Here is a 55,156-nt window from a genome sequence, read left to right as displayed (position 1 = left end):
TGATGTCGGAGCGGCTCGGCGCGGTCGTGCCCAGGGACCGGTTCGCGGGGCGGGAGTCGATCGCCCTGGCGGAGCTGTCCGGACTCGCCTACGCGGGCTCGCCCACGGCCGTGACCAACGCGTATTTTCGCGGTCTCGACCAGCAGCTGGCCGAGCTCGGCATCAAGAAACGGATCGAAATCGGCAGCGCGACATTCGACGGAGTCTCCGAGATAGTGTCCAGCGGCCTGGCCTTCTCGATTTCCATGCTGGATCCGCGGAGCCCCGTACAGAATTACCGTCTCGACAATGTGACCGTCCTTCCCTTCTCGGATTTCCATCCCCGGCTGGAGACCGGACTGGTCTGGCGCAAGGACCGGGCTCACGGCGGTGACCTGGAGGAAGTCGTCGCCGCGGCCCGCGAGGTGTTCGCCGAGCCGCTCCACGCCTGACCCACCCCCAAGCGTTCGGGAAATACTCACCAAAGGCGGTATGACCACTGCGGTCATACCGCCTTTCGTTTATTGGTCACTCCATTTGTTTCCGTTCTCCATCCCCTCCTTGCTAACTTAGTTTCCAGATACACATACATGGCGAAGCGAGGAGTTGAAGGAAAAGCGATGACGGACATCACGGACACCGCCACCGGCCCCCTGGAAGGCATCCGCGTGATCGACCTGTCGACCGTGGTGATGGGCCCCTACGCGGCACAGATCCTCGGCGACCTGGGCGCCGACGTGATCAAGATCGAGTCGCCCGCCGACACCGTACGCGTGGGCCACTACCGCACCACGCCGGGCATGACCCCGCTCAACCTCAACGTCAACCGCAACAAGCGCAGCGTGGCCCTCAACCTCAAGGACGACACCGACCGCGAGCGGGCGCTGAAGCTGATCGACACCGCGGACGTGCTGATCACCAACATGCGGCCGGGCGCCCTGCACCGCCTCGGCCTGTCCTACGACGACATCGCCGCCCGCAACCCCGGGCTCGTCTACGCGCACGCCCAGGGCTTCCGCAGCGACTCGGACCGGGCGGGCAACGCCGCCTACGACGAGACCGTGCAGGCCGCGTCCGGCCTGGTCGACATCGCCGACCGGGCGCTGGGCGAACCCGTCTACCTGCCGACCATCATCGGCGACAAGGTCTCCTCCCTGACCATCGCCTACAGCGTGCTCGCCGCCCTGCTGCACCGGAACAGGACCGGACAGGGCCAGCTCGTCGAGATCCCGATGACCGACACCCTGATCGCGTTCAACCTGGTCGAGCACCTCGCGGGACACACCCACGTGCCCGAGACCGGTTCCACCGGCTTCCCCCTGTCGATGCTGAAGGGCCACAAGGCGGTGCGCACCAAGGACGGCCTGGCCTGCGTCATCCCGTACAACCCGCAGAACTACCGGGACTTCTTCACCGCCGCCGGACGCCCGGACCTCGCCGAGGACCCGCGCGTCAACGGGGACGCCGTCGACAGCGCCGACCACGAGGACCTCGCCGCCCTGGTCGACGCCTGCGCCCCGGCCCTGACCACCGAGGAGTGGGCGGAGGTGTGCGCCAAGCACAGCATCCCGATGGCCCCGGTGCTGGAACTGGACCGCGCCCACGAGGACCCCTACGTCCAGGGCGGCCACCTCCTCGACACCGTCGAGCACCCGACCGAGGGCACCGTCCGCACCATCGGCATCCCGCTGCGCTTCTCCGCCACGCCCGGCTCGATCCGCCGCCTGGCGCCGGTCGCCGGCCAGGACACCGAGGACATCCTCGCCGAGCTCGACACCGCCGCCCGCTGACCGTCCGACCGTCCCAGGAGGACAGCCATGAGCACCCCCACAACTCCCGTACGCACCGAACGGATCGGCTCCGCCCTGCTGATCACCCTCGACCGCCCCGAGGCCCGCAACGCCGTGAACGCCGCGGTCGCCACCGGCCTGGCCGCCGCACTGGACGAACTGGAGGCCGACCCCGAGCTGCGGGCCGGTGTCCTGACCGGCGAGGGCGGCACGTTCAGCGCCGGCATGGACCTCAAGGCCGCGCTGCGCGGCGAGTCGCCCGAGGTGGAAGGCCGCGGCTTCGGCGGCCTGACCGAGGCCGAACCGGCCAAGCCCCTGATCGCCGCCGTCGAGGGCTACGCCATGGGCGGCGGCTTCGAACTGGCCCTGGCCTGCGACCTGATCGTCGCGGCCGAGGACGCCCGGTTCGGGCTGCCCGAGGTCAAGCGCGGGCTGATCGCCGCGGGCGGCGGAGTGATCCGGCTGCCCAAGCGCATCCCGCACCACCTGGCCATGGAACTCCTGCTGACCGGCGATCCCGTCGACGGCCGCCGCGCCGGCGAACTGGGCCTCGCCAACCGGGTCACGGCCTCCGGCCAGGCCGTCGCCGAGGCGCTCCAGCTGGCCGAACGGCTCGCGCAGAACGCCCCGCTCGCGCTCGCGGCCGTCAAGCGCGTCGTCCGCGCCGCCGACGGTGCGCCCGACGCCGACGCCTTCGCCTTCCAGCGCGGGGAGATGAAGACCCTGATGGCCTCGGCGGACGTACGCGAGGGCATGACCGCCTTCGCCGAGCGCCGCCCCGCGCGGTGGACGGGACGGTGAGCCGCCATGCACGCCGAGGACGTACGACAGCACCTCACCACCCCGCTCACCAGCCCGGCGTACGCGCCGACGGTCCCGCGGTTCACCGACCGGGAGTACCTCAACGTCGTCTACCGCACCGACCCCGGCGCGCTGCGGGCCGTCGTCCCCGAGCCGTTGCGGATCGGTGAACCGCTGGTCCGGTTCGAGGTCATGAAGATGGGCGACGTCAGCGGCTACGGCCCCTACACGGAGGCGGGCCAGGCGATACCCGTCAGCTTCGAGGGCGAGCAGGGCGAGTACCTGCACGCGATGTACCTCGACAACTTCCCGGCGACCGCCTCCGGCCGTGAGGTCTCCGCCTACCCGAAGGTGCTCGGCTCCCCGTCGCTCACCGTCGACTCCGGCGCGCTCGTCGGCACCCTCGACCACGGCAGCCAGCGGGTCGCCACCGCGACCATGGGCTACAAGCACCACGAGCTGGACCGGCGCGAGGCCGAGGCGCAGATCACCGTGCCGGCCTTCATGCTCAAGACCGTCCCCGGCTACGACGGGCTGCCGCGCGTGCAGGAACTCGTCCGCACGCGCATCACCGACGTCACCGTCAAGGAGGCCTGGACCGGGCCCGCCCGGCTCCAGCTCTTCGCGCACGTGCTCGCCCCGCTGGCCGACCTGCCGGTGCTGGAGGTCGTCTCCGCGAGCCACATCCTCACCGACCTGACGCTGTCCGGCGCCGAGCCGGTCCACGACTACCTGAAGGGAGCCGCGTCATGAGCCGCACCTTCCGTACGGCCGCGGTGATCGGCGCCGGGACCATCGGACTGTCCTGGACGGCCCTGTTCGCCGCGCACGGCCTCACGGTCCGGGTGAGCGATCCGCGACCGGACCTCGCCGAGGCCGTGGACGAGGCCCTGGCGCGGTCCGCCCCGCACCTGGCCGCCCGCGGCCTGGACGTGACCGGCCTCGCCGACCGGGTGCGCATCGCCGCCGACGTCACCGAGGCGGTCCGCGACGCGGACGTCGTACAGGAGAACGGCCCCGAGCGCGTCGAGTTCAAGCAGGACCTGTTCGCCACCCTGGCCAGGGAGGCACCCGGCCACGCGCTGCTGCTCAGCTCCTCGTCGGCCATCCCGTCGACCGAGTTCACCAAGGAACTGGCGGACGACGCCGCCGCCCGCGTCCTGATCGGCCACCCGTTCAACCCGCCGCACCTCGTCCCGCTCGTCGAGGTCGTACCCGGCGAACGCACCGGCGAGGACGCGGTGAAGGCCGCGGCGGACTTCTACACCTCGGTCGGCCGCACCCCGGTCGTCGAGCGCAAGGAGATCCCCGGCTTCGTCGGGAACCGGCTGCAGAACGCCCTCAGCCGTGAGGCGGTGTACCTCGTCGAGCAGGGCGTGGTGACGCCGGAGGAACTCGACACGGTGATGACCAACTCGCTGGGCCTGCGCTGGGCCACGGTCGGGCCGTTCCTCGGCTCGCACCTGGGCGGCGGACCGGGCGGCTACCGGCACCTGGCCGAGCACATCGGCCCCTCGATGAAGCGGATGTGGACGGACCTCGGCACCCCGTCACACGACCACGACCAGCAGGAACGGCTCATCGCAGCCGTGGAACAGGCCTACGGCTCCGCCACGTACGCGCAGCTCACCGAGACCCGCGACCGCAGGCAACTCGCCGTCCTGTCCGCCCTGGACAGCGCCGACAAGGAGGAGAACTGAGATGACCGCCATCATGGAACCGCTCGAAGACCAGCTCACCGCGGACTTCTACGCCTACGAGACGCTGCTGCCGGACGAGGAGCGGGAGATCCTCCTCAAGGCCCGCGCCCTCATGCGCGACGAGATCAAGCCGCTGGTCAACGCCCACTGGGCCAAGGGCGAGTTCCCCCGGGAACTCGTCGGCATCTTCCGCGACAGCGGCCTCGCCGGCCTGCCCTACGAGGGCTACGGCGAGCACCGGCCCGCCGTCAGCAACCTGCTCAGCGGCATGCTGGCGATGGAACTGAGCCGCACCGACGCCTCGGTGGCCACGTTCTTCGGCGTCCACAACGGCCTCGCGATGTACTCCGTCCACTCCGGCGGCGACCAGGAGCAGCGCGACCGCTGGCTCCCGGCGATGGCCGCGATGGACAAGATCGGCGCGTTCGCCATGACCGAGCCCCTCGGCGGCTCCGACGTCGCGGGCGGCATGCGCACCACGGCCGAGCGCGAGGGCGACACCTGGGTCCTGAACGGCGCCAAGAAGTGGATCGGCAACGCGACCTTCGCCGACTACGTCGTGGTGTGGGCGCGGGACGTCGACGACAACCACGTCAAGGGCTTCGTCGTCGAGAAGGGCACGCCCGGCTTCGAACCGGCGAGGATCGAGGGCAAGATCGCCTTCCGGATCGTGGAGAACGCCGAGATCACGCTCACCGACGTCCGGGTGCCGGAGGCGAACCGCCTGCAGAACATCAACTCCTTCCGCGACGTCGCCGAGATCCTGCGGGCCACGCGCAGCGGGGTGGCCTGGCAGGCGCTGGGCGTCATGGTCGGCGCCTACGAACTGGCCCTCGACTACGCCCGTGAGCGGCGGCAGTTCGGCCGTCCCATCGGCGGTTTCCAGCTCGTGCAGGACCTGCTGGTCAAGAGCCTGGGCAACATCACCGCCTCGTGGGGCATGCTGGTGCAGCTCGCCCGGCTGCAGGACGAAGGCGTCTTCCGCGACGAACACTCCTCCCTGGCCAAGGCGTTCGTCACCGCGCGGATGCGGGAGGTCGTGGCCTGGAGCCGGGAGATCTTCGGCGGCAACGGAATCCTCCTGGACCACGACATCGCGCGCTTCTTCGCCGACGCCGAGGCGATCTACTCCTTCGAGGGCACGCGCGAGATGAACACCCTGATCGTCGGCAAGGCGATCACGGGGCAGAGCGCGTTCGTGTGACGCCCCGCCGCCGGCGGCGTCGTACGACTGTCCGGTTCGAGCGTTTCCCCTGAACAGGTGTGAGTGGGACCCTGACGAGCACCCTCGGGGAAGGAAGCGCCGGCATGATCGAGTGGAGGCCGCTGGGCACCGGAGCCAGGCCCGTTCCGAGGCCCGTGGCGACACCGCTGGTGTGGGCCGGGGCGTTCGGCGGCGCACTGGTGCTGGTGGCCGTCCTCAACGCCGTGGTGGGGATCGGCCGTCCGGGACCGGCCCTGCTCGCGCTGTCCCTGCTGGCCGCGGTACTCGGCCTGTGCGCACGCTTCACGGCGGCCCCCGGCACGGCCGTCCTGTGCTGGCTGTTCCTCAACGGCTTCGCCATCCCGCCCGCGGGCACCCTCACCTGGGCCGGCCCCCGCGACACGACATGGCTGGCCTGCCTCTTCACCGCCACGCTCGTCGGCACGTCCCTGGCCCGCGTCGCCCACGCCCGCGCGGCCTACCGCCGCCTGGCACCCGGGCGGGGCGACGGACCGTACGGCACCTGACCGTCCGGATCCGCCGCCCGGTCCTCATGACGGATCAGCGCGCCGGGCGCTGCCACCACGCGGCCGACGCGTCGCGCAGGGTGTTGGTGCCGCAGTGCACCTCGCCCATGCCGAGGTGGTACGTGTACCAGTCGTCGATGTACGACACCTTCAGGCCGACCCGCCGGTAAGCGGCGTTGACGGCCTCCGTGAAGATGTCCTTGCCGCCGATGACGGGACCCCACTGGCGCGGGGCGAGGTAGCGGTCGCGCCCGAGGAGCACACCGTTGACCGCTCCGGGAACGTACGCGCTGGTCATCACCGTCGCCGCAGCCGCCGCACGCGGGGTGGCCGGGTTCTCGGCGAGCCACTTCTGCTGGCCGCGGTCCCCGAGGCTGTCCACGAGGTCGGAACCGGCGCCCATGCGCGTCAGACGCGGCACGGGAATCTCGTCGCCTTCGGCGGTCATGACCTCCGACTCGCGGGTGTACAGCGCGGGCACCCGCACGATCTCCGCGTCGGTGACACCCGTCTCCCGCTTCAGGATCTCCAGGTTGGCCGCGATGCGCCGTGCGGCCATCTCGTTGTCGGCCACCAGATGCTTGGAGGCGAGCGCCTGGTCGATGGTCTCCTTGGGCGCCGGACTGTCACTGCGGCCCGGGACGGAGAACATCTTCGTCTTGCCGTGGCCGTCGCGCTTGGCGTCGCGCAGCAGCCGCAGCCCCGCCTGCGGATCGGCGACGCCCATCCGCCAGCCGCGCGGAGTGTCGGCGGGCAGGAACTGCACGAACTCGTCGACGTGCCCCACGCCCAGCCAGGAGGTGTCCAGCAGCAGCGGGTCCTGCAACCCCTGCGACTTGAGCATCGTCCGCATCACCTTGGACGGCCGCGCCCCGCTGTCCTTGCGCTCGCCCATGATGATCCGCCCGGCCGGGTAGGAGCGCCCGCCGTGCGCGTAGGGCGGGATGGTCTCCAGGTTCCCCATGGAGTTGAGCGACCAGTCGTCGGGCTCGGCCCGGTCGGTCACCTGCACCACACCGATGTCCCGGCCGCGCACCTTCTCGAACAGCTCCCGGCCCGCGTCCCGGTCCGGCTGGGCGGAGCGCAGCATCACACGCATCACGTGCCGCTGACCGCCCTGCCCGGTCATGCTGACGTAGGCCGGTTCGACGAAGTCCTGGGCCCAGGGGTCGGCGTACTTCTTGAACTTGACCAGCGGTGTGGTGACCCCGGCCTTCTTGACCTCCTTCGCGAGTTCGGCGACGAACTTCTGCTGGAGACGGCTGTACGTGCCCTGGCCCTGGACCTCGGTCACCATCACCTGCTGGGTGTTCTGCAGGTGATGGTGGGTCAGCAGCGGTGCGACGCGCAGGGTCACGGCGTCGGAGGTGGACTCGTTCCCGGACGTCACCGTCAGCCGGACCACGGCACGGCCGTCCCACTTGGCGCTGTCCCGGACGACGTCGGTGCCCTCGACACCGAACTCGACCCCGGCGCGCAGCTCGGCGGCGGTCAGCCGGGTCTTGGACGTCACCGCTGTCCACTTGCCGGACCGCTTGAGGAAGAGGCGAGTGTGCTCGCCTCCCGTGGTGACCTTCAGACGGCCCTGGGCGTTCGCGCTCAGACCCGGCATGGGGACGGAACGGACCCGGGCGAGGTCGGCGGCGTCCGCGCTGCCGTTGACCTTCTTGTCCGTGCCGTCGTTGCACGCGGCCAGCTTGGCGTCGGACAGCGGCTTGCCGCCCGGCCCGGTCACCGGGCACCGCTTGCTGTCGTCGTCGATGTTGGGCAGGTAGACGGCTCCGCGCCCGACGGACCAGGCGTCCTCACCGGCCTTGTCGGTGCCACCCGTGACATCGACCCGTCCGTCGCGGTTCACATCCGCCCGCAGATCGGCGCGGCCGGCCGTCTCGGCGGCGAAGGCGGAACCGGCCGGCCCCGCCAGTACGGATCCCGCGGCGGCGAGAGCCAGGACGACGGACCCGGCCGGGTACAGGCGCGAAGGTCTACGTGTACGTATCCGCGTACGTGAACGCACAGCATGTTCCTCTCGGTTGGGGGGTTCGCTGTGAAAGAGGAGGAACAGCGGCTGTGCGTTCACTGTGTGGCCGGAGTTACTCCACTGCCGGCCGCGTGGATCCGGGCGCCGAGCGGAAGGTCCGGCGGTAGGTGTCCGGAGGCACGCCGACCGTGCGGTTGAAGTGCCGGCGCAGCGTCGTGGCGGTGCCCATGCCGGTGGCCGCGGCGATGGCGTCGACGACGTCGTCGGTGGTCTCCAGCAACTCCTGGGCCCGGCGGATCCGCTGGGTCAGCAGCCATTGCAGCGGAGTGGTGCCGGTCACCGCCCTGAAGTGGCGGCCCAGATGGCGCGAGCTCATCCCGGCCTGCCGTGCCAGGTCCTCCACGGTGAGCGGCCGGTCGAGGCGCTCGATCGCCCAGGGCAGCAGCGCGGCGAGCGGATGGTCGTCCCGGGCGGGCACCGGGGCGGCGACGAACTGGGCCTGGCCACCGGCCCGGTGCGGCGGCACGACCAGGCGGCGGGCCACCGCGTTGGCGACGGACGAGCCGTGGTCGAGACGGACCAGGTGCAGACACAGGTCCATCGCGGCGGCCTTGCCGGCCGAAGTCAGCACGCTGCCGTTGTCCACGTAGAGCACGTCCGGATCGACCTCCACCCGCGGATAGCGGGCGGACAGCGCCTCAGTGTGCGCCCAGTGCGTGGTCGCGCGCCTGCCGTCCAGCAGGCCGGCGGCGGCCAGCACGAACGCGCCCGTGCACAGGGAGGCCACCCGCGCCCCCGCCTCGTGGGCGGCACGCACGGCACCGACGAGCTCGGCGGGCGGCTCCACGTCGGTGTCCGTCCAGCCGGGCACGATCACGGTGTCCGCATCCCGGAGCCGTTCGAGCCCCTGGTCGGGCTCCAGCAGGAACCGCCCGACCCGCACGGCGTCCATCCCGCAGACCTGGAGGTCGTACCAGGGCACGTCCACACCCGCCGGAGCCGACCCGAACACTTCGGAGGCCAGGGACAGTTCGAAGTGCAGCATCCCGTCGGTGACGGCGAGCGCGACAGTACTCATGGACGGCCCCGTCACCGTCGCCTCCTTCATGGGCGGCCTCACCGCCTCCCGCGACAAGGCCACCAGTTTCTCGAAAGCACCCGCCGACCTCCAGAAGAAGGGCCTCGACCCGAAGCTGCTCCAGCAGATCGCGGAGGCCATATCGAGGGCGGTGGGCTGTAGACGGCGGGTGCGCTATTGAGCGCGTCGCCCTCGGAGATCAAGTCGATGAACAGCCTTCAGCAGCAGATCAACAGCGCGGCCACAGCGGCGGGGAAGACCACGTCGGACGCGGTTCAAGACGGCGATCGCGATGCGGGAGAAGCTCGTCGACAAGCTCGCACGGCAGCAGACGAAGCTCACGTCGGCGATGGGCAAGCTCGCCGCGGCGATGGAGAAGCTCATCGAGGAGGGTTTCGGGATGAAGGCTTCGGGCGGCATTGTCGGCGCCGCGTCGGGCGGTGCCCGCGGGGCGTGGACGCTCGTCGGCGAGCACCAGCCCGAGCTGGTCCGCCTGCCGTTGGGGTCGCGCGTGTACTCCGGGCCGGACACGGGCCGCATGATGCAGCAAGGCGCCTGGGCCTCCATGCTCAACACCCCCCGCAACGGCGGCTCCCAGTACACGCCGAGCCCGGCCGGAGGCGGGGTGCAGAAGGTTGAGCTGGTGATCCGTTCCGGAGGCAGCCGGCTCGATGACGCCCTCAGCGTGCCCAGGACGCTGCTCCTGGCGGAGTCGTCGAGGCTTGCGCAGGCGTCGACCTGGTCGAGCATCGGCGTCTCGGGGCCGAGGCTCGGGTACGCCTCGGCAAGGCCGGCAACACGCGCGGCGCTCACGTTGGCGGCCTCCGTGACGGTCACGGTAGGCACGGCGCAGCGTCGTTGTCACCGGGCCGGCAGGCGGTGAGTGCGGCGGCGAGCAGGCCCACCGCGGCAGCGGTTCGGATACGCATGGTTCCCCCTGGGAGTGTGGTTGCGCGAGCATCTGCCGCAACCACAAACCGCCCGTACTCCGTATCGCGGAAGGGGGGAACCCGCGTCAACTGGGGTGTGGTCCGCCGGTTGCTGCCGGCGTGGCGTGCAGCCGGGTCAGCCGTGCCGCTTCGTCGTCGCGGAAGGTCGCTACCTCACGGCAGCGCTGGCTCATCACGAACTCTCCGAGCGACAGGCACAGGTCCATGCGTTGGATGCACACGCCGACCATGTACGGGCCGTCCGCGGCGCGGTACAACCGCACCCCGTAGTACCCCTCCTGGCAGTCGTCCGGGTTGTTGAACCGGCAGCCGGCGCACGTCTCGGGAAGGCGCACAGGCCGGATGCTCTTCGCGTACAGCGTGCGCCCGTCCGGCAAGCGGTACCGCACCCGCTGATCTGACGCTCCTGCTGTGATGATCCGGCGGACTGGCACGGCGCGCAGGTGGTCGACGACAGCCTGCATGGCGGCCAGTGAGGCGCCCCCGTCCTCCAGTGAAACGAGCATCCGGACCACGACGGAGCGGCCGTGTCGCTCGATGATGCGGAGCACGCGGTCGACGTGGCTGCGGTCGGGGATCACGATGTTGGCGGAGACCTTGATGCCGTGCTCGGTCGCGGACTCAATCGTCGCCTCGAGGGCCGCCAGCTTGCGCTCGGCGAGCTTCGGCGAGGCAAGCCGCGGTGCCTGGACGGCGGCGAGCTCGGCCGGAGTGGTGCCGAACACGGACAGGTTGATGCGGTCGAGGCCGGCTGCTGCGGCGGCGGGCAGGACCGCGGCACCGTTCTCGCCGTTCGAGGTGAGTCCCACCGTGAGCCCGAGGCGCCGGGCGATGGTGATCAGGCCGGGCAGGTCGGGGTGGAGGGTCGGCTCGCCACCGGTGAAGTGCACTTCGTTCGTCGGGAGGCTGCCGCGCACGGCGGCGAGGGCCATGGCGAAGTCGGCGTCGGCCGCGATCCGGTCGGGCAGGAAGTCGGCGCCGTTGGTGCGGAGGTAGATGGAGACGCGCCCGGTGCGGCCCGGGGCGGCGACGGGTGTTCCCTCGTTGTGGCAGAACGAGCAGGCGAGGCCGCACGCGTCGATGATCTTTACGCGTAGGGTGCGGTCGGGTTTCACTTCCACCGGCACGTCGCTCAGGTCGTGCATGGTGCCCCCTCTCCGGGCGGCCGGGGTCCGGTGCCCCGGCCGGTGTTGCAGGCGCCGGCCTACTCGAAGCGCAGGTCGGCGATGGAGTCCAGGTCGATGCCGTATAGGGCGTAGATCTTCGTGGTGTTGATTGACGTGAGCTGGTCCTGGTCGATGCCCAGCCCGGCAGCGGCCGCCCATACCTGTGCTTCGTCGTCGGCCTCGATCTCCAGGTACGGCGGGATGCGTGGCCACTCGTCAACCTCGAGGCGGACGGCGCCGAGGGTGTACGAGGTGCGTAGGTTCTCCTGGTAGCCGCGCGGCGTAAGTCCGGTGAGCTTCAGCAGTGCGGCGGCTTCCTCGAAGCTGTCGACGGTCACCTCGGTCTCGTGGGTCCCGTCTACAGCGTCCGTGGCGATCTGCTTGACGCACAAGGTGATGTCGGTTCCGGTGTCGCGTAGCCGCACCCATCGGCCGGGGACGGCCGGGATGGTGTCGTACACGTAGCGCCGCATGATGCGAGTCCCAGTCGTGCATGTGCCACCGGCCTCGGTGATGAGCTGCGCGATCTTCGCGGGCTCGACGTCGAGGGCCTTCGCTTCGAACTCAATGCCTGCCACTGGGTCTCCGTTTCGCTGGTCGCTGCTGGTGTCCAACGACCGTGCAGAGTAGGGGGCGCTGCACGACAACAGCTCCCTATGGGGTCCGGTCTACAGGCGAGTGCCGACGGCGATCGTGTCGTTGCCTGTGAGCCGGAGTATCGCCCGCAGGATGATCGGGAGTCGGCGGTCGTCCATGTCTTGCATGGAGGCGAGGGTGGTTATGCCGATGCCGACCATCGACAAGATCAGGCCGAGGAAGTCGAGCTGCCCCTCGTCGAGGCCGAGGATGTACTGGCGCCCCGATAGGCCTTCGAGGCGCGCTACTTGGCCCTTGGCGGTGTCGATGATCAGGGCGTGACGCACGCCTGGCACCGACAGGATCGTCTGTTCCTCGATCAGTGCTTGGACGGCTGCCCGGTCGCGGGAGTTCTTCGCGGTGCGCAGCAGCTGCTCGCCGAGGGTCGACAGCTCGTCGGCAGCAGTGGGCGCCTCTGTCTCAGTCTCGGTGATGGTCACGCCGGTGCCTCCGCTGGGCGTCGGTACCCGCCAGGGCCGAAGGCGGCGGCGAGTACGGCAAGGTCAGTGAGGTGGCCCGTTCCATCGGGATCCCAGAGCCACTGCATGCTCTCCACCTCGCGGCCGGTCGGCGGGCAGCGCAGCGTCCAGCCCGCGTGCCGGACGTGGAGCTGCCGCACGTCGGCGAGCTCCTCCGCAGCATCGAGCGGCACCAGCCACCACGCCACGTTCGCGTAGGGGTCCATGAGCACCGGCCCGCGCTGCTCCTCCCTGATCCGGGCCGCGGCGGGCATGCCTTGCGTGACGGTGGACTCGGCAATCAACCAAAGTGCGCCGCTCTCGATCTCGGCGAGGGTGCCAGCGTGCCATGCCTTCCACACGAGCTCCGGGTGCGAGTGGCAGTCGGCGAGCCACACGTCTCCGGCCTCGAACCGCTGGGCAGTGCTCATCGGGTGGGCCATGACCCGAACGTTAGGCAGGACGATTGCAGGCCCGCGGCACGATTGCGCGGGATTGCGCACAGGGTGGGGAGGCTTGCGGCTGGTTGCTCAGGTGAGGTCGAGAGACGCCCTCGCGCGGCCGATCAGGCGCCGCGCTGGCGTACCGTACGCTGCGGACTCGGCGAGCCAGTCCCACGCCCGCTCGTACAGCTGGACGTCGTCGTCACCGGTCAGCCACAGTTCCTCGCTGATGGTCTCGACGATGACGAGACGCTGGTCGTAGATCCAGAAGGCGTGCGGGGCCGTGCGCCGCAGCTGGGTGCCAAAGGGCAGGATGCCGAGCTCGATACGGCGCTGCCCGACGAGGTTGTACAGCCGGTCGAGTTGCTCGGCCATCACCTCGATGGGGCATGAGCGGTGGTACAGAGCTGCTTCGCAGACGAGGAAGCGGAACGTCTTCTCGGGGTCGTACAGCGCTTCCTGGCGGCGCATGCGCGTCTCGACGGCCGCCTCGGTGGTGGGCGGGATCCCGCGGAATTCGGCGTTGCTCTCGAAGATGACCCGCGCGTACTCGGGGGTCTGGAACAGGCCCGGGATGCGGGAGACTTCAAGGCCCCGGATCAGCGTCGTCGTCTCGGTCTGCCGGACGGCGATCTCCTGCCGGCCTCGGTGCCCGCCGGCCAACTGGCGGCGCCAGGAGCGGTGACGCTGCTTCATGTCCAGCGCGGCGAGCAGGCCGTGCAACTCGGCCTCGGCGTCCGGCTGGCTGATCGCGCGCGCCCACGCGCTCAGGTCGCTGGGGGTAGGGGTCTGCTTGCCGTTCTGCAGCCGGGAGACTTTCGAGGTCTGCCAGCCGAGTGCGGCGGCGATGTCCTTGCCCTCCAGACCGGCCTCGACGCGCAGCTCGCGCAGCCGTGCGCCGAGGGCTTCCCGCGCGGTCTGGAAGTCGGTGGTCACACGGTTGAAGCTACCTGCTTTGCGAACTCCGCGGCAGGCACGGCGTGATGCCAGGCGGCCTCGCGGGTCTGGCAGGCGGCGAGCACCTCGGCGGGGTCTTCGGTGACGTAGACGCCGAGGGTGGTGTCGTCCTCGTCGAACGCGAACCGGGCGAGGATCTTGGAATCGAATAGCCAGAAATCGTAGTCCGGGAGCCCTAGCCGCTCGGCGTCGGCGCGGGTGAGGTTGCGGATGTCCTCGCCGGCGGCGACGTTGGCCGGGGCGGTGGCCAGCAGGTACTGCTGTCCTTGCGTGAGCGGCTCGTCGACCAGGCGGACGCGCCCGAACCGCTTACCCTGCGCGGTCTGCTCCCGCACGTTCGCCCTCCAGGCGTTGTCTGGGTCGTGGCTGATGTCCTCCCCGGCGAGGAACCGCTGCCACTTCGGGCTGAGCCGGTCGGTGGCGTAGCCGCGGCGGGTCTCCAGCCGCCAGGCGGTGTGCCGGAACTCCCGGAACAGGTGGGAGATAGCTGCGAACGGCTGGAGCTCGGGCGCAGGAGCGCTGGGCGCGTAGCGGGTGAGCAGGCTGCGAGGGACGCGAACGAACGTCTCGGACGGCTTGGCGTCCCGCAGCTGAACGAGGTGGGCAGGGTCGGTCTCTCGGTCGCCCTGGACGAGGATCTCGTCCGTCTCGGGGATCTCGTACAGCGTGGGGCAGTCGCCGTCTTCGCTGGTCGTGCCGAGGAGCCTGAGCGTCATCTCGCCCTCCGAGTCCTGTGGTGGTGGAGATCCAGGATGCTCGGTGGTTGCGCGGTGGCGCTCATGGATTGCGGCAGATTGCTGGCCGAGGGCGTCCGCTACGGATTGCGCGCAACACGGAGAAGCCCCCAGCGGGCCTGTGACGGACTGTCTGGGGGCTACTGCTTACACCTTAGGTACGGTCCACTCCACGGGCTCGTCCAACGCGTCCGGCGAGTACAACGCCCGCTCCGGCGCGCCCTGCTTCGGCACCTGGAACAGGACATTCCCCCGCACACAGTCGTCCGTCTTCACCTTCGCCTCAAGCGGGTACAACGGCTGCGGCAACTCGCTCCCCGTCATGTGCATCGGCTCCACACGCGCGCCATCCGTGTATGCGAGCGACCACACGAACGGGGACACCTCGATACTCTCCGGGCCCTTGTTGCAGACCTTCACCTCAAGCACGGCCCACTTCTGGTCCGCCTTCAGGAGGCCGGCCACATCGGGGATACCGCCGGCTTTGTAGGCGAGCGCGGCAGCAGTGAACTTGCCGTCTGCCGTGGAGACGTCGACAGTGTCACCGAGCTTGTACGTCTCCTGGGTCGGCGACGGCGTGGGGCTCGGTGGCGGGCTGACCGACTGCGTCTCGGAGGCCTTCGAGACGGTCGCTTTCGAGTCGTCGCCGTCCGAGGAGCAGCTCACTGTGCCAGCGAGGAGCAGGCAGGCGGCGAGTGCTGTGGTGGTGTAGCGCATGGTCCCCCCAGAGGTGCTGTGTGTCGAGAGGGCATCATGCGTCCCGTGAAGGGCGCGTGTGAGGCATGTGGCCGTGTTGTGACCCCGGTGCGCGCGAGCCGGTCGCGCCGGGCTGCGTAATCACGCCGACCCTTCCCCGGTTGATCAGCTGAGCTGACTACTTCCCGACCGAGATCTTGTCGTTGTCCAAGAGCGCCGTGTGCGTCGCTGACGTGATGATCAGGATCATGAGGAGCAGCCCAGCGAACGGTGAGCCGGCATCATCCGGCTCCGGGCTGACAGCCATCGCGACGACGAGGATGGCGATCTCTCCGACCGCGTATGTCACGGCTAGCCAGGGCTTTACCACACCCTTCACCGCAGCGACGACGAAGGGGACGGCGGCGCACAGTCCGAGGGTGACGACCGGCACCAGCGTCCATACGACCTTGGCGGGGGTGGTGTTGAACATACGGGGTCGGGCGGGTGTGAAGGGCTGATTGAAGTAGGGGTTGGTGGCCATGTTTTCCTCCGTGGTGGTTGCGTGAGGGGCAGTGTGCTGGGGTGGGGCGGGGTGTGCTGTGGGTTCAGGCGGATTAACGCCTACGGGTGATCAGTTGCCGAGTTACCAGTGCGGATTGCGCAACGCAGGCGAGACGTTGCCTCGTTGGTCGCACCACATGTGGCCGCATCAGCGCTCGAGACTGACACCATTGACTCGGGGCTGGTCGAGTGCGAGGGGCGGCCGAACGTGTGGATCGCCCCGGAGTATCAGGCAATGCCGCAGCGGTGCGCTTCTCGGCGAATTCACACCGCCGACGAGCATGCCCGGCGTGCCTGCTTTCGCTGCTCGGGGGTCAGGTGGTTGGGCAGCCGTCGGGGCTCGCCGTTCGGCTCCTAGAGCAGATCGGCCTTGTGATGCAGCGGCAGCTGGTCAGCGCTGGCGTAACAGTCGTCCCACGATGTCGAGTAGCCCGACGGCGGGCAGACGGTGTTCGCATGGGCGGTGGCAAGCAGTTGGTGCGCTTCCTCGCCGCCGAGGTCCGTCTCGTGAGGCTCGGAAACATAGCGGTTGTTGAACTTCGCCGCGTTGACGTAGCGGTGACGCGTGAGTCCTCCAGGACTCTTGCGCAGGCGTTCCGCGCCTGCTTCAAGCCCCGCGCCTGCACTTAGCTCAAGGCCCGGCGCTGACACCTTTCCCCTTGCCGTCAGTTACGTCTGAGCCCTGAGAGGAGATCGCCGCCGAACTCACGGTCCTCGTCGGCTTCGACCAGGACCTGGCGGCCGAGGCCACCCGCACTCCAGGCCGTCACCTGGATGCTGGAGCGCTACGGCTCCCCGTCCGGAACTGTACGGGGTACGTCGTTCCGGACACTCACGGTGGACGGCCCACGCTGCCCAGGATGTCCGTAACAGCTCCAGCGGACCGAATGACGTGAACACTCGACGGGGGAGAACCCACATGGGAACGGCAACTGGAACGGGCACGGACACGGGAACGACACAGCCGATGACGGTGCCGGTGACGGTGTACGGCGCGTACGGCCACACGGGACGCTTCGTGGTGGCTGAACTGCGCGAACGCGGATTCGTCCCGATCCTCGCAGGCCGCGACGCGGGCAAGCTGCGCGCGCTGGCGGCATCCGCCCCAGGCCTCGAAGTCCGCCCGGCTTCGATCGACGACCCCGCCTCGCTGGACCGCGCCCTGACCGGGGCGGCCGCCGTGATCAACTGCGCCGGGCCCTTCGCCCTCACCGCCGCGCCCGTGATCGAGGCGGCCCTGCGCGCCGGAATCCCGTACGTGGATGTGGCGGCCGAGATCGAGGCCAACGTCGACACCTTCACGCACTTCGCGGACCGCGCCCGGGCGGCGGAAGCGGTGATCGTACCCGCGATGGCCTTCTACGGCGGCCTGGGCGACCTCCTGACCACGGCCGCGATGGGCGACTGGACGACGGCCGACGAAGCGACCGTCGCCTACGGACTGAGCGGTTGGCACCCCACGCCCGGGACACGCACCGCGGGCACGGTCTCCCGCGAGCGCCGCTCCGGCCGGCGCGTCCGCTTCACGAACGGCCGGCTGGAGTACCACGACACCGAGCCGACCCTCCTGAAGTGGCCCTTCCCCGCCCCCATGGGCACCAGGCAGGTCATCGGCGAGTTCACGATGGCCGACGTGGTCACCATCCCCAGCCACCTCTCGATCCCCGAGGTACGCACCCACATGACGACGGAAGCGGCCGCCGACCTCTCCTCCCCGGAAACCCCCGCGCCGACGGCGACCGACGAGACCGGCCGCTCCGACCAGACCTTCATCGTCGAGGCCGTCGTACGCTCCGGCGACACCGAACGCCGCGCCGTGGCAACGGGCCAGGACATCTACGCCGTCACCGCACCGCTGGCGGTGGAGGCGATCGACCGCATCCTCACGGGCCGCATCCACGCGACGGGGGTGGCCTCAGCGGGCCAGATCTTCGACGCGGCGGACTTCCTCGGGGCGCTGGCTCCGCACATCACCTTTGCACCGCAGGTTCGCCGGGACGGTAGCCTCGCCTCGACAGTCTGCACGGCGTGACCGACTCATACGCGAGTTGCGGCGATGCTGCAGTCGCGACAGCCGCGGCGCGTGCCGGCGCGGACGTGGTCCGCAACATGTACGGCCAGCGGCTCGACCGCATCGACAAGGGCGCAGGGGGCTTTGCCACCGCCGTAGTGGATGTTCCACACTGCGATCGCGGCCAGACAACGGCAGGCGCGCACGACAGGTGTCGCGCCTGCCGCATTGTGGCCTTTCAACCCCGCGGTGCGACACGGATACGGTTGCCGTCAGGATCGGCTGCGAGGAAGGTCAGCCCGAACCCCGCATCATGTGGCTCCTGCAGGATCGTGACACCCTTGGACTGCCACTGCTTGAAGATCGCATTGATCTCGTCGGGCCCATCGTTGCTGGCCAGACACACCTCACTGGTACGCGGGACGTCCGCCGACAGATCCTCGAACTGGCCGGACCACAGAGCGAGGTCAGCGCCTGGCCCGAGGTCGAAGGTGATGTATCCCGGAGTCTCGAACGAGGGGCTCATGCCGAGGAGGTCGCCGTAGAAGCGCGCTGCGGCGGGAGCGTCGTTCACATAGACGATGGACACGACGGATGTGGTCATGATTGTTCCTTCTCACAGGTCGTAGGTACGCATCCACCAGCCTCACCGGGATATGCGCCGCCCCCTGTCGCAATTCCTGAAAAAATTGGTGTGTGACCCCAGACCGCTTCTTCTCCCTGATGCTGCTCCTCGCATCGAGGGATGCCGTGACCACACAGGAACTTGCCTCGGCGCTCGGGGTGTCCCTTCGAACCATCACCCGGGACCTGAACTGGCTCCGCGACGCAGGTCTGCCGGTGACCGCGCAACGGGGCCGCCTCGGAGGTGTGACCATGCTGCCCGGGTCCGGGCTCGACCTCACGCGACTCACACCGGACGAGCGTGATCATCTGTCGCTCACCGGGCTGGATGAGAAGCAACGTGCGGAGCTCAACGCATCCGTCGAAAGCCGGCGCGCGCTCTCCAAAATCGGCGCTACACAGCCACGTCGAAGTCATGAGCTCCTGCCCCTCACCGACGTAGTGCACGTGGACAGCCGTCCCTGGCTCCAGGCACGAGATTCCGACACGACTCCGGCTTCACTGATCGGCCCAGTGCGGCGCGGTCGCCGGCTACGGATCGAGTACGACAGTCCCCACGAGTCATGCTCACGCATCCTGGTCGTGGACCCCTACGGGCTGCTCGCCAAGGCCGGCACCTGGTACCTCGTCGCCGACTGTGCCCGAGCGCCACGGATGTACCGACTCGAACGGATCACGGCCTGGACAGCACTCGACCAGCCACGACGGATCCGCGAGAACCAGACCCTGGCCACCGTCGCTGCAGCACTCGTTGATCAGTGGGACCACAAGCATGCGATAGAGGTCAGCGCCACCATCGACCAGACCCAGATCGAGCGGGCGCGACGGATCTTTGGCCAACGACTCGTTCAGGACGACTATGAAGAATCCGACACCGGCCACAAGGTGACGATCCGATTCCTGCATCTGGAGGACGTGCGAGCACTACTGCCGTTCGGAAGCGCCATCACTGTGCACGGCCCCACCGAAGCCAGGGCTCACCTCAGCAACCTCGCCACCAACCTTGCCCACCACTATGCGCCGTCACCAACGTCCTGACCCGCAACAGCTAGCTGGCTGATGCCGAGCTCGTCCGCCGCTGCCTGGAAGCGGCCCGGCCTCGGCGACGGACGCGAACGTACGTAGCGCTTCAACATCCACACCCTCAGCTATCGGCGGAGCGAATCGCGGAAGTGACCGACGCGACCTCTCGCCTCAACGGGCCTCCGGCGCTCGCTGACGCCGCAGCTGCGGCCGCGGTTGTGTACGGATCCGTGGGCGTAATGATTCCCCTTGCTGTAGCGCTCGGGGCGTTACGGTCTGTGGAGGCTTCTTGCCCATCCCCGGCGAGTACGCCGGAGTGGGGGGCTGTTGAGCGGTGGCTGGCATCTGCCGGCTGGCCCGGTGTCTCGGCGGTGCGACGAGCAGACGCAAGCGTCGTACTGGGCTGTTCCCATGCTGCGGCCGGGCCGGCTGTGCGCGGTAGCCGACGTGCAGGTGCTACCGGCGCATCGCGGTAGCCAAGGGCATCGCTGCGAGCGGAGCCGCACCGCTCGCCCGTGAACTCCCGACAAGGGGAGAGGCCGGCTGGGATCAGGCCTACGAGGACTTCCGACAGGCACGGCAGCGCTTCTTGGAACTGGCTCGTGCCGGCCTCGGCGTGCGGGGGACGCGCATAGCGGAGCCGGTCCCCTGGCCGCCACCTTGGAAGGGCGACCTCTCGCAGGACAGCTGTTGACCGGGCTGTCCGCGCCCAAGGGGCCGGTTCATGACCGCACAGGACAGCGTCACCACCCCGTCAGCAGCAAATGATTGAGCAGCAACGCCAGCACCACCTGCCCCGTGAGCCACGCGCGCGGATGGGGCAGGAGCGCGCAGGACGGGAGGAGCCACACCGCGAACGGCAGCCAGATGCGTTCCGTTTCCGCCTTGCTCATGCCGGACAGGTCGGCGATCAGCAGGGCCAGCAGCGCGGCGGAGACGAGGAGTGCGAGGCGGAGCTCGACAGCCCGGTCGGGGGTGGTGCCGGCGCGGCGGTGGAGCAGCGCCGTGCCCGTCCGGCGTAGGCCCGCCACCGTCGCCAGGCCCGTGATCAGCACCGTGCAGGCCAGGTTCGCCCACACCCAGTAGCCGTAGGGACGGATGCCGCCCGCGCCCTGGTGGTAGCGCGTCACCAGCAGGCGGTACGCCTCCCACCAGTCGAACCCGGCGAGCGTGAACGCCGCCGGGACCACGACAAAGCCCGCCAGCAGGGGCACCAGCAGGGCAGGGTGCTCCCGGACCCCGTGCCGGCCGAGCACCAGTACCGCCGCAGCGATCAGGGCGACGAGTGTGAGGCCGTAGGAGAGGTAGCAGGTCAGGCCGAAGAGGAGGCCGGATGCCCCCGCCCACCACAGCGAGCGTCTCGTGACCGCCAGGGCCAGCAGCGCCACCGCCCACGCCGCCACCGCCGCGAAGTACGCGTCGGCCGAGGTGCCCATCCACACGGCCGCCGGGGCCAGGACGAGGAAGGGGGCCGCCCTGCGCGCGAGGGTCTCGTCGGCCAGGACGCGGATCGTGACCAGCACGGCGACGCAGGCCGTCGCCCCGACGGTGACGCACCACATGCCCGCCCAGCCGCCGCCCCGCAGCCCGATCCGGTCGAGCAGGACGAAGGTGAGTGTGGCGGCGGGCGGGTGGCCGGCGATGTGGGCGGGCCAGTTGTCGGGGGAGTCGAGCAGGATGTGCTGGGTGAAATCGCGTAGCGCTGCCGGGATGTCGTCGAAGCGGTCGATGACCTGGAGGTACTCGTAGCGGGTGGTGAGGCGGCGCGCGATGCCCCGGTCCCAGCCGTCGATCAGGGCCAGGGAGCAGATCCACGCCGTGGTCGTGGCCCAGGTCAGAGGGAGCAGAGTCCGCCAGGGGAGCCGGGCCGCGAGGGTGGGGCCGTACGCCACGGTGGCGATCGCCAGGAGTACGGCCGCCGGGGTGCCGGGGCCCAGGTGGGGGCCCCAGGACGCCAGCAGCGGGGGCCAGTCGACGAAGAGCGTACGGCTGGTGTCCTGGATGTGGCGGCCGACCAGGACGGCGGCCGTCACCAGCAGGGCAGCGGCCCCGACGGCGTACAGGTCACGGCGCAGGTCAGGGCGGAGGGAGCGGGTCACAGCGGAACGCTAGGCCGACAGGGCGGGCGCGGGCCGCCGTCCGGGCCGGACGTCAGCGTTTCGTCATGGGTTGCGCACCCTTTCATGGGGTGGTCCCGGCCTACCGTCGGGACATGCGCGACCCCGACGCCCCCCGGCTCCCCTCCTCGCCCGGCTTCTGGCGCAGCCCCCTGCGCGGCCCCTGGTTCACCTCCGTGCTGGGCCTCGTCCTGCTCGTCGGCATCACCGTGCTGTTCGTGACCGGCCTCGTCTCGTACGCCGCCTACAACCCGGACCTGTCGCCGGTGAACGACAAGACCCCGGACAAGGGCATCCTCGGCTTCTACCTCTTCGCCTGGCCGACGCATCCGCACTGGCTGTACCGGCTCAACCAGGGCGTCCACGTCACCCTCGGCATCACCCTGATCCCCGTCCTGCTCGCCAAGCTGTGGTCCGTGATCCCGAGGCTGTTCGCGCTGCCGCCGGCCCGCTCCCTCACGCACGCCCTGGAGCGGATCTCGCTGCTGCTCCTGGTGGGCGGCGCGCTGTTCGAGTTCGTGACGGGTGTGCTCAACGTCCAGCTCGACTACGTCTTCCCCGGCTCCTTCTACCCGCTGCACTTCTACGGCGCGTGGGTGTTCTTCGCCGCTTTCGTCGCCCACGTGCTGCTGAAGATGCCCACGGCGCTGCGCAATCTGCGGCATCTGCGGGAGGAGCGGAACGACCTCGTGTCGCCGCGCCCCGCCGAGCCGACCGTCTCCCGGCGCGGTGCCCTGTGGTTCGTCGGGGGCGGCTCGCTGTTGCTGTTCGTGACGACGGTCGGGCAGAACTTCGACGGTGCGCTGCGGCGCACCGCCCTCCTCGCACCGCACGGCGGCGGCGAACCCGGCAGCGGCCCGAACGGCTTCCAGATCAACAAGACCGCCGCCTACGCCGGGATCAGCGCGGCCGAGACCGGCGAGGACGCCTGGCGGCTCGTCATCACCGGGCGCACGGGGACCATTCGCCTCAGCCGCGCCCAGCTCGCCGAACTGCCCTTGCACAGCTCGGCGTTGCCCATCGCCTGTGTGGAGGGCTGGTCGACGTCGGACCAGTGGTGGCGCGGGGTGCGGCTGCGCGATCTCGCGGCTCTCGTCGGCTACGACGCCGACGACCGGCCGGACGTGTTCGTCGAGTCCCTCCAGCGGCGGGGTGCCTTCCGCAGCGCCGCCCTGCGCGCCAACCAGGTCGCCGACCCGCGTTCCCTGCTCGCCCTGTACGTCAACGGCGAGGAGCTGTCCCCCGACCACGGCCACCCGGCGCGGATCATCGTGCCCGCGGCACCCGGTGTGCTGAACACCAAGTGGGTGGCCCGGATGACGTTCGGAGACCTGTGATGCGCCGACCGCGACTGACGTGCCGCCCGCGACTGACGCGCTCCCCACGGCTCCCCGTCGGAAACCCCTTCCAGCTCCTCCTGCTCGCCTGCTCGTTCGCGCTCGCCGCCTACGCGGGCGTACGGCTGCTCGCCGGTGACTGGCTCGGCGTCGCGCTGTGGTTCGTCGGCGCGGCGCTGCTGCACGACCTCGTGCTGCTGCCGTTGTACGCGGCCGTGGACCGGGCGGTCGTACGAGGGCTCGGCGCGGTCCGGCGCCGGGAGTGGGTGGTCTACGTGCGCGTACCGGCGGCCCTCTCCGGGCTGCTGCTCCTGGTGTGGTTCCCGCTGATCAGCGGCATGGTGGAGCGGCGTTACCGGTCCGGAACCGGCCTGCCCGCGGATGTGTTCCCCGCTCGCTGGCTGCTGATCACCGCCGCCCTCTTCGGCGGCTCGGCGCTGCTGCTGGCGGTGCGGCTGGTGCGGGTGCGCAGGGCGGCGAAGCGGCGGCCGTCGGCCGTCCACTGACCGGCCCGCGCCCAGCCCCGGGCGTACCGGAGCAGGGCGGGCGTGCCGAGCCGCGCCCAGGGGAAGGGGTCGCCGGTGCCGCGGGCGTCCGTGTGGCCGACGACCCGCACGTGGGCGCGTTCGTCGATGTCCACCGGTGCCGTCTCGGCGATCAGCAGGCCGCCGGGGCGCAGGAGCCCGGCAACGCGGTCCAGCAGGGCGCGCGGGTCGCCGCCGATGCCGATGTTGCCGTCCATGAGCAGGACGGTGTCCCAGCGGCCCTCGCCGGGCAGCGGCTCGAAAACCGAGCGCCGCAGCGCCTGGCCGCCCGTCCGTACGGTGTGGTCGACGGCGGCTGCGCTGACGTCGATGCCGAGTACGGCCCTGCCCCGCGCGGCGAGTTCCGCCACCAGCCGCCCGGGCCCGCATCCCACATCCAGCACGGTTCCCTCGCACCGGTCCAGCACGCCCCGGTCCACCGCGTCGGCCCGCGCACACCAGCGCTCCACCTCAAGTGGCAGCAGCCAGCCGTCGGCCCGCCGCAGGAACAGCGGCCCCTGGCCGGCACGCAGGGCAGCGGCGTAGGGGTCGGCGGCCGCCCAGGCGACGGCGGTGGCTGGCGGGGCGCTCATCGGGGCCCGTCCGGGCGGGAGTCCGGCGCCGCATACCGAGAAGGCCGCCCTGTGCCCCCGTCCGGGCGCGAGTCCGGCGCCGCAGACCCGGCCGGCCGCGCCGCGAACGACCCGTCCGTACGGGAGTCCCGCTCCACAGACCCGGCAGGCCGCGCCGCGAACCGCCCGTCCGCACGGGAGTCCGGCGCCGCACACCCGGCCAGCCGCGCCGCGAACCGCCCGTCCGGGGCCAGCGCGGCGACGGCGTGGGCGTCGGCCGCCGTGTCGACGTCGCGCAGGCGGGGCAGGTCGCGGACCCGCAGGCCGGCCGCGACGAGCCGGTCCCGTTGGACGGCTCCGGTCGCGGCGGTCGACATGGGCACGCCCCGCACGAGGGCGGGGTCCGGGCGGGCCAGGCCGAGGGCCCAGAAGCCGCCGTCCTCGGCCGGGCCGAACCAGGCGTCGCAGCCGGTGAAGTCCACGGCGAGCAGCTCCGGCGTCACCTGCGGCGTGTCCATGCCGATGAGCAGGGCCGGGCCGGCGCAGCGCGCGAAGGCGTCCGCCAGCCGCTCGTCGAGCCCGCCCGCGCACTGCGGCACGACGTCGAAGCCGGGCGGCAGCCAAGGGCCGGTTTCCCCGTCGAGGACGAGGATTCTGCGGCCGGCCGGGGCCGCCGCGACCGCGCCCAGGGTGTCGGCGAGGGACGCCTCGGCGAGGGACGCGGCCTGACGGGGCGTGAACGGCGGGGTGAGCCGGGTCTTGACCCGGCCGGGGCGCGGCTCCTTGGCGATGACGAGCAGTGTGGTCACCGAACGCCCCTTCCCACGGCCGGAGTCGCGCCGGGCGCCTCGCCCTGTACCGGGCTCATGTCCGGCCCCTTCCCACGGCCGGAGTCCCGCCGGGCGCCTCGCCCAGTACCCGGCTCATGTCCCGTACGGCCTGCCAGGTGCCGCGCCACGTGCCCGTCACCTTCGAGGCCCCGGTGCGCGGCAGATACGGCACGTCGTGCTCGGCGATCCGCCAGCCGGCGTCGGCCGCGCGCACCACCATCTGGAGCGGATAACCGCTGCGCCGGTCGGTGAGACCGAGGGCGAGCAGCGGTTCGCGGCGGGCGGCGCGCAGGGGACCGAGGTCGTGCAGCCGCAGCCCGGTGCGACGGCGCAGCATCCGCGCGAGCGCGAGGTTCCCGGCCCGGGCATGCGCGGGCCACGCGCCCCGCCCCTGCGGACGCCGCCGCCCGAGGACCAGGTCGGCCGCGCCGTCCCGCACCTCGGTCACGAAGGGGACGAGGAGCGAGGGGTCGAGGGAGGCGTCGCAGTCGCAGAAGCACACCACGTCGGCGGTGGCGGCCAGCAGCCCGGCGTGGCAGGCCGCGCCGAAGCCCCGGCGCGGCTCGGGCACCACCGTCGCGCCGAACGCGCGGGCGACCCGGGCCGAGCCGTCGGTGGAACCGTTGTCGACGACGAGTGCGCGCCAGCCCGGCGGGATCCGTTCGAGCACCCAGGGCAGGGCCTCGGCCTCGTTCAGGCAGGGCAGCACCACGTCGACGTCCGAAGGAGTCGTCGTCACGGTCTCACCCTACGAACGCGAAACGGGCATACCGGACTCCCGCTCCTTACGAAACGCGGACGTCGACGGCCGAGGGGCGTCCGGACGGGGCATCCCCGGCGGCCCGGTGCGACGCTGGAGCCATGCAGCAGCCCCAGCAGCACGAGGAGACCCGCGACGGGTCCCCGCGGGTCCTGGTCGTCGACGACGATCCGACCGTCGCGGAGGTCGTCGCCGGGTATCTGGACCGCGCCGGTTACGTCGTGGACCGCGCCGACGACGGCCCGACCGCCCTCACCCGCGCCGCCGCGCACTGGCCTGACCTGGTCGTCCTCGACCTGATGCTGCCCGGGATGGACGGCCTGGAGGTGTGCCGGCGGATGCGCGGACACGGGCCGGTCCCGGTCATCATGCTCACCGCCCGCGGCGACGAGGACGACCGCGTCCTGGGCCTGGAGGTGGGCGCCGACGACTACGTCACCAAGCCCTTCAGCCCCCGCGAACTGGTGCTGCGCGTGGAGTCGGTGCTGCGCCGCAGCCGGCCCGCCGCACCCGGGCACCGGCTGGGGGCGGCCGGTCTGACCGTCGACCCGGCAGCCCGCCGGGCCACCAAGAACGGCACCGAACTTGCCCTCACCCTGCGCGAGTTCGACCTGCTCTCCTTCTTCCTGCGCCACCCCGGCCGGGCCTTCGGCCGCGAGGACCTGATGCGCGAGGTGTGGGGGTGGGACTTCGGTGACCTGTCGACCGTCACGGTCCACGTCCGCCGCCTGCGCGGGAAGGTCGAGGACGACCCGGCCCGGCCCCGCCTGATCCAGACCGTGTGGGGCGTGGGCTACCGCTTCGACGCCACGGGAACCACCGGAGAGGAGGCCGGATCGTGAACGACACCCTCCTCATCGCCGTCTATGCGTTCGCCGGTGCCGCGGCCACCGGCCTGGCCGGGGCCGGGGCGCTGCGCCTGATCCGGCGCCGGTCGCTGACCGCCTCGCTCGCCGTGGTCGCGGCGGTCGGGGTCGTCGCGATGCTCGCGGGCACGCTCGCCGTCGCCTGGGCGATGTTCCTCTCCCCGCACGACCTGTCCGTCGTCACGACCGTCGTCGCCATGGCGGCCGTCGTCTCCCTGGCCACCGCGCTGCTGCTGGGCCGCTGGGTCGTCGCCCGCAGCCGCGAACTCGCCGTCGCCGCACGCTCCTTCGGCGACGGCGGCGCCTTCGCCGCGCCCGACGGCCCGACGCCGGCCGAACTGGACCACCTGAGCCGTGAACTGGCCGCCACCAGCGCCCGGCTCGCCGAGTCCCGGGAGCGGGAACGCGCGCTGGAGGCCTCCCGGCGCGAGCTCGTCGCCTGGATCTCGCACGACCTGCGCACCCCGCTGGCCGGTCTGCGCGCCATGTCGGAGGCCCTGGAGGACGGCGTCGCCGCCGACCCCGGGCGCTATCTGAAGCAGATCCGCACCGAGGTCGAACGCCTCAACGACATGGTCGGCGACCTCTTCGAACTCTCCCGCATCCACGCCGGCGCGCTCGCCCTGGCCCCCAGCCGGATCTCCCTGTACGACCTGGTGGGCGACGCGCTGGCGGGAGCCGACCCGCTGGCCCGGGAGCACGGGGTGCGGCTGGTGGGCGGCCGTATCGAGCCGGTGCCGGTGGAGGTGGACGGCAAGGAGATGAGCCGGGTGCTGGGCAATCTGCTGGTCAACGCCATCCGCCGGACCCCGGCCGACGGCACGGTCGCCGTCACCGCGGAACGCTCCACCGAGGGTGTGGTGCTGTCCGTGACGGACGGCTGCGGCGGCATCCCCGACGAGGACCTGCCGCGCGTCTTCGACACCGGCTGGCGCGGCACGCACGCCCGGACACCCCCGGCCGGCGCGGGCCTCGGCCTCGCCATCGTCCGGGGGATCGTGGAGGCGCACCAGGGCCGGGCCACCGTACGGAACATCCCCGGCGGCTGCCGTTTCGAGGTGGTGCTGCCCGCGGCCGCTTCTTGACACGGGCAGCACCACCGGTCCTTCGCGAGCCGGGCCTCACAGGGCCGACGGCTCCTGCGCGTCCCGCATCCCGGCCCGCGCGAACTCCGCCATGCCCTCCTCGAATCCGACCTCCGGCTTCCAGCCCAGCGCGTCCCGCAGCCGCGCGGAGTCGGCGGTGATGTGCCGTACGTCCCCGAGCCGGTACTCGCCGGTGACGACGGGTTCGGGCCCGCCGTACGCGGCGGCCAGCGCCCGTGCCATCTCCCCGACGGTGTGCGGGTCGCCGCTGCCGGTGTTGTACGCCGTGAGCACGCCCGGGGCGGCCTCCGCCGCCAGGGCCGCCGCATTGGCGGCCGCCACGTCCCGGACGTGCACGAAGTCCCGCCGCTGCCGCCCGTCCTCGAACACGCGCGGTGCCTCGCCCCGGGCGAGCGCCGAGCGGAAGAAGGAGGCGACACCGGCGTACGGGGTGTCGCGGGGCATGCCGGGCCCATACACGTTGTGGTAGCGCAGCGACACCGCCGACCCGCCGGTGCAGCGGGCCCAGGCGGCGGCCAGGTGCTCCTGGGCCAGTTTGGTCGTCGCGTAGACGTTCCTCGGATCGGCCGGGGCGTCCTCGCCGACCAGCCCGGGGGCGAGGTCCGCCCCGCACGCCGGGCACGGCGGCTCGAACCGGCCGGCGTCGAGGTCGGTGACGGCACGTGGCCCGGGCCGTACGACCCCGTGCCGGGGGCACTCGTACCGCCCCTCCCCGTAGACCACCATCGACCCGGCCAGCACGAGACGCCGTACCCCTGCCTCCGCCATGGCGGCGAGCAGTACGGCGGTCCCGAGGTCGTTGTGCGAGGCGTACTCCGCCGCGTCGGCGACCCCGTTGCCGAGCCCGACCCTCGCGGCCTGGTGGCACACGGCGTCCACACCGGCCAGGGCACGGCCGACGGCGGCCGCGTCCCGCACGTCGTCGGCGGTGTCCTCCCGCACGTCGAACACGACCGCCTCGTGCCCGCGCTCCCGGAGGGCGGCGACCACGTGGGACCCGATGAACCCGGCACCGCCGGTGACCAGTACGCGCATACGGCCACGCTAGGCCCGCGACCCCGCCGCACGACGGGACCGCGCCCGCACGTCACGACTCCGTAAGATCGCCCACGGTCGCGGTCGCGGTCACAGCGACGCGGTCTCCGAAGCGGTCGCCCACGCGAACCCGTCCGGGTCGGTGAAGGGCCCGGCGTCGCCGTTGACCGTGAGCCGGTGCGATCCGGTCCCGTCGGGAGAGACGCCGACGAGCTTGGCCAGGCCCCGGCGCTTGTACAGCGCCAGCTTGACGGCGCCCGACCCGGTGTCGAACTCGACGTACTTGCTGCCGAAGCTCTTCGCCACGGGGACGCCGTGCTCGACGTAGAACCGCTTGCTCCCGGCCATGTCCGCGACCCCCAGCAGGAGCACGATCTCGTCGATCCGCCGGGTGGCCGGGCCGGTGTCCTTCTTCGACGACGACGCGATCTGCCAGATCGTCCCGTCCGGCGCCTGCACCACACCGCCGTAACCCCACAGCGACCTGGCGGCGGGCTTGAGCGTCGTGGCGCCGGCCTCCACGGCGGCGTCGACGAGGGCGTTGACATCGGCCGGCTGGGACACCACGAGCGACAGTGTGAACCCGCGGAAGCCGGTCGTCGGAGCGTCCGCGGCCCGCACGCGCACCTGTCTGTCCAGCCCGAACGCGCTGCTGTAGAAGCGGCGGGCGGCTGCGGGGTCGTCCACCTCGAGGGTGACGGATTCGATGGAAGTCATGACACCGACGCTAGGCGCGGCACGGGACCCGCGCTTCTCGAATCCTGACCGGAACGGGGAACCCGGCAGGGGGAGCCCCCTCGTCAGCGCACGGGCCGTCGACCCGCGTGCCGGGACAGCCATACCGCGAAGAAGATCACGTCGACCGCGAAGAGCGCGATGCCGATGGCCAGGAGATAGTCCAGGCCGTCCGCTGCCACACCGATGATCCCCAGGACGACGGCCACGAGGACGACCAGAAGGAAGAGCGCCATCACCGCGGACCACCTCTCCTGTGCCACGTGCCTGCCGGTCACCCGCGGGCGAGTCGGCGTTCGCCCCCTGCCCCGGCCTGGTACGTCATGCCGTAGTGCCGGAAGATCTCCTCCTCCCGCTCGGCCGGCAGGATGTCGTCCGTCCCGATCGAGGGGGCTTTGCGCACCTGTCCCCTGGCGTAGGGCACCTTGACGTAGTCCGGCCCGAGAACGGCGTCGTCGAGGGGGACGAAGACCAGGCGCCGACGGCTGGGCAGCCCGGTCCGGACGGTGGCCATGGCCGGTTCGTCGGTGGCGGTGTCCACGTAGACCGCTTCGAGCATGCCGATCTTGTGCTGCTTCGGGTCGACCACGTCATGGTCGCGCCATTCGCGGATGTCGGCTGAACGGATCATGCCGCGCCCCCTGTCTGGTTCGCCCAATTCACCCTACTCCCGCCCGGGCCGGAGTACGGTGGGGCGGACGAGGACTTTCCGTATGCCGGAATTCTGACGGGTTCCGGACATCACGCGCCATCCGTCCTCGCATGGGCAGCCCGTGATCCCGGCCGCGCATCCGCACACAGGCCGAGGAGCCACACATGCCGTCGCCGCACAGTCCGACCACGTCCCCGGCGGTCCCCCCGCCGGACCCCGCCCCGTCGCCCCAGGGCTACGACCGGGCCACCAACCTGTGGCCCCTCGCCCTGCTCTCGTTCGGCGAGAGCCGGTACAACCTCCACCACGCCGACCCCACCAGCGCCCGTCTCGGCGTCGACCGCGGCCAGGTCGACCCCTCCGCCGCCGTCATCCGCCTCCTCGAACGCCTCGGCTGGGTGCACGGCGTGCGCTGGCCGACCGCGGAACGGGTCGCGGCCCGTCGCGTCTGACACCGCCCACCCGACCCCTCGTGTCCGTCGGCAGGAGCCCTCATGAGCACCGCGCTACAGCCCCCGCTTCCCTCCCACCCGGTTCTCCGGCTGCGTCTCGCACCCCGCAGCACCATGCCCCGGCCCATCGACGGGGCGTGGTGGCCCCGCTCGTACGACCTGCTCGCGGAACTCCCGTCGCTGCTCGCCGGGTTGCCGCGGGCCTGGGGTCACATCACCAGCGTCACCGTCAACGGGGCGACGTGGTCCGCGGCACCCGGCAGGATGCTCGTCTCCAACCAGGTCGTGGGACTGCACAGAGCCCTCGCGGCGTCCGCCCCGCACACCGTCGTCCTGCTCGCCCCCGGCCGGGGGCGCTGGGATCTGCTGGTCGTGCCGCCGGACACGACCGAGGAGGCCGCGGCACCGCTGATGGCGGCCGCCGCGAGCGGCCGGGTGTGACCGCGTCCGAGGGCAGCGGCCGACCGCATCCGCGGGCACGTCTCACCTCCGGCGGCGGCTGTCCTCCACGGCCCGGCTGGTCTCGAGCCACGACCGTGCGGGTTCTGCCGCGCGGGTGGTGTCCACGGTGAGGTCGAGGCGGGTTCCTCCGTCGGGGCCCGCGGGGTAGCTGCGCTGTTCGGTGGCGGCGAAGCAATGGCGGAGAATCTCCGCGACCCGACGAGCGACTTCGGGCGATGCGGCGACGATGCGGACCTCGGCGTGCCCGTCCGAGGATGGTTCCGTGGACTGCATGGCGACCTCGGAGTTCGATGTCCCGGAATGAGACGGGCCGGATCTCTCACTCTACTCCGGGATCTCCGGGCGCCGGCGGCCCGAGAGTACCGTGAAACGAGGAAGCCGCTCGGTTTCCGGATCCCGGCAGGGCAGGCAGGCGAGAGCGATGGCCGACTCCGACTCCCCGCGCGTGACCAGGCTCCTGCCGGACACCGTCCACCAGGCCGTACGGCCCGGCACGGCCGTCGTACGGCTGGAGACGACACACGACCGGCAGGGCGTGCTCGACGGGGCGTGGTGGCCGCGCTCCCGCGACATCGCCGCCGAACTCCCCGGCCTGATAGCCGCACTGACCGAGTACCTCGGGCCCATCACCCGTGTCGGCCTGGACGCCGGGGCCTGGGACGAACTGCCGACGCGGATGACCGTCGACGGCCGTGTCGTCCACATCGACTCGTCCGCGGTCGGCGACGCCACCGTCCTCATCACCCGGGGCGGGCAGGACCTCTTCTCCCTCCTCGTGGTGCCGCCGCACGCCACGCCCGACGCCGCGCGCGCCGCCATGGCCGAGGCCGTCCGCGCCGGCAGCGAGGCACAGGCCGAACAGATCCTCATCGACACGGGCACCGACCGGGCGGACTGAGGAGTACGGTTGACGTACCGAGGACATTCCGCGCACCGGCTTCCAGGCTCGTGTCGTTTTCGGCGATCGAATATGCCGGGCCGGCCGTGGTCGGCCCGGGGCAGGGTTCGCGCCATGATGACTGCGACCGTTTCCCACCGCCTGACAGCCGAAGCCGATGACCGGTTCTCCTCGTCCTCCCCCCGTCTGTCGCTCGCTCCCGTCGGTCCCGCACCGGCTCTGCTGGACGGCGCCTGGTGGCCCCGCTCCCGCGATCTCGGGGCGGAACTCCCCTCCCTCGCCGCCGTACTGGACCCGCTGTGGGGGCGGATCACCCGGGTGACGGTGAATCCCACGCACTGGCCGGCCGTACCCCGCAAGGTGCCCGTCGCCGGGCACGTGGTGAAGGTGGGCTGGTTCCTGCCCGAGCAGGATCCGCACGAACTGCTGCTGTTGTCGTACCGCGTGGGCCGCTGGAACCTCCTGGTGGTCCCGCCGCAGACGCCTCCCGACTCGGCCGCCCGGCTGATGGCCGCCGCGAGCGACCCGTTCGGCACGTCGACCGCGAGCCGGTTGATGGAGGAGGAGGCGCGCTCGCGGACGGCGTACGAGGCCGACCGGGCCGTCGAGGCGGTCTGGGACTCCGAGGGAGGACACGAGGCCCGCGAGCCGGCCGCCCGTCCGCGGATCCCGGCCGTGACCGCCGCGGTGCCGCAGCAGCCGATGGGAAGGTGAGAACCGTGGAGACATTCGTGACCGTGGCCGCGATCCTGGGGATGATCGTCCTCGGCGTGTTCCTCATCCACCAGCTGAACTCCCAGCACAGCGACCGCATCGCCGCCTTCCACTACGGCCGCTCCGGTCTGCCTGTCGCGGGACCGGATCCAGCGGCCCGGCGCAAGGCCCACGGCCGGTTCTCCCGGCGCCGCACGCGACGGCCGTCTGACACCCAGTAGGCGTGACCCGGGCGGGAAGGCACTTCCTCGCGCATGCGGTACTCGCTCGGACTGACGCCAAGTTTCCGCGCGGTGCTGCTTTCTCCTGTACGACCCGGTGCTGAGCGGCGACGTGCGGTTGTCGGCCGGCCTGTACACGCCGAGGTGATCAGCCGGATTCGGCGGAGGAACCTTCGGGCGTGTCGTGCCCGGCGCGGCGGCGGTACTCGGCGTTGATGCGCTGGGCCTCCTCGAGCTGGTCCTCGAGGATGACGATGCGGCAGGCGGCCTCGATCGGCGTCCCCCGGTCGACGAGTTCGCGGGCACGCGCGGCGACGCGCAGCTGGTAGCGGGAGTACCGGCGGTGTCCGCCCTCCGAGCGCAGCGGAGTGATCAGACGAGCCTCACCGATGGCTCGGAGGAAGGCCGGAGTGGTGCCGAGCATCTCGGCGGCCCGCCCCATGGTGTACGCGGGGTAGTCGTCGTCGTCCAGACGATCGCTGAGCGGGGTATCTGCTGTCATGTCACCTCGTAGTGCAACGCACGCGTCGAGGGGCCCTGGTGCCGTACGGCACCAGGGCCCCGAAGGAAATTGAACACCATCTGTCGGCCCTAATGCTGCGCCGACCTTCTGTTTCCGCTACCGGCCCTGCAGGAGGGGGGATGCGGGGATCGCGGCTGCGTGACCGGGGACCACCTTCCAATCCGGGGTCTTGCGGTACCCGGCCGAGCGCTGCTCGGGCCGGGCGATCCTGATGGCGTCTGCTCCTCCGTCCTTCTTCGATCAGTGATCCGTGTCAACGAGAAAAAGGCTAACCGCGCCGAAGCTCAATGTCTACTCTGACAAGAGTAGATTTTCGTTCGCTGGAGGCGCACATTGCTTGTGGCCCGCAAGGACCGCGAGACGACGACGAGGGCCCTGCCGACGCGCGTCGGCAGGGCCCTCATCGGGATCGGGGTGGGCGGTCGTCCGCCCGTCCTCATGCGTCCAGGGGTGTGGCGCCGAGCAGTGCCGACGCGGTCTGGAGCGGGGTGGCCGCGCGCACGGGCGCGGCCTCGGGGTGGGCGTGGCAGGTGAAGCCGAGGCGGGTCATGGCCCGGACGACCTCGCCGGCGGTGAAGTCGCGGGGGTCCTGCCGGGTGATGACCTGGCCCACCTGCTTGACGGGGTAGCGGCGGCGGCCGATGGTCACGGACTCACCGGTGACGAGCTCGGGCGTGATGCCCTTCATCGAGGCCAGCACCCCGTCCTTGGTCAGGTCGAACGGGTACCGGGCGATGACACAGCGCATGATGCCCCTCAGGGAGAAGGAGAACGGGCTGACCGGGCGAGGCGGATCAGCTGGAGAGGGCGAGGACGCCCGGGGTCCGGCCGTGCTCCCCGAGGGCGGGGATCCGGGGGACGGGCGAGGCGAACGGTCCGCCGAGGACGTCCCGCAGCCGGGTCCGGTCCGTGTACGCGGCGCTGCCGCGGTGAACGGCGAGTTCGGCCCTGGTGACCGAGCCCGTGCACTGGTCGTCCGCGTCGCACAGGAGGAGGTGGTCGACCCGGGCACCGGCCATGACGGACAGTGCGACCTCGACGGTCATGTCGTCCCGGACCCGGGGGCCGGATCCGTCCATGCCGTCGAGCACGGTCACGGGGCAGGGATCCGCCTGCCGGCGCTGCGTCTGAACCGGTGTCAAAGCTGCCTCCTCGGTGATGGGTGAGCTACTGGCCCGACTGCCGGTCGACGCCACTAGGCCGCCGGGTCGTAGGCGGGCCGCTGCGCCGTGCGCCGCCCCGCCTGTCCGGTGGGGCGTCCCCGGGAGGGGCGGCGGCCCCGGGACGAGGGGGCTCCGGAGGACGTGCCACGGCGGGGGTGTGCCGGGGCCGGCGCGGTGATGACGACCGGGACACCGGACGGGGTCTGGGCGCCGGTGATCCGGCTCAGCTCCGCTTCACCCGAACGCACCGGCGTGACCTGGGGGGTGATGGCGGCCGAGGCCATCAGCCGGGTCATGCCGCGGCGCTGGCCGGGTGTCACGAGGGTGACGACGCTGCCGGACTCGCCGGCGCGGGCGGTACGGCCGCCGCGGTGCAGGTAGTCCTTGTGGTCGGTGGGCGGATCCACGTTGACGACCAGGTCGAGGTTGTCGACGTGGATGCCGCGGGCCGCGACGTTGGTCGCCACCAGCACCGTCACATGGCCGGTCTTGAACTGGGCGAGGGTCCGCGTGCGCTGGGGCTGGGACTTGCCGCCGTGCAGAGCCGCGGCGCGGACGCCGTTGTGCAGCAGGTGCTCGGTCAGCCGGTCCACGGCGCGCTTGGTGTCCAGGAACATGATCACCCGGCCGTCCCGCGCCGCGATCTCGGTCGTCGTGCGGTGCTTGTCCGCTTCGTGCACGTGCAGCACGTGGTGCTCCATCGTGGTGACCGCACCCGCCGACGGGTCGACGGAGTGCACCACCGGGTCCGACAGGTAGGTGCGGACCAGCCGGTCGACATTGCGGTCCAGGGTGGCCGAGAAGAGCATCCGCTGCCCCTCGGGGCGCACCTGGTCGAGCAGGGCCGTCACCTGGGGCATGAAGCCCATGTCGGCCATCTGGTCGGCCTCGTCGAGGACGGTGATGGCGACGTCGTCCAGCCGGCAGTCGCCGCGGTCGATGAGGTCCTTCAGCCGCCCCGGCGTCGCGACGACGACCTCCGCACCGGCCCGCAGCGCACCCGCCTGCCTGCCGATCGACATGCCGCCGACCACGGTGGCCAGCTTCAGCCGCACGGAGCGGGCGTACGGGGTGAGCGCGTCGGTCACCTGCTGGGCGAGCTCGCGGGTGGGGACCAGGACCAGGGCGAGCGGCTGCCTGGGGGCCGCGCGCCGGCCGGCGGTACGGGCCAGCAGTGCGAGGCCGAAGGCGAGGGTCTTGCCCGATCCGGTACGGCCGCGGCCGAGCACGTCACGCCCGGCGAGCGAGTTCGGCAGGGTCGCCCCCTGGATGGGGAACGGTACGGTCACGCCCTCGTGGCCGAGCGCGGCCAGCAGCGGCGCCGGCAGGGCGAGGTCGGCGAACGCCTCGACGGCGGGCAGCGCCGGCGTGGTCGTCACCGGCAGCGCGAACTCCCCCTGGGGAGCGGCCGGCCGGCGGTCGTAGCCCTTGGAGCGTCGCGGCGCCCCCGAGCCCTTGGTGGCAGCGCCCCGGGAGCGGTCGTAGGTGCGGGGCGTGCGGGTGGTGCGTGCGCGGTTCAAGCGGAACCTTCCTCGATGTGAGCTGGTAGGCACGTATCAAGGAATTTCCGCAGCAAAACGAACGGCGCAGAGAATCGCGAGAACGAGCCTGAGATGTTGGGCGCGGCGTTCTTGTCACGCGCCCTGAAAAGCAGCGAGCTGGGGCCCGCACCCCAAGGTGCGGGCCCCAGCTGCGAAATATGCGTTGCTGCCGCGATGTCAGGCGGGAACGATGTTCTCGGCCGTCGGGCCCTTCTGGCCCTGGGCGATGTCGAAGGACACCTTCTGGCCTTCCAGCAGCTCACGGAAGCCCTGGGCGGCGATGTTCGAGTAGTGGGCGAAGACGTCGGCGCCGCCGCCGTCCTGCTCGATGAAGCCGAAGCCCTTTTCCGCGTTGAACCACTTCACGGTGCCAGTAGCCATGTTAATTCTCCTTCGGAGACGATGTTCGGAATTCGCCCTGTGCGGATTCCGCGTCGCCGTGCTGATTACCCCGTAGGAAAATGAACCTTCTGGCAACCACACCTGCAACTGAGATCGACAGTAGCACGGTGCGACCGGCCTTGTGCGGAGCACTAATTCCGCCCCGGCCGGCGATCGAGGAATACTCGCCGGGGGCCGCGCCAATTTCTCATCTCACAAAAACAGATATTGGCTCCACGGGGCTGCACTGTTCCTGCCGCCGCCTCCGCCCGCGGGGCCATGACCTCCTCCGATGAGCCGTCCGGCGCGGTCGCCGCCCTCAGCGGACGGGACGACGGTGAACGCGCCGGAACCCCACGATCGCGAGGAAGGTCACATCGGCATACGGGTGACGAGCCGGAGGGGCGGCCCGGCCTGGAGTCGGGGCGCTGGTGCGACCCTCACCCGCTGCTCCCGGGGCTGTACGGCTGGAGGAGCTGGTCCACGGGTGCGTGGTCGTCGGTGAGCAGTCGGGCGTCGCCGGTCCAGGAGGCGAGGTCGTCGCCGGTGGTGATCTTCCAGCTGGTCCGCCGGGCGTCCAGCGCTCGCTGGGTCGCGCGCAGGTCGACCGGCCGGTCGGAGGCGATCACCACCAGATTGCCGCCCAGGGAGGTGGCGGTCGGGTCGAGGCCGATGTCGGCGGGTTCGCCGACGAGGGCGACATGCTCGAAGGTCTCGCTGAGGGTGGCCACTTCGGCACGGGCGAACGCCAGACCACCGTGATCGATGAGGTTGGCGACGTACAGGCCGTCCTCCTTGAGCACCCGCCGCACGTCGGTCATCGCTTCGACGGTGGTGAGGTGCCACGGCACGCTGACGCCCCCGAAGGCGTCGCCGACGACGAGGTCACGACTGCCGGCGTCCAGCCGCCGCAGGCCGAGCCTGCCGTCCTCGACGCGTACGTCGATACCGGCGTCCGGCCTCAGACCGAGCTGGTCGCGGTCGATGCGCACAACCCCGCTGTCGATCTCGGACACCAGGCTGCGCGTGCCGGGCCGGGTGGCCGCGAGGTAACGGGGAAAGGTGAGCCCGCCGCCGCCCACGTGGTGGGCGGCGAGTGGCTCGCCTTCGGGGAAGGCGGCATCGACCACCGCCGCGATGGCGCGCACGTACTCGAACTCGAGGAAGGTCGGGTCGTCGAGGTCGACATAGGAGTGCCGCAGGCCGTCCAGGACGAGTGTGCGGCCGCTGTCCCGGTCGGGGTCCGCGACCACCCGTGCGCAGTGGTACCTGGTCTCCGTGTCGCAGCCACCGGGCGCGACCGTGGTGGCGAGGCCGCCGGCCACGACAACGAGTGTCAGGGCAGGGGTGCCGCTCCACCCACGCGCACGCCACTCGACCAACGCCGAGCCGGCCACCAGCAGAATGCCGAGGCCGATCAGTATGCCGCTCACCGGCAGCCGCGAGACGAGGACGAAGCCGGTGAGGACGGTGCCGACGATGGCGCCGACGGTGCCGACACCGGACAGCCGGCCGACCACCGTTCCGGTCTCGGCGAGGCTGGTGAGACGCAACTTGGTCACGAGCGGCGTCACCGCCGAGAGCAGCGCGCCCGGCACGAGGATGGTCAGCGACGCGATCAGCAGGAGCACCGCCGGCGCCAACTCCGCACTGGTGCGCAGCACGGCAGGGGTGAGCGCGACGACCGCTCCCGACACTCCGAGCGAGGGGCCCAGGAGCCGGCGTGGATCGACCTGGTCGGCTATGCGCCCGCCCAGCCAGGAGCCGAAGGCGATCGCGGTGAGGGCGATGCCGATCACCATCGTGCTGGTCTCGAGGGTGAGGCCGAGGTAGGGAGCCAGCAGCCGCAGAGCGACGATCTCGACCACCAGGACCGAGGCCGACGACCCGAACACCAGTATGGCGGCGGCACGGGAACCCAGGCCGTGGTGGTGGGGCGTGCCCTCGGCGACGGACGGGGAAGACGATCCGGTCACGGGCGACATCCTTCCATGGGCGCGGTCGAGGGCCGAGCTTTCACGAGGGCGCCCGCCGCGCCGGGAGGCTCTGCCGCGGCGCCCTACTCGGCGCGTGCGGCGGTCCAGTTGATGTGCGGGGGCTCGACGCGGCCGCACCGGGGCCCGCCTTGCTCGTCGGTCAGGCCGAGGCGTCCGACCAGCAGTCCGTCGCGTGCGGCGGCGGCGAGTACGTCGTCGGGGATGACGTCGAGCATGAGTTTGGCGCGGCGGAACATCGTGAAGGTGCCCGTGTCGTCGACCGTGCCCCACGACAGGTAGATGAACCGCCGGCCCAGACGGTCCTGCACGTAGGGGCCCTTGACCTCGGTGCCGGCCGGCGAGGTGCTCGTGGTGCACTCCAGGGTCCAGGTCGCCGACGGTGCGTCACCGGGCTGTGGTGCGAGGAGTTCGGCCGGACGGTCGCGGCGTTGTACGGCGACGTGGAGGTCGCCGTCGGCGCGGACTTTGCCGTCGGCGGAGGCGGGGCGGGTGCGGCCGGGCAGGTCGACGGCGTCGATGCGGATGCGCATGGCTGCCATCATCCCGCCATCGCCCGCCGTCCGTCCCGCCGTCGTCCCCGGTCCGTCCCGCGGCTCAGTGGTCGTCGCGGACGGTGGTCGCGATGCCGTTCCTGATCACGACCTCGGCGCTGAAGCCCTTCTTGGCGGCCTTCTCCAGTTCCGCCTCGGTGCACTCGGTGCCGCCCTGGCCGCCTTCGCCGGTGTTCGTGTCACCGCAGATGTCGCCGTAGCCCCAGATCCTGGTGTCCTCGGCGACGAGGAACTGCTGCTCGGTGCCCTTCATGTCGGAGACCGTGTACTTGCCCGGCGCCAGGTAGGAGACGTTGCCGAACCAGGTCCCGTTGACGCCCTTGCCCCCGTTGCCCGGCTGGGCGGCACGCCGCTCGGTCACCAGGGTCGCGATGCCGTTCCTCATCTCCACGTCGGCGCTCACGGCGGCCTTCTTCGTGGCGGCCTCCAGCTGATCCAGGGTGCACGGCGCGGCGACCCCGGACCCCGCGTCGCCGCATATCGTGCCGGCGCCGTGGACCTCCGTGTCGTCGGCGACCAGGAACTGCTGGTCGCCCTTGCCCGGCACGGACACGATGTACTTGCCCGGGGCGAGATAGGTGACCTTGCCGTTCTTGAACGAGCCGCTGACGCCCTTCGAGTTCTTGGCGCCCTTGGAGTCCTTGGAGCCCGCGGAGCTCTTGGATCCCTTGGAACCCGCGGAGTCCACGGAGCCGTTGGAGTCCACGGAGCCCTTGGAGCCCTTGGAGGCCTTGGAGTCCGAGGCCTTCTCCGCGACTGCCGCCGCGCCCGTTCCGCTCTTGCCGGACGAGCTGTCGGCCGTGCTGCTCTGGCACGCCGTCATCAGCAGCCCGGCGGTGATCGCGGCGGTGGCGAGGACGGCCTTGCGCAGGTGGCGGTTCTTCACGGGAGGTTCCTTCCGAGGCGGTGAGTACACGTGCTGACTATGAGGAGCCCCGGAGCCCCCGGGTTACGCCCGTCCTCCCTTCCGGACACCGCCGTGGCACGGCCGTGACACGGCAACACATCGGCTGCGGACGGCGGTTCCCCGACGCGCCGCCTTGCGTCGCCGCCGCTTCACCCGCCCGCGGTGAGTTCCGGGACAGGCGACTGGATAAGATGTGCGCTCATGTCGAACCCTGATGAGCTGCTCGTCGCCATCTCCGCCGCGGTTGAGTCCGAGCGAAGCAATCAGATGTCACTGACCGTGGTCGTCGGCGGCGCCGTCATCACCGGCCGACTGGCTCCGGAGGCCGTGTGGCGGGAGCGGGTGGCGGACGTCCTGAAGGACTCGGACCGGCTCGGTCCCTTCGCCGACGTCTTCGCTCGCGGCTCACGGGAGAATCGGCCCGGCCGCGGCGAGACGCCCACGCACCTGCACTTCCATCTCGCCCGGATCCTGCAGGGCAGCCTCGGTATCCCCGAGACAGGCGGCATGTACCGAGTCGCGATCAAGGACGTCAGCGCGTGGACCGTGGGTGATTTCAGCTACATCGACCAGTGAGTCACTGTCCACGCCCAGCTGAGTGCCGGCGCCCGGGGCAGCACGAGGCATCATCGGTGGATGCATGGTGCTGGGGCCCAGTCGGGCGGTGGGAACGTGGAAGAGCCCTCGGAGATCTCGTCGCCGAAGGAGGCCGCGGACAACGCGCTGGTGCTGGCGTTCGGGCGGTTGCAGGGGGCGGCGAACCGGCTGGAGTACATCCTCGGGCGGTCACTGGAGCTGGAGTGCGGCATCAGTCATCTGATGTTCGAGGTGCTGCTCATCCTGGGGCGGGCGGGCGATCCCGGGCTCTCGATGCGGGCCATCGCCCAGGAGCAGGTGCTGACCACAGGCGGGGCGACGCGTCTGGTGGACCGGATGGAGGCGGCCGGGCTGGTGGAGCGCGCGGAGGATCCCGGTGACCGGCGCGGGCGGCTGGTCCGGCTGACCCGGCTGGGGGAGGAGACCACGGTGCGGGCCTCCCGGGTGCACGTGGCGAACATCCGGCGTTACTTCCTGGCGCCGCTGCCGCCCGAGGACCGGGAGCGGTTCGCCGAGGACCTGCGGATCCTGAGCCACTCCGCACGGGACGAGCTGCCCCGCCTGCCCTGAACGGCCCTTTGGGCCGGCATCAGGGCTCGCACGTGGCGGGCGTCACACACCTGAGGAAATATCTGACGAGTCAGTTACTGTTTTCTCAGACGAACCGCTCGCGTCCGGCGGGCGCCACACCTCGGCTGGGACCTTCCATGAAGCTCGTCCACGCCTTCGCTGACCGGTGCCGAGTCCGGCGAGGGCTACGAGCGGCTGACGCGGCGGCGGACGACTTCCACCGCTCCGCCGGACCGGGTGTCACCGGCTCCCCACGCCGCTCGCCGTCGCCGGCGACCGAGTCACCGCCCCGGCCCATGGCCGCGCCACCGCCGACGACATCGACCGGCGCCTGGCCGCCCTGACCACCGCCCGCACCGACTGAACTCCATCCCCCAGGAGGCCCCGCATGAGCACCCTCTCCTTCAAGATCCTCGACCTCGACTTCCCGGCCGGCAGCAAGAACAAGACCGCCGCACTCGTGACCGGTGAGCAGGAGGCGCTGCTGGTCGACGCCGGCTTCACCCGCGCCGACGGGCACCGCCTCGCCGCCGAGATCCTCGACTCGGGCAAGAAGCTGACCACCGTCTTCGTCAGCCACGGCGACCCGGACTTCTACTTCGGCGCCGAGGTCCTCGCCGACGCCTTCCCCGACGCCGCCTTCGTCGCCACCCCGATCGTCATCGAGCACATCCAGCACTCCTACGAGGCAAAGCTCAAGGCGTGGGCGGCCCTCGGCCCGAACCTGCCCACCCGCCTGGTCGGCCTCACCCCGCTGACCGGTGACCTCACCCTCGAAGGCCACCGCTTCGAGCTCAAGGGCGGCCCGGCCGGTCTGCCCGACCGCCACTACCTGTGGCAGGCCGAGCACCGCGCCCTCCTCGGCGGCGTCCTGCTCTTCCAGCAGGAGCACGTCTGGGTCGCCGACACCCCCACCCCCGCCGACCGCTCCGTCTGGATCGAGCTGCTCGACGAGATGGCCGCCCTGCAGCCGGCGCTGGTCGTCCCGGGCCACCGCTTGCCCGGCACGGCGGCCGACGCCTCCGCCATCACCGCCACCCGCGACTATCTCGTCGCCTTCGAGGAGGAGCTCGGCAAGGCGGCCGACGGCGCCGCGCTGACCGAGGCGCTCGTGGCCCGCTACCCCGGCAACGGCATGGTGATCGCCGCCCAGATCGGGGCGAAGGTCGCCAAGGGCGAGATGAAGTGGGGCTGAGTGCCATGACCCACGAGCACACCGACTTCGCGACCTCCACGGCCCCGGCCGACGTGGTCCGCCGCCAGTACCTGGCCTCCGCGGCCGGCGACCTGGAGGCCCTGCGCGCCACCCTCGCCCCGGACGTGGAGTGGAAGGAGATGGCGGGCTTCCCTCTCGCCGGCACCTACCGCACCCCCGACGGGGTCACCTCCCACGTCATGGAGCAGCTGGGCAAGGAGTGGGACGGCTGGACCGCGCACGACGACACCTATGTCGTCGACGGGGAGAACGTCGTCGTCCTCGCCCGCTACACCGCGACCAACAAGGCCACCGGCAAGCCGATCGACGTGCGCGTCGCCCACCACTTCGTGGTCCGCGGCGGCTTCATCGTCCGCTTCGAGCAGTTCGTCGACACCGCCCTCGTCCGCGACGCCATGCCCTAAGGCACGGAACTTTGTGCAGTGCCCGTATCGCCGACTTGTGTGACGAGCTCATAGCATCTTGGAACTCGCGATGATTGTCCTATCGCTGTTCACCCAATGAGCCTATATCAAGCAAATCGGTCGAAAAATTTATATCCAGGGCGTTGCATGTGTTTTCGCGAATAAACAGCAGAAGTGGGTCCACTGCTTGGCGTCAGTGGCAAGTGATGCTGTGGGGCACGGCAGGGGTGGCGGCCCTTGGGCTTTTTGTCGCACTGGAGATCGCCGCGTACCGCTACGGTCAGCCGGGGCCGATCGCCGACCAACTGGCGGGGGCGGTATTCGCCCCGAAACCGGGGCCGTTGTACGGCGGTTTGGCGTTGATGTCGGTGGTGCTCACCTGGCCGCAACGGATCGTCGCGGCCGGCGTCGCGATCGGCTTGGACGCCGTCCTCCTACTGGTGCGCTGGGCGGCCGACGTCAAGGTGGCCGACGGCCATTTCTTCGGTAACGGCGCGTTGTTGGTGATGTTGGGTTACGCGGTCATCGCCGTCACGCGCCGCACCGGCCCGGAACGTGTCCTGCTGTTGAAGGGCGTCGGGTTGGGCCTGCTGCTGGTGGCCGGCCGCAAGACCGGCGACTCCTGGCTGCTGATCACGTCGAAGACCCGCCCGCTGGTGCTCGACCAGTACGTGGCGACCGCCGATCACGCGCTGGGCAACCCTTCGTGGCTGGCAGGCCGCCTTCTCCAGGCCACCGGCCCGTTCGGCATCCATGTTCTCGACCTGGTCTACGCGAAGCTCGCGGTGGCCGCGATCGTCGTCGCGCTGTACCAGCTGCGTCACGTAGTGGTCGAGCGCCGCTTCCCGAGCCATCATCTGGTGCGCACGTTCCTGGTGATCGGCCTCCTCGGGCCGGGCATCTACATGCTCTTTCCGGTGGTCGGACCGGTCTTCGCCTACGGCCCGGGCGCCTCCGGCACCGGCGGCGTGGAATGGGCGGCGGCCAATCTGTGGCCGCACACGCCGTTGCCGGTCACCGCGCCGCAGCTGATGCCGTACGACCAGATCACCCCACGGAACTGCATGCCCAGCCTGCACACGGCGTGGGCCCTCGCGATCTTCATCCATACCCGCAAGGGCCCGCGAATGCTGCGATTCGCCGGCACGTTCTGGCTGGTTGCCACGCTCGCCGCGACGCTGGGATTCGGCTACCACTACGGCGTGGACCTCGTCGCCGGCGTGGTGTTCGCGCTCACTGTCGAGGCGGCGCTGCGTGCGCTCGACCGTGGCTGGGACCGGCAGGGGATCCAGCTCGTCGCCTACGGCACCGCGGTCTTCGCGGCGCTCTTGGTGTCGTACCGCTGTCTCCCGCTGGAGATGGCCAGGCATCAGGAGGTGTCCGGACCACTTCTCATCCTGGCGATGGCCTCGGTGGTCTACGGCTACGTACGGACCGCCAGACTGTGGGAACCCGCGGTTGTGGCCCCGCGCCGACCGGAGCCACAACCCGAACCGGTCTGAACGCGCTCCGATCGAGGTCCACGTCAAAGGAGCCGAAAAAAGGGAGGGGCGGCAGTGCCCTGTGCTGCCGAGCGGGTTACCCGGGTGCGTGGGGACAAACGAGTCCTCGCGGGACGACGAGTCCTGACGGCACACGCCCGACGTAAGGAGATCCGATGGCCCCGCCCCGGAATCGCGCACAGGACGGACCGAGCGGCCGCGCGCTGCTCACGGACCCGCTGAGCAACAAGGGCGTCGCCTTCACCCAGGAGGAGCGGGAACGCCACGGACTGGTCGGGATGCTGCCGCCCGCGGTGCTTTCGCTGGAGCTCCAGGCGCGCCGCGCCTGGGAGCAACTGCAGGCACAGCCCGACGACTTGGCGAAGAACGTGTACCTGGAGCAGCTCCACGACCGCAATGAGGTCCTCTATTTCCGGCTGCTCTGTGACCACCTCACCGAGCTGCTGCCGATCGTCTACGACCCGACTGTGGGCGAGGCGGTCAAGCGCTACAGCCACGAGTACCGGCGGCCGCGCGGCGTCTACCTGTCCATCGACCGCCCCCAGGACATCCGCCCGGCGTTCCAGGCGCTGGGCCTGGGCCCCGACGACGTCGACCTGCTGGTGGCCACCGATGCGGAGCAACTCCTCGGCGTCGGCGACTGGGGCGTCGGCGGCATGCAGCTCTCGGTCGGCAAGCTGGCGGTCTACACGGCCGCCGCGGGCATCCACCCGGGGCGGGCCGTCCCGGTGATGCTCGACGTCGGCACCGGAAACCAGGCGCTGCTCAACGACCCGCTGTACGTCGGCAACCAGCACAACAGGGTGCGCGGCGAGGAGTACGACTCGTTCGTCGCCGCCTTCGTGGAGGCGGTGTCGGAACTGTTCCCGCAGGCGCTGCTGCACTGGGAGGACTTCGGCGCCGGCAACGGCCGCCGGATCCTCCAGCGGTACGGCGAGAAGATCTGCACGTTCAACGACGACATGCAGGGCACCGGCGCGATCACCCTGGCCTGCGTGATGAACGCGGTACAGGTCACGGGCACGCCCATGCGGGATCAGCGGATCGTGGTCTTCGGCGCCGGGACCGCGGGCGTGGGCATCGCCGACCAGCTGCGCGATGCCATGGTCCGCGACGGACTGGACCGCGAGGAGGCCACCCGCCGCATCTGGTGCGTGGACCGCCAGGGCCTGCTGCGGCAGTCCACCGAGGGACTCCGCGACTACCAGCGGCCGTACGCGCGGCCCGACGACGAGTGGCCCGAGGACGGCCCGGCCGACCTGCACGGCGTGGTGGACCACGTGCACCCGACCGTGCTGGTGGGAACCTCCACCCAGCACGGGGCCTTCACCCGGGACGTGGTGCGTTCCATGGTCCGTCACGTGGACCGGCCGGTCGTCCTGCCGTTGTCCAACCCCACGGAGAAGATCGAGGCCATGCCCGCGGACGTGCTGCGGTGGACCGAGGGCAAGGCCCTGGTCGCCACCGGCATCCCGGTACCTCCGGTGGAGCTGGGCGGCACCACGTACGTCATCGGCCAGGCCAACAACGCCCTCGTCTACCCGGGGTTGGGGCTGGGCGCGGTGGTGGCCCGCGCCGAGCGGATCACCGACGGCATGCTCCAGGCCGCGGCGGAAGCCGTCGCCGGCCTCGCCGACCTGTCGGAACCCGGCGCCGCGCTGCTGCCGGAGGTGCAGAACCTGCGCACCTCCTCGGCCGTGGTCGCCACGGCCGTCGCCCGCCGCGCCGCCGAGGAGGGCGTCGCCCGGGCCCGCCTGGACGACGTGATCCAGCAGATCCAGGACGCCATGTGGCAGCCCGAGTACGGCTGACAAGCGAGGCCCCAGGCTGCTGACGACTGGTCAGTGGCCTGGGGCGGGCGCGGGGAAACTTATCCACCAGCAGCCCAAAAACTATGGCAAAGCGGACCGGAGTGCGGGTGTCGACCGTGTCATCGTGCGGGCCATGACGACACCGCACCTCCTTGACGACCTGGACGACCGGCCCCGCCTTCCCCTGCGCCCGATGGCGAACAAGGTGCCCGAAGTGACGGCCTTCTTCTGGATCATCAAGGTGCTGACCACCGGCATGGGCGAGACGGCGTCGGACCTCCTGGCCCGTGTGCTGGGCCCGATACCGGCTGTCGCCACCGGCGGTATCGCCCTGGTGGTGTCACTGGCCGCCCAGTTGACCGTCCGTCGGCACATCGCCTGGGCCTACTGGACCGCCGTCGTCATGGTCAGCGTCTTCGGCACGATGGCGGCCGACGTCCTCCACGTCGGCCTGGGCGTCCCCTACACGGTCTCGACCCCCGCGTTCCTCGCCGTCCTGGCCGCCGTCTTCGTCCTCTGGTACGCGAGCGAGCGCACCCTGTCCATCCACAGCATCCAGACCCGCCGGCGCGAGGCGTTCTACTGGGCGGCCGTCCTCGCCACGTTCGCCCTCGGCACCGCCGCGGGCGATCTCACCGCCACCGCCGGACTCGGTTACCTGGGTTCGGTCGTCCTCTTCGCGGCCGCGATCTGCGTGCCGGCTCTGGCCCACCGCTTCAGCGGTCTGAACGCCGTGGCCGCCTTCTGGTCCGCATACGTCATCACCCGCCCCCTCGGCGCCTCACTCGCCGACTGGATGGCAGTGAACCGCTCCCGCGGCGGCCTCGCTCTGGGGCTGGAGCCGGTCACTCTGGCGTGGACGCTCGCCATCCTGGTCTTCGTGGCCTGCCTGGCCGTATCGCAGCGCGACAGGCATGGCCACGCCGCTTGAGTGTGCCGTCGCGGGCGCATGCGGGATCTCGGTCGCGCGACCGCTTCGGAGGTTGACACTACGTCCGGGTGCCGCACCCCGGCTGGACAGATCACGTATTGGCGCCGTCCGGAGCCATCGAGATGCTCAGGAGACCGCGGCAGACCGACGACGCAGGCCAGGAAAGGAAGAACCATGTCGCTTCTGAAGACCATCGACACCAACCCCTCCTTCGCTCCGAGCGAGTCCGGGCCGCTCCCGGAACGCCTGATTTCGGGCAACCCCGCCTTCAAGACCTGGGCCCAGGACGCCTGCGGGGAGACGATCAAGACGGGCATCTGGGAAGCGACGCCCGGCGAGACCCGCTCGATCAAGGGCGATACCTTCGAGTTCTGCCACATCCTCTCCGGCGTCGTCGAACTCACGCCGGAAGGTGGCGAGCCGGTGGTCTACAGGGCAGGCGACAGCTTTGTCATGAAGCCCGGCTACGTCGGTGTCTGGAAGACCGTCGAAACCGTGCGCAAGATCTACGTGACTGTGAACTGATGCCGATGCCGCCCTCGGTGCACTCGTGCTCCGATCACCGCGGTGACTGCCCCTGACCGGTCATGTCGGAAAACCTCCGTGGGCGCTGGATCGATGTCGGTTTTCCGGTTTTCTGCGGGGTGTGGCTGGCTTCTGGATCGATGTTGGCCGGAAAGTGATCCCGGCGGCGTCGACCAGTACGCCGGCAGGGAGTGTTCTATGAACGTCGCAACCGCGAAGACCGGACCGGAAGAGAGTCCGAAGGCAACGCTCGTCATGGCCTGCGTCGGGGCGTTCGTCGCCTATCTGCCGGTCACCAGCGTCTCGGTGAGTCTTCCGGCCATCCAACGGGCCCTGCACGCGTCGACCTCTCAACTCTCCTGGATTTCCGACGCGTTCGTCCTTCCCATGGCGGCCCTCATCCTGACCGCCGGTGTCTTCGGAGACGTCCACGGACGCAAGAAGGTCTTCCAGGCAGGGTTGCTGTTCGCCGCCATCGGGGCCACCGTCGCTCTGAGCGCGCAGTCGGTCCAGGTGCTGTGGGCCGGTCAGGCGCTGGCCGGGCTGGGCGCGGCCGCGCTGCTGCCCACCACGCTGGCGCTGATCAGCCATGCGGTGCCCGATCCGCACGAGCGCGCCAAGTTCGTCGGGCTGTGGGCCGCGGCCTTGATGACGGCGCTGGCCCTCGGCCCCCTGATGGCGGGCGTCATCCTCGACCACGCCGCCTGGCGCTGGATCTACCTGCCCGCCATACCCGTGGCCGTCGTCACCCTGGCGGCCGCGGTGCCGCTGGTGGCCGACTCCCGGGCCCACGGCTCACGCCGGCTGGACTGGCCCGGCCAGATCACCGCCGCGCTGGCGATCACCTCGCTCGTCTACGGCGTGATCGAGGGCGGCGCGGACTCCTTCACCCAGCCCCGGGTGGTCGTCGCCCTGGTGCTGGCCGGCGTCAGCGCCCTCGCGTTCGTCCTGGCCGAACGGCGCAGCGCCAGCCCGATGCTGGACCTGTCGCTCTTCCGCAGCCCGGCGTTCAGCGCCACCACGCTGATCGCCATGATCTGCTTCCTGGGACTGATCGGCTTCTTCTTCGTCCTGAGCCTCTACTTCGGCATGGTGCAGCGGCTCGACACCCTCGACGCGGCGTACCGGCTGATGACGGTGACGACGGTGTGCCTGCTGGTCGGGGTCGTGGTCGGGCCGTTGATGCGCAGGGTCTCGGCACGCATCCTGATCACCACCGGGCTGCTGATCACCGCGGGGGCCCTGGTCTCCCTGACCGCGCTGGACGCCCACACCCCGTTCGGCGCGCTGGCCTGGCGGCTGGCCCTGCTCGGTCTCGGCCTGGGCCTGGTCGTCACACCCATGACCGCCACCGCGGTCGCCGCCGTGCCGCATCACCTGGCCGGGATGGCGGCGGCGGGCAACAACGCCTTCCGGCAGGTCGGCGGCGCGCTCGGCCCGGCCGTTCTGGGCGTGCTGCTGACCACCAGGATCACCGACACCCTGCCCGGCCATCTCGCCGACGCCGGCCTGGACGGCGCGACGGCGCAGCGGGTCACGGCGGCCGTGGCCGCCGGCGGGCCGGGGGCGGCGGCCCACATGGACCTGGGGGCGGACACCGGCCGCGCCCTGAGTGCCCTGTCCGACGCCTTCCTCGACGGCCTACGACTGTGCCTGATCGTGGCCGCCGCCCTCGCGCTGCTCGCCGCCCTCGTCGGTGCGGTGCTGCTGCGCACCCCGCGGGCCTCGGCCCAGGCGCCCCAGCAGGCGGAGCCGTCACCGGAAAGGGAGCCGGAACGGGAGTTGGCCGGCGTGGGCGCCGCACACGGCCCGGTGCGGGTTCCGCTGCCGCGGTCGGCCGGGCACGGCTCCGCGGGTGACGCGGCCGACGCTCCGCTCCCGGCCGACCCGAGGGCGACTCTCACCGGCCGGGTCTGTGACCCCGTGGGCGACGGCCTGGAGGGCGCCACGCTCACCCTCATCTCACTGGCCGGGCGCCAGGTCGGCCGGGCGGTGGCCCGCAGCGCCGGCCGATACGAGCTGACCGCGCCGGCAGCGGGGTCGTACGTGCTGATCGCCGCGGCGGACGGGCGTCAGCCCCAGGCGACCACACTGGTGCTCGGCGAGACACCGCTGTCTCATGACGTGGTGCTGGCAGGGGGCGGCGGCAGGCTCGCCGGCACCGTGGTGGCCGATGACGGGGTGCCTGTGGAGGGCGCCACGGTCATGGTGACGGACTGGCGCGGCGACGTGCTGGCCAGCGGCCCGTCCGACGCCTTCGGTGGGTTCGGTTTCGGCGAGCTGCCGACCGGCGACATCACGGTCACGGTGAACGCCGCCGGGTTCCGGCCGGCCGCACTCCCGGTCCAGGTAGCCGGCACGGGGACCACCACGCTCGAGGTGCCGCTGCGATCCGGCGCTCGGCTCCGGGGCGTCGTGCGAGCAGGAGCCGGCCGCCAGTCCCTCGCCGATGCTCGGGTGACGCTGGTGGACGTGGCCGGGAACGTGGTGGGCTCCACGACCACGGGACCCGACGGCGCCTACGCCTTCACCGACCTGGACACGGGAAGCTACTCGGTGATCGCCGCCGGGTACCCGCCCGTGGCCACCACGGTCCGCGTGGTCGGCCAGGGCCAGGACGACGTTCATCTGGAACTGGCTCACCCGGACAGCTGACCCGAGGCCCCGCCCGACCACTCGCAGACGTACCCAATCCGGTCACACCGGGCATGCGACAGTCGGATACGGTGCACTCACACCCCGACGCAGGGAGACCCTCGGTGCGGTCCTGGGCCCCGGATCCACTTGATCTGAAGCTGCTGCAGGCGCTGCAGCTCGACGGCCGGGTGCCGTTCAACCGGCTCGCGGAAGTCCTTCAGGTATCCGACCAGACCGTCGCCCGCCGCGTCCGGCGGCTGCGTACCACCGTCCAGTTGCGCGTGCTCGGCGTGACCGACGAAAGCCGACTCGGACGCAGCGTCTGGTTGCTCCGCCTGTGCTGCACCCCCGACGCGGCCGAACAACTGGCGGGCGCACTCGCCCGGCGCCCGGACACCTCCCACGTCCGTGTGATGTCAGGCGGCACCGAAGTGATGTGCGCGATGAACCCGCTGACCCGGCAGGCACGGGACGAACTCCTCCTCGACCGCCTCCAGCGCACCCCTCGTGTCACCTCGGTCAGCGCCCACTGCCTGCTGCACCGGTTCTACGGCGGCCCGTACAGCTGGCTCAGCAAGATCAACGCCCTCAGCGCCGACGAACAGACAGCTCTCAGCCCGCCACCCGTCCAACCGGCCACCACCCCCGTCCTCCTGGAGGAGGCCGACGAAGCACTGCTGGCCGTCCTCCACCGCGACGGACGGGCCCCGCTCACCGAACTGCAGGCGAGCACCGGCCTGTCGGAGTCCGCGGTCAGACGGCGCCTGGACCGCCTGCGCTCCACCGGAGTCCTCTACCTGGACGTGCAGTTCGACCACGAACCCCTCGGCAACGCCGTCGTCGCCCTGCTCTGGCTCACCGTCGCCCCAGCCGCGCTCGCCGACGTCGGCCGTGCCCTCGCCTCGCACCCCGAAGTGCGTTTCGCAGCGGCCACCACGGGCCAGGCCAACATCGTCGCCGCCACGCTGCACCCCGGCACGGGCGACGTGTACACCTACCTCAGCGACCGGATCGGAGCCCTGGACGGCGTCCGCTCCGTCGAGACCACCCTCAGCCTGAGAGAGGTCAAGCAGCTCTCCTACGAGCCTGGTCGCTGACCCCGAAGACCAGCGGTTGAACACACCGACGGCCGAAACCGGCCCGCCCGTCTCGCGCCCCTCCGGGACCACCGGTCCACGCTGGCAAAGTCAGGGATCCCGTTAGAGGTGGGATATAGGTCGGTCCTGAATCTTGGTGGGTGTCCGTCGTCCATGACCGCCCGCCATTGGAGGTCCATGCTCCGCCACCCCGCGATGCCGGTTGCCGCCACCGCATGGCGCACCGGGCGGGCGGCCCCTCACTGACACGGCCCGCGCCGCAGAGCCACAGGACCACGCCGGAACCGGCACGCTCCCCGACGCACGAGGGTCCCGGGCCGTCTCGAGCAGCCGCGCACGGCACCCGCCCCGGTGCCTGGGCGCCGGGCGTACCACGAAGGCCGTGTCGCGAGCTCCGGCCCCCTCGGCGGCTCCACGTCGACTCCGCCCGCAGGACAGGCGAGGCCGCTCAGCTCAGCCGCGCCCACGTTCCCACCCCTCTCCCGCATCCGGCTCAGCGCGCTCGCCGCCAGTCACCCGGAACCGACATGTGTCCGCCTCTCCCGAACCCCGTTCCTGCTTGGAGTGACCGATGTCCAGCCCCGACCTCGCGCCCGTAACGACTCCGTCTGACACAGCACGTCGTCTCCCGCTCCTCGCCGGACAGTCCGGAATCTGGTTCGACCTGCAGCTGGGCGCCGCCGGGCAGCAGTACTACGTCAGCCTCTACACCGACATCCGCGGCCCACTGGATCTCCGGGACTTCCGTACGGCCGCCCGCATGGGCGTGGCCGAGACCGAGGCGCTCCGGGTCCGGTTCGTCGCGGACGACGACGAGAGCGGGCCGACACAGCAGATCGAGGATCTGGACAACGACTGGACGCTGCCCGTGATCGAAGCCGCGGACGAGGAGGCGGCCCAGGCCTGGATGCGCGCCGACCTCGCCCGCGCCACGGACGTCACCCGGGACCCGCTCTTCACCTACGCGCTGATAGCGCTCTCGCCGGAGCGCCACTTCTTCTACCAGCGCGCCCATCACCTCACGGTCGACGGACACAGCGGCGTCCTCGTGCTGCGCCGGACCGCGGAGATCTACACGGCCCTGCGCGAAGGACGGGACCCTGCCGAAGGTGCGCTGCCCGGTCTCGCCGAGCTGCACTCCGCCGAGGCCGCGTACCGGGCCTCCGAGCGGTACGCCGCCGACCGCGCTCACTGGGCCGAACGGCTCGTGGACCTGCCTGAAGCATCCACCCTGAGCCTCGGCGCACACGCGGTACCGGCAGCCGGGTACAACCCGCTGCGCTGTGCCGGTCGTATCCCGCAGGAGACCCTGGACCGCCTCACCGCGACGGCCCGCCTCGCCCGTACCAACTGGTCGACCGGCCTCATCGCCGCCGTCGTCGCCTATCTGCAGCGGATGACCGGACAGGACGACATCCTGTTCAGCCTGCCCGTCGCCAACCGCGCCACCGCCGTGGAGAAGCAGACTCCGGGCATGACGGCCAACATCCTTCCGGTACGCGTCGAGGCGAGCCGGGGCACGACCGTCCGCTCCCTCATCCGCCGGGCGCTGGACGCGACCCGCGGGACACTGCGTCACCAGCAGTATCGGTACGAGGAGATAATGCGCGATCTCCGGGAGGCCGCCCCTTCCGGAGGCGCCGGCTCCACGCGCGCCGGGCGGCAGTTCGGCCCCGTCGTGAACGTCCTGGGCTTCGACCTGAACGTCTCCTTCGCCGACAGCCCCGGCACGGCACACCGACTCACCGCGGGCCCCATCGAGGACATGGAATTCGCGGTCTACCCGGTGCCTGGCGAAGGCGGCCTCCAGCTCCAGCTCACCGCGAACCCCAGCCGGTACAGCGAGGCCGAACTCGCCTCCCATCAGAGCCGCTTCGTCGAGTTCCTCGCCGCCTTCGCCGACAGTCCGGACTCAGAGATCTCCGACCTGCCACTCCTGCTGCCGGGTGAGCGGCGTCGGTTGCTGGAGGAGTGGAATGACACGGCTGTTGAGGTCGATGGCCCTGGCACTGTGCATGAGCGCTTTGAGGAGCGGGTTGCTGCGACGCCGGATGCTTGCGCCTTGGTCTTTGGTGAGGAGCAGGTCAGCTATGGGGAGCTGAATGCCAGGGCCAACCGGGTTGCTCATGGGTTGCTGGGGCGGGGTGTGGGACCGGAGTCGGTGGTGGCCGTGGCGTTGCCTCGGTCGGTCGGGATGGTCGCTGCGCTGCTTGGTGTGCTGAAGGCGGGGGCTGCGTATCTGCCGATTGATCTGGGTTATCCCGCTGAGCGGCGTCGGTACATGCTCGACAACGCCCGTGCGGCTTATGTCATCGACGAGGGCACTCTGGCCGAGTTCCGGGATGGGCGGGAGGACGATCCGGTCGTCTCCGTCGATCCGGCTTGTGCGGCGTATGTGATCTACACGTCTGGTTCTACCGGCCGTCCTAAGGGCGTGGTGGTTCCTCATGCGGGTGTGGTGAACCGGTTGGCGTGGATGCAGCACGAGTACCGGCTGGGGGACCGTGACCGCGTTCTGCACAAGACGCCGATCGGGTTCGACGTGTCGGTGTGGGAGTTGTTCTGGCCTCTTCTTCAGGGTGCCACGATGGTGATCGCGGAGCCTGAGGGGCATAAGGACCCGCTGTATCTGGCCCGGTTGATCGACCGGCAGCGGGTGACTACGGCTCACTTTGTGCCGTCGATGCTGCAGGTGTTCCTGGGTGAGGCTGAGGGTGGTGTGTGCGGTTCTCTGCGCCGGGTGATCTGTTCCGGTGAGGCTCTGCCTGCCGCGACCCGCGACGCCTTCTTCCAGGCTTTGCCGCACGCTGAGCTGCACAACCTCTACGGCCCCACTGAGGCTTCCATCGACGTCACTTACACGCAGTGTCTTGCGGGCGATGCGGTGGTCACTATCGGCCGGCCGGTGTGGAACACCCGCGTCTACGTGCTTGATGACCGTCTCCGGCCTGTTCCCACGGGTACTCCCGGTGATCTTTACCTCGCGGGTGTTCAGCTGGCTCGCGGTTATGTTCAGCGTCCCGAGCTGACGGCCGAGGCTTTCCTGCCCGACCCACATGGTGTTTCGGGTGCGCGGATGTATCGCACCGGCGATATCGCCACTTGGACTGCTGACGGGCAGCTGCGGTATCTGGGTCGTGTCGATGACCAGGTGAAGATCCGTGGTCAGCGTGTTGAACTCGGTGAGATCCAGACCCACCTCGCCGAGCTGCCCGGTGTCACTCATGCCGCGGTCCTGATCCGTGACGACCGCCTCATCGCCTACTACGTCGCCGAACCCGACGCGGTACCAGACTTCCTCCTCCTCCGTACGCACCTGCCCGACCACATGGTTCCGTCTGCCTATGTCGAGCTGGAGGCGCTTCCGCTCACGCCGAACGGCAAACTCGACCGCAAAGCCCTCCCCGCTCCGGACGTCACTCCCGCCACCACCCGCCCGCCACGCGACCCCCGCGAAGAACTCCTGTGCACCCTCTTCGGCCAGGTCCTTGGCATCGACACCGCCATCGGCATCGACGACAACTTCTTCGCACTCGGCGGGCACTCCCTGCTTGCCACCCGCCTGGCCAGTCGCATCCGAACCGCCCTGGGCGCCGAACTGCCCCTGCGCACGATCTTCCAAGCCCCCACGGTGGCCCTGCTGGCCCAACACATTGACGGTGACACCGAGCATCGGTCGCCCCTCACCGCCCAGAACCCCCGGCCCGACCGCATCCCCCTCTCCCACGCCCAGCGCCGCCTGTGGTTCCTCGACAAGATGGAGGGCGGTAGCCCCACCTACCACATGCCCCTCGCCGTCCGCCTCAACGGCGACCTCGACACCCAGGCACTCCAACAAGCCCTCACCGACGTCATCCACCGGCACGAAAGCCTCCGCACCGTCTTCGAAGAACACGACGGCGAACCCGTACAGAAAGTGCTGCCCTGCACCGAGGCAGTACCCACGCTTGGACGGGTGCCGGCCTCCGAGGAGCAGCTCAGAGATCTGCTGACATCCGCCGCGGCACAGCCATTCAGCCTGAAGGCCGATATGCCCCTGCGGGCAACGCTGTTCACCGTCAGTCCGGCTGAGCACGTGCTGCTCCTCGTCGTGCACCACATCGCGGCCGACGGCTGGTCCTTGACGCCGCTGGCCCAAGACCTGTCCGCCGCCTACCGGGCCCGGACCCAGGGCGAGGCACCGGAGTGGGCGCCCCTTCCGGTCCAATATGCCGACTACAC

General features: G+C 70.8%; 57 protein-coding genes and 3 pseudogenes (2 of these 60 only partly in view). 31 read left to right on the top strand and 29 right to left on the bottom strand.

All coding sequences use genetic code 11. The features are described from left to right. From ACH4G3_RS12240 to ACH4G3_RS12210, 7 genes are all read left to right on the top strand, one after another. On the top strand, window positions 1-431 hold the 3' portion of the coding sequence (locus tag ACH4G3_RS12240) for a LysR family transcriptional regulator (protein WP_397624755.1). 580 nt of this gene lie to the left of the window's left edge; only the last 431 of its 1,011 coding nucleotides appear in the window; its start codon lies off the left edge, out of view; it ends in the stop codon at window positions 429-431. 168 nt (window positions 432-599) lie between these two features. Further along, on the top strand, window positions 600-1,769 hold the full coding sequence (locus tag ACH4G3_RS12235; protein WP_397624377.1) for a CaiB/BaiF CoA transferase family protein: 1,170 nt from the start codon (window positions 600-602) through the stop codon (window positions 1,767-1,769). Window positions 1,770-1,796: 27 nt separating this feature from the next. Beyond that, window positions 1,797-2,570, top strand: coding sequence for a crotonase/enoyl-CoA hydratase family protein (locus tag ACH4G3_RS12230; protein ID WP_397624376.1), 774 nt, complete (start codon window positions 1,797-1,799; stop codon window positions 2,568-2,570). A gap of 6 nt (window positions 2,571-2,576) precedes the next feature. Then, the gene (locus tag ACH4G3_RS12225; RefSeq protein ID WP_397624375.1) at window positions 2,577-3,323 is read left to right on the top strand and encodes an acetoacetate decarboxylase; all 747 of its coding nucleotides are present in this window, start codon (window positions 2,577-2,579) and stop codon (window positions 3,321-3,323) included. Next, window positions 3,320-4,270, top strand: coding sequence for a 3-hydroxyacyl-CoA dehydrogenase NAD-binding domain-containing protein (locus tag ACH4G3_RS12220; protein ID WP_397624374.1), 951 nt, complete (start codon window positions 3,320-3,322; stop codon window positions 4,268-4,270). The genes ACH4G3_RS12225 and ACH4G3_RS12220 overlap by 4 nt, the downstream gene beginning before the upstream one ends. 1 nt (window position 4,271) lies before the next feature. Further along, window positions 4,272-5,474 (top strand): acyl-CoA dehydrogenase family protein, encoded by a 1,203-nt coding sequence (locus ACH4G3_RS12215; RefSeq protein ID WP_397624373.1) that lies wholly within the window; start codon window positions 4,272-4,274, stop codon window positions 5,472-5,474. Window positions 5,475-5,578: 104 nt separating this feature from the next. Then, on the top strand, window positions 5,579-6,001 hold the full coding sequence (locus ACH4G3_RS12210; RefSeq protein WP_397624372.1) for a hypothetical protein: 423 nt from the start codon (window positions 5,579-5,581) through the stop codon (window positions 5,999-6,001). A 34-nt stretch (window positions 6,002-6,035) separates the two neighbouring features. Here ACH4G3_RS12210 and ACH4G3_RS12205 read toward each other — a convergent pair whose 3' ends face one another. Both ACH4G3_RS12205 and ACH4G3_RS12200 read right to left on the bottom strand, forming a co-directional pair. Next, window positions 6,036-8,018: a protein-arginine deiminase domain-containing protein gene (locus ACH4G3_RS12205; RefSeq protein WP_397624371.1), complete on the bottom strand. Its 1,983-nt coding sequence runs from the start codon at window positions 8,016-8,018 to the stop codon at window positions 6,036-6,038. 76 nt (window positions 8,019-8,094) lie between these two features. Continuing rightward, window positions 8,095-9,060 carry a helix-turn-helix domain-containing protein gene (locus ACH4G3_RS12200; RefSeq protein ID WP_397624370.1) on the bottom strand — a complete coding sequence of 322 codons (966 nt, stop codon included), beginning with the start codon at window positions 9,058-9,060 and terminating at the stop codon, window positions 8,095-8,097. On the opposite strand from ACH4G3_RS12200, the gene ACH4G3_RS12195 reads away from it, so the two are divergent. Together ACH4G3_RS12195 and ACH4G3_RS12190 are read left to right on the top strand one after the other, a co-directional pair. Next, window positions 9,059-9,241: a hypothetical protein gene (locus ACH4G3_RS12195; RefSeq protein ID WP_397624369.1), complete on the top strand. Its 183-nt coding sequence runs from the start codon at window positions 9,059-9,061 to the stop codon at window positions 9,239-9,241. The genes ACH4G3_RS12200 and ACH4G3_RS12195 overlap by 2 nt on opposite strands. Window positions 9,242-9,352: 111 nt before the next feature. Continuing rightward, window positions 9,353-9,943 carry a hypothetical protein gene (locus ACH4G3_RS12190; RefSeq protein ID WP_397624368.1) on the top strand — a complete coding sequence of 197 codons (591 nt, stop codon included), beginning with the start codon at window positions 9,353-9,355 and terminating at the stop codon, window positions 9,941-9,943. Window positions 9,944-10,075: 132 nt separating this feature from the next. Here ACH4G3_RS12190 and ACH4G3_RS12185 read toward each other — a convergent pair whose 3' ends face one another. From ACH4G3_RS12185 to ACH4G3_RS12145, 9 genes are all read right to left on the bottom strand, one after another. Next, window positions 10,076-11,155: a radical SAM protein gene (locus tag ACH4G3_RS12185; protein ID WP_397624367.1), complete on the bottom strand. Its 1,080-nt coding sequence runs from the start codon at window positions 11,153-11,155 to the stop codon at window positions 10,076-10,078. Between the two features lie 59 nt (window positions 11,156-11,214). After that, the gene (locus tag ACH4G3_RS12180; protein WP_397624366.1) at window positions 11,215-11,754 is read right to left on the bottom strand and encodes a class IV adenylate cyclase; all 540 of its coding nucleotides are present in this window, start codon (window positions 11,752-11,754) and stop codon (window positions 11,215-11,217) included. Between the two features lie 90 nt (window positions 11,755-11,844). Beyond that, complete coding sequence (locus tag ACH4G3_RS12175; protein WP_397624365.1) at window positions 11,845-12,252, bottom strand: hypothetical protein; 408 nt, start codon at window positions 12,250-12,252, stop codon at window positions 11,845-11,847. Beyond that, complete coding sequence (locus ACH4G3_RS12170; protein ID WP_397624364.1) at window positions 12,249-12,713, bottom strand: hypothetical protein; 465 nt, start codon at window positions 12,711-12,713, stop codon at window positions 12,249-12,251. The genes ACH4G3_RS12175 and ACH4G3_RS12170 overlap by 4 nt, the downstream gene beginning before the upstream one ends. Before the next feature lie 87 nt (window positions 12,714-12,800). Then, a complete protein-coding gene (locus ACH4G3_RS12165) occupies window positions 12,801-13,649 on the bottom strand; it encodes a helix-turn-helix domain-containing protein (protein WP_397624363.1) in 849 nt (282 codons plus the stop codon). Further along, window positions 13,646-14,386: a DUF6879 family protein gene (locus ACH4G3_RS12160; protein WP_397624362.1), complete on the bottom strand. Its 741-nt coding sequence runs from the start codon at window positions 14,384-14,386 to the stop codon at window positions 13,646-13,648. Before ACH4G3_RS12160 ends, ACH4G3_RS12165 begins: the two co-directional genes overlap by 4 nt. A 165-nt stretch (window positions 14,387-14,551) precedes the next feature. Next, window positions 14,552-15,121: a DUF4352 domain-containing protein gene (locus ACH4G3_RS12155; RefSeq protein ID WP_397624361.1), complete on the bottom strand. Its 570-nt coding sequence runs from the start codon at window positions 15,119-15,121 to the stop codon at window positions 14,552-14,554. Window positions 15,122-15,278: 157 nt separating this feature from the next. Then, entirely contained in the window at window positions 15,279-15,623 is a 345-nt protein-coding gene (locus tag ACH4G3_RS12150) for a hypothetical protein (RefSeq protein ID WP_397624360.1), read from the bottom strand. 374 nt (window positions 15,624-15,997) lie between these two features. Continuing rightward, window positions 15,998-16,294: a hypothetical protein gene (locus ACH4G3_RS12145; RefSeq protein WP_397624359.1), complete on the bottom strand. Its 297-nt coding sequence runs from the start codon at window positions 16,292-16,294 to the stop codon at window positions 15,998-16,000. A 35-nt stretch (window positions 16,295-16,329) separates the two neighbouring features. On the opposite strand from ACH4G3_RS12145, the pseudogene ACH4G3_RS12140 reads away from it, so the two are divergent. Together ACH4G3_RS12140 and ACH4G3_RS12135 are read left to right on the top strand one after the other, a co-directional pair. Then, a pseudogene (locus ACH4G3_RS12140) lies at window positions 16,330-16,501 on the top strand (IS110 family transposase); the annotation flags it as partial. Window positions 16,502-16,562: 61 nt separating this feature from the next. Continuing rightward, complete coding sequence (locus tag ACH4G3_RS12135) at window positions 16,563-17,675, top strand: saccharopine dehydrogenase family protein (protein ID WP_397624358.1); 1,113 nt, start codon at window positions 16,563-16,565, stop codon at window positions 17,673-17,675. Window positions 17,676-17,892: 217 nt separating this feature from the next. Here ACH4G3_RS12135 and ACH4G3_RS12130 read toward each other — a convergent pair whose 3' ends face one another. Beyond that, window positions 17,893-18,258, bottom strand: a complete 366-nt coding sequence (locus ACH4G3_RS12130) for a VOC family protein (protein ID WP_365671192.1) — start codon at window positions 18,256-18,258, stop codon at window positions 17,893-17,895. Between the two features lie 92 nt (window positions 18,259-18,350). Between ACH4G3_RS12130 and ACH4G3_RS12125 the strand changes: the two genes are divergently transcribed. Then, window positions 18,351-19,316 carry a helix-turn-helix transcriptional regulator gene (locus ACH4G3_RS12125; RefSeq protein ID WP_397624357.1) on the top strand — a complete coding sequence of 322 codons (966 nt, stop codon included), beginning with the start codon at window positions 18,351-18,353 and terminating at the stop codon, window positions 19,314-19,316. A 728-nt stretch (window positions 19,317-20,044) separates the two neighbouring features. Here the strand turns inward: ACH4G3_RS12125 and ACH4G3_RS12120 are convergent. Continuing rightward, a complete protein-coding gene (locus ACH4G3_RS12120) occupies window positions 20,045-21,400 on the bottom strand; it encodes a hypothetical protein (RefSeq protein WP_397624356.1) in 1,356 nt (451 codons plus the stop codon). 113 nt (window positions 21,401-21,513) lie between these two features. Between ACH4G3_RS12120 and ACH4G3_RS12115 the strand changes: the two genes are divergently transcribed. After that, complete coding sequence (locus ACH4G3_RS12115) at window positions 21,514-22,755, top strand: molybdopterin-dependent oxidoreductase (protein WP_397624355.1); 1,242 nt, start codon at window positions 21,514-21,516, stop codon at window positions 22,753-22,755. Between the two features lie 352 nt (window positions 22,756-23,107). On the opposite strand, the gene ACH4G3_RS12110 is transcribed toward ACH4G3_RS12115, so the two are convergent. The 3 genes and pseudogenes from ACH4G3_RS12110 to ACH4G3_RS12100 form a co-directional block, all read right to left on the bottom strand. Then, complete coding sequence (locus ACH4G3_RS12110; protein ID WP_397624354.1) at window positions 23,108-23,872, bottom strand: class I SAM-dependent methyltransferase; 765 nt, start codon at window positions 23,870-23,872, stop codon at window positions 23,108-23,110. 173 nt (window positions 23,873-24,045) lie between these two features. After that, window positions 24,046-24,660, bottom strand: a pseudogene (locus tag ACH4G3_RS12105) (TIGR04282 family arsenosugar biosynthesis glycosyltransferase); the annotation flags it as partial. A 55-nt stretch (window positions 24,661-24,715) separates the two neighbouring features. Next, the gene (locus ACH4G3_RS12100) at window positions 24,716-25,420 is read right to left on the bottom strand and encodes a glycosyltransferase family 2 protein (RefSeq protein ID WP_397624353.1); all 705 of its coding nucleotides are present in this window, start codon (window positions 25,418-25,420) and stop codon (window positions 24,716-24,718) included. Window positions 25,421-25,542: 122 nt separating this feature from the next. Between ACH4G3_RS12100 and ACH4G3_RS12095 the strand changes: the two genes are divergently transcribed. Both ACH4G3_RS12095 and ACH4G3_RS12090 read left to right on the top strand, forming a co-directional pair. Next, window positions 25,543-26,283 (top strand): response regulator transcription factor, encoded by a 741-nt coding sequence (locus tag ACH4G3_RS12095; protein ID WP_397624352.1) that lies wholly within the window; start codon window positions 25,543-25,545, stop codon window positions 26,281-26,283. Continuing rightward, entirely contained in the window at window positions 26,280-27,392 is a 1,113-nt protein-coding gene (locus tag ACH4G3_RS12090) for a sensor histidine kinase (RefSeq protein WP_397624351.1), read from the top strand. Before ACH4G3_RS12095 ends, ACH4G3_RS12090 begins: the two co-directional genes overlap by 4 nt. Before the next feature lie 36 nt (window positions 27,393-27,428). Here ACH4G3_RS12090 and ACH4G3_RS12085 read toward each other — a convergent pair whose 3' ends face one another. From ACH4G3_RS12085 to ACH4G3_RS12070, 4 genes are all read right to left on the bottom strand, one after another. Beyond that, window positions 27,429-28,448 carry an NAD-dependent epimerase/dehydratase family protein gene (locus ACH4G3_RS12085; protein WP_397624350.1) on the bottom strand — a complete coding sequence of 340 codons (1,020 nt, stop codon included), beginning with the start codon at window positions 28,446-28,448 and terminating at the stop codon, window positions 27,429-27,431. Between the two features lie 90 nt (window positions 28,449-28,538). Further along, window positions 28,539-29,165: a glyoxalase gene (locus ACH4G3_RS12080; protein WP_397624349.1), complete on the bottom strand. Its 627-nt coding sequence runs from the start codon at window positions 29,163-29,165 to the stop codon at window positions 28,539-28,541. Window positions 29,166-29,248: 83 nt separating this feature from the next. Beyond that, a complete protein-coding gene (locus tag ACH4G3_RS12075) occupies window positions 29,249-29,419 on the bottom strand; it encodes a hypothetical protein (RefSeq protein WP_397624348.1) in 171 nt (56 codons plus the stop codon). Window positions 29,420-29,457: 38 nt separating this feature from the next. Then, a complete protein-coding gene (locus tag ACH4G3_RS12070) occupies window positions 29,458-29,814 on the bottom strand; it encodes a PRC-barrel domain-containing protein (protein WP_397624347.1) in 357 nt (118 codons plus the stop codon). A 257-nt stretch (window positions 29,815-30,071) separates the two neighbouring features. Between ACH4G3_RS12070 and ACH4G3_RS12065 the strand changes: the two are divergent. Both ACH4G3_RS12065 and ACH4G3_RS12060 read left to right on the top strand, forming a co-directional pair. Continuing rightward, window positions 30,072-30,287: pseudogene (locus ACH4G3_RS12065) on the top strand (acyl-CoA desaturase); the annotation flags it as partial. 42 nt (window positions 30,288-30,329) lie between these two features. Further along, window positions 30,330-30,728, top strand: coding sequence for a DUF5994 family protein (locus ACH4G3_RS12060; protein WP_397624346.1), 399 nt, complete (start codon window positions 30,330-30,332; stop codon window positions 30,726-30,728). A gap of 42 nt (window positions 30,729-30,770) precedes the next feature. Here the strand turns inward: ACH4G3_RS12060 and ACH4G3_RS12055 are convergent, their stop codons facing one another. After that, window positions 30,771-31,022: a hypothetical protein gene (locus ACH4G3_RS12055; protein ID WP_397624345.1), complete on the bottom strand. Its 252-nt coding sequence runs from the start codon at window positions 31,020-31,022 to the stop codon at window positions 30,771-30,773. Window positions 31,023-31,170: 148 nt separating this feature from the next. Here ACH4G3_RS12055 and ACH4G3_RS12050 point away from each other — a divergent pair, with 148 nt between their 5' ends. From ACH4G3_RS12050 to ACH4G3_RS12040, 3 genes are all read left to right on the top strand, one after another. Beyond that, a complete protein-coding gene (locus tag ACH4G3_RS12050) occupies window positions 31,171-31,647 on the top strand; it encodes a DUF5994 family protein (RefSeq protein ID WP_397624344.1) in 477 nt (158 codons plus the stop codon). A 117-nt stretch (window positions 31,648-31,764) separates the two neighbouring features. Continuing rightward, window positions 31,765-32,361, top strand: a complete 597-nt coding sequence (locus ACH4G3_RS12045; protein WP_397624754.1) for a DUF5994 family protein — start codon at window positions 31,765-31,767, stop codon at window positions 32,359-32,361. A 5-nt stretch (window positions 32,362-32,366) separates the two neighbouring features. Beyond that, the gene (locus ACH4G3_RS12040) at window positions 32,367-32,582 is read left to right on the top strand and encodes a hypothetical protein (RefSeq protein WP_397624343.1); all 216 of its coding nucleotides are present in this window, start codon (window positions 32,367-32,369) and stop codon (window positions 32,580-32,582) included. A gap of 148 nt (window positions 32,583-32,730) precedes the next feature. Here the strand turns inward: ACH4G3_RS12040 and ACH4G3_RS12035 are convergent, their stop codons facing one another. The 8 genes from ACH4G3_RS12035 to ACH4G3_RS12000 all read right to left on the bottom strand — a co-directional run bounded on the left by ACH4G3_RS12035 (window position 32,731) and on the right by ACH4G3_RS12000 (window position 39,624). Next, window positions 32,731-33,084 (bottom strand): helix-turn-helix domain-containing protein, encoded by a 354-nt coding sequence (locus ACH4G3_RS12035; RefSeq protein ID WP_397624342.1) that lies wholly within the window; start codon window positions 33,082-33,084, stop codon window positions 32,731-32,733. A 457-nt stretch (window positions 33,085-33,541) separates the two neighbouring features. Then, window positions 33,542-33,853: an SCO5918 family protein gene (locus tag ACH4G3_RS12030; protein WP_397624341.1), complete on the bottom strand. Its 312-nt coding sequence runs from the start codon at window positions 33,851-33,853 to the stop codon at window positions 33,542-33,544. A 46-nt stretch (window positions 33,854-33,899) separates the two neighbouring features. Further along, window positions 33,900-34,247 (bottom strand): CBS domain-containing protein, encoded by a 348-nt coding sequence (locus tag ACH4G3_RS12025; RefSeq protein WP_397624340.1) that lies wholly within the window; start codon window positions 34,245-34,247, stop codon window positions 33,900-33,902. 53 nt (window positions 34,248-34,300) lie between these two features. Further along, window positions 34,301-35,788 carry a DEAD/DEAH box helicase gene (locus tag ACH4G3_RS12020; RefSeq protein WP_397624339.1) on the bottom strand — a complete coding sequence of 496 codons (1,488 nt, stop codon included), beginning with the start codon at window positions 35,786-35,788 and terminating at the stop codon, window positions 34,301-34,303. A 198-nt stretch (window positions 35,789-35,986) separates the two neighbouring features. Next, window positions 35,987-36,190, bottom strand: coding sequence for a cold-shock protein (locus ACH4G3_RS12015; protein ID WP_004986771.1), 204 nt, complete (start codon window positions 36,188-36,190; stop codon window positions 35,987-35,989). A gap of 440 nt (window positions 36,191-36,630) precedes the next feature. Further along, entirely contained in the window at window positions 36,631-38,175 is a 1,545-nt protein-coding gene (locus ACH4G3_RS12010) for a fused MFS/spermidine synthase (RefSeq protein ID WP_397624338.1), read from the bottom strand. Between the two features lie 74 nt (window positions 38,176-38,249). Next, window positions 38,250-38,717 (bottom strand): DUF5990 family protein, encoded by a 468-nt coding sequence (locus tag ACH4G3_RS12005; RefSeq protein WP_397624337.1) that lies wholly within the window; start codon window positions 38,715-38,717, stop codon window positions 38,250-38,252. Between the two features lie 64 nt (window positions 38,718-38,781). Continuing rightward, window positions 38,782-39,624: a hypothetical protein gene (locus ACH4G3_RS12000; RefSeq protein ID WP_397624336.1), complete on the bottom strand. Its 843-nt coding sequence runs from the start codon at window positions 39,622-39,624 to the stop codon at window positions 38,782-38,784. Window positions 39,625-39,846: 222 nt separating this feature from the next. On the opposite strand from ACH4G3_RS12000, the gene ACH4G3_RS11995 reads away from it, so the two are divergent. The 11 genes from ACH4G3_RS11995 to ACH4G3_RS11945 form a co-directional block, all read left to right on the top strand. Beyond that, complete coding sequence (locus tag ACH4G3_RS11995) at window positions 39,847-40,221, top strand: hypothetical protein (RefSeq protein ID WP_354737255.1); 375 nt, start codon at window positions 39,847-39,849, stop codon at window positions 40,219-40,221. Between the two features lie 60 nt (window positions 40,222-40,281). Continuing rightward, entirely contained in the window at window positions 40,282-40,812 is a 531-nt protein-coding gene (locus tag ACH4G3_RS11990) for a MarR family winged helix-turn-helix transcriptional regulator (protein WP_397624335.1), read from the top strand. Between the two features lie 388 nt (window positions 40,813-41,200). Beyond that, a complete protein-coding gene (locus ACH4G3_RS11985) occupies window positions 41,201-42,007 on the top strand; it encodes an MBL fold metallo-hydrolase (RefSeq protein WP_397624334.1) in 807 nt (268 codons plus the stop codon). A 5-nt stretch (window positions 42,008-42,012) separates the two neighbouring features. Continuing rightward, window positions 42,013-42,432, top strand: coding sequence for a nuclear transport factor 2 family protein (locus ACH4G3_RS11980; RefSeq protein WP_397624333.1), 420 nt, complete (start codon window positions 42,013-42,015; stop codon window positions 42,430-42,432). Between the two features lie 206 nt (window positions 42,433-42,638). Then, entirely contained in the window at window positions 42,639-43,934 is a 1,296-nt protein-coding gene (locus ACH4G3_RS11975; RefSeq protein ID WP_397624332.1) for a phosphatase PAP2 family protein, read from the top strand. Window positions 43,935-44,089: 155 nt separating this feature from the next. Next, the gene (locus ACH4G3_RS11970) at window positions 44,090-45,745 is read left to right on the top strand and encodes an NAD-dependent malic enzyme (protein WP_397624331.1); all 1,656 of its coding nucleotides are present in this window, start codon (window positions 44,090-44,092) and stop codon (window positions 45,743-45,745) included. Window positions 45,746-45,878: 133 nt separating this feature from the next. Next, window positions 45,879-46,676: a COG4705 family protein gene (locus ACH4G3_RS11965; RefSeq protein ID WP_397624330.1), complete on the top strand. Its 798-nt coding sequence runs from the start codon at window positions 45,879-45,881 to the stop codon at window positions 46,674-46,676. A gap of 174 nt (window positions 46,677-46,850) precedes the next feature. Further along, window positions 46,851-47,201 (top strand): cupin domain-containing protein, encoded by a 351-nt coding sequence (locus ACH4G3_RS11960; protein ID WP_397624329.1) that lies wholly within the window; start codon window positions 46,851-46,853, stop codon window positions 47,199-47,201. Between the two features lie 198 nt (window positions 47,202-47,399). Then, window positions 47,400-49,856, top strand: a complete 2,457-nt coding sequence (locus ACH4G3_RS11955; RefSeq protein ID WP_397624328.1) for an MFS transporter — start codon at window positions 47,400-47,402, stop codon at window positions 49,854-49,856. Window positions 49,857-49,960: 104 nt separating this feature from the next. Next, complete coding sequence (locus tag ACH4G3_RS11950; RefSeq protein ID WP_397624327.1) at window positions 49,961-50,935, top strand: Lrp/AsnC family transcriptional regulator; 975 nt, start codon at window positions 49,961-49,963, stop codon at window positions 50,933-50,935. A 571-nt stretch (window positions 50,936-51,506) separates the two neighbouring features. Further along, window positions 51,507-55,156 carry the 5' portion of an amino acid adenylation domain-containing protein gene (locus ACH4G3_RS11945; RefSeq protein ID WP_397624326.1) on the top strand. The gene runs 9,667 nt beyond the window's last position, so the window shows 3,650 of its 13,317 coding nt (coding positions 1-3,650); the start codon lies at window positions 51,507-51,509; its stop codon lies beyond the right edge, outside the window.

Origin of the sequence: Streptomyces afghaniensis, assembly GCF_044327915.1 — a bacterium.
Taxonomy (GTDB): Bacteria; Actinomycetota; Actinomycetes; order Streptomycetales; family Streptomycetaceae; genus Streptomyces; species Streptomyces afghaniensis.
This window is presented reverse-complemented; position numbering and strand designations above follow the sequence as displayed.

Excerpts from the sequence above, each read along its gene's own strand:
- ACH4G3_RS12235 (WP_397624377.1), top strand. The coding sequence starts at position 600 with ATGACGGACATCACGGACACCGCCACCGGCCCCCTGGAAGGCATCCGC.
- ACH4G3_RS12230 (WP_397624376.1), top strand. The coding sequence starts at position 1,797 with ATGAGCACCCCCACAACTCCCGTACGCACCGAACGGATCGGCTCCGCC.
- ACH4G3_RS12225 (WP_397624375.1), top strand. The coding sequence starts at position 2,577 with ATGCACGCCGAGGACGTACGACAGCACCTCACCACCCCGCTCACCAGC.
- ACH4G3_RS12220 (WP_397624374.1), top strand. The coding sequence starts at position 3,320 with ATGAGCCGCACCTTCCGTACGGCCGCGGTGATCGGCGCCGGGACCATC.
- ACH4G3_RS12215 (WP_397624373.1), top strand. The coding sequence starts at position 4,272 with ATGACCGCCATCATGGAACCGCTCGAAGACCAGCTCACCGCGGACTTC.
- ACH4G3_RS12210 (WP_397624372.1), top strand. The coding sequence starts at position 5,579 with ATGATCGAGTGGAGGCCGCTGGGCACCGGAGCCAGGCCCGTTCCGAGG.
- ACH4G3_RS12195 (WP_397624369.1), top strand. The coding sequence starts at position 9,059 with ATGGACGGCCCCGTCACCGTCGCCTCCTTCATGGGCGGCCTCACCGCC.
- ACH4G3_RS12200 (WP_397624370.1), bottom strand. The coding sequence starts at position 9,060 with ATGAGTACTGTCGCGCTCGCCGTCACCGACGGGATGCTGCACTTCGAA.
- ACH4G3_RS12190 (WP_397624368.1), top strand. The coding sequence starts at position 9,353 with ATGCGGGAGAAGCTCGTCGACAAGCTCGCACGGCAGCAGACGAAGCTC.
- ACH4G3_RS12185 (WP_397624367.1), bottom strand. The coding sequence starts at position 11,155 with ATGCACGACCTGAGCGACGTGCCGGTGGAAGTGAAACCCGACCGCACC.
- ACH4G3_RS12170 (WP_397624364.1), bottom strand. The coding sequence starts at position 12,713 with ATGGCCCACCCGATGAGCACTGCCCAGCGGTTCGAGGCCGGAGACGTG.
- ACH4G3_RS12160 (WP_397624362.1), bottom strand. The coding sequence starts at position 14,386 with ATGACGCTCAGGCTCCTCGGCACGACCAGCGAAGACGGCGACTGCCCC.
- ACH4G3_RS12155 (WP_397624361.1), bottom strand. The coding sequence starts at position 15,121 with ATGCGCTACACCACCACAGCACTCGCCGCCTGCCTGCTCCTCGCTGGC.
- ACH4G3_RS12150 (WP_397624360.1), bottom strand. The coding sequence starts at position 15,623 with ATGGCCACCAACCCCTACTTCAATCAGCCCTTCACACCCGCCCGACCC.
- ACH4G3_RS12135 (WP_397624358.1), top strand. The coding sequence starts at position 16,563 with ATGGGAACGGCAACTGGAACGGGCACGGACACGGGAACGACACAGCCG.
- ACH4G3_RS12130 (WP_365671192.1), bottom strand. The coding sequence starts at position 18,258 with ATGACCACATCCGTCGTGTCCATCGTCTATGTGAACGACGCTCCCGCC.
- ACH4G3_RS12115 (WP_397624355.1), top strand. The coding sequence starts at position 21,514 with ATGCGCGACCCCGACGCCCCCCGGCTCCCCTCCTCGCCCGGCTTCTGG.
- ACH4G3_RS12110 (WP_397624354.1), bottom strand. The coding sequence starts at position 23,872 with ATGAGCGCCCCGCCAGCCACCGCCGTCGCCTGGGCGGCCGCCGACCCC.
- ACH4G3_RS12095 (WP_397624352.1), top strand. The coding sequence starts at position 25,543 with ATGCAGCAGCCCCAGCAGCACGAGGAGACCCGCGACGGGTCCCCGCGG.
- ACH4G3_RS12085 (WP_397624350.1), bottom strand. The coding sequence starts at position 28,448 with ATGCGCGTACTGGTCACCGGCGGTGCCGGGTTCATCGGGTCCCACGTG.
- ACH4G3_RS12080 (WP_397624349.1), bottom strand. The coding sequence starts at position 29,165 with ATGACTTCCATCGAATCCGTCACCCTCGAGGTGGACGACCCCGCAGCC.
- ACH4G3_RS12075 (WP_397624348.1), bottom strand. The coding sequence starts at position 29,419 with ATGGCGCTCTTCCTTCTGGTCGTCCTCGTGGCCGTCGTCCTGGGGATC.
- ACH4G3_RS12070 (WP_397624347.1), bottom strand. The coding sequence starts at position 29,814 with ATGATCCGTTCAGCCGACATCCGCGAATGGCGCGACCATGACGTGGTC.
- ACH4G3_RS12060 (WP_397624346.1), top strand. The coding sequence starts at position 30,330 with ATGAGCACCGCGCTACAGCCCCCGCTTCCCTCCCACCCGGTTCTCCGG.
- ACH4G3_RS12055 (WP_397624345.1), bottom strand. The coding sequence starts at position 31,022 with ATGCAGTCCACGGAACCATCCTCGGACGGGCACGCCGAGGTCCGCATC.
- ACH4G3_RS12050 (WP_397624344.1), top strand. The coding sequence starts at position 31,171 with ATGGCCGACTCCGACTCCCCGCGCGTGACCAGGCTCCTGCCGGACACC.
- ACH4G3_RS12045 (WP_397624754.1), top strand. The coding sequence starts at position 31,765 with ATGACTGCGACCGTTTCCCACCGCCTGACAGCCGAAGCCGATGACCGG.
- ACH4G3_RS12035 (WP_397624342.1), bottom strand. The coding sequence starts at position 33,084 with ATGACAGCAGATACCCCGCTCAGCGATCGTCTGGACGACGACGACTAC.
- ACH4G3_RS12030 (WP_397624341.1), bottom strand. The coding sequence starts at position 33,853 with ATGCGCTGTGTCATCGCCCGGTACCCGTTCGACCTGACCAAGGACGGG.
- ACH4G3_RS12015 (WP_004986771.1), bottom strand. The coding sequence starts at position 36,190 with ATGGCTACTGGCACCGTGAAGTGGTTCAACGCGGAAAAGGGCTTCGGC.
- ACH4G3_RS12010 (WP_397624338.1), bottom strand. The coding sequence starts at position 38,175 with ATGTCGCCCGTGACCGGATCGTCTTCCCCGTCCGTCGCCGAGGGCACG.
- ACH4G3_RS12005 (WP_397624337.1), bottom strand. The coding sequence starts at position 38,717 with ATGCGCATCCGCATCGACGCCGTCGACCTGCCCGGCCGCACCCGCCCC.
- ACH4G3_RS11995 (WP_354737255.1), top strand. The coding sequence starts at position 39,847 with ATGTCGAACCCTGATGAGCTGCTCGTCGCCATCTCCGCCGCGGTTGAG.
- ACH4G3_RS11990 (WP_397624335.1), top strand. The coding sequence starts at position 40,282 with ATGCATGGTGCTGGGGCCCAGTCGGGCGGTGGGAACGTGGAAGAGCCC.
- ACH4G3_RS11985 (WP_397624334.1), top strand. The coding sequence starts at position 41,201 with ATGAGCACCCTCTCCTTCAAGATCCTCGACCTCGACTTCCCGGCCGGC.
- ACH4G3_RS11980 (WP_397624333.1), top strand. The coding sequence starts at position 42,013 with ATGACCCACGAGCACACCGACTTCGCGACCTCCACGGCCCCGGCCGAC.
- ACH4G3_RS11975 (WP_397624332.1), top strand. The coding sequence starts at position 42,639 with ATGCTGTGGGGCACGGCAGGGGTGGCGGCCCTTGGGCTTTTTGTCGCA.
- ACH4G3_RS11970 (WP_397624331.1), top strand. The coding sequence starts at position 44,090 with ATGGCCCCGCCCCGGAATCGCGCACAGGACGGACCGAGCGGCCGCGCG.
- ACH4G3_RS11965 (WP_397624330.1), top strand. The coding sequence starts at position 45,879 with ATGACGACACCGCACCTCCTTGACGACCTGGACGACCGGCCCCGCCTT.
- ACH4G3_RS11960 (WP_397624329.1), top strand. The coding sequence starts at position 46,851 with ATGTCGCTTCTGAAGACCATCGACACCAACCCCTCCTTCGCTCCGAGC.
- ACH4G3_RS11955 (WP_397624328.1), top strand. The coding sequence starts at position 47,400 with ATGAACGTCGCAACCGCGAAGACCGGACCGGAAGAGAGTCCGAAGGCA.